The 57,671-nt window shown below is 46.9% G+C and carries 55 protein-coding genes (2 of these 55 cut by a window edge); 46 read left to right on the forward strand and 9 right to left on the reverse strand.

The window, feature by feature from the left end; translation table 11 throughout:
* The 5 genes from H6A32_RS05985 to H6A32_RS06005 all read left to right on the forward strand — a co-directional run.
* On the forward strand, positions 1-1,185 hold the 3' portion of the coding sequence (locus tag H6A32_RS05985; protein WP_087254024.1) for a peptide ABC transporter substrate-binding protein. The gene continues 453 nt to the left of window position 1, outside the view; 1,185 of the gene's 1,638 nt are visible here — the last part of the coding sequence; its start codon lies beyond the left edge, outside the window; its stop codon occupies positions 1,183-1,185.
* A gap of 149 nt (positions 1,186-1,334) precedes the next feature.
* The gene (locus H6A32_RS05990; protein WP_087254027.1) at positions 1,335-2,255 is read left to right on the forward strand and encodes an ABC transporter permease; all 921 of its coding nucleotides are present in this window, start codon (positions 1,335-1,337) and stop codon (positions 2,253-2,255) included.
* Between the two features lie 14 nt (positions 2,256-2,269).
* Complete coding sequence (locus H6A32_RS05995; protein ID WP_087254030.1) at positions 2,270-3,193, forward strand: ABC transporter permease; 924 nt, start codon at positions 2,270-2,272, stop codon at positions 3,191-3,193.
* Between the two features lie 13 nt (positions 3,194-3,206).
* Positions 3,207-4,262 carry an ABC transporter ATP-binding protein gene (locus tag H6A32_RS06000; RefSeq protein WP_204863932.1) on the forward strand — a complete coding sequence of 352 codons (1,056 nt, stop codon included), beginning with the start codon at positions 3,207-3,209 and terminating at the stop codon, positions 4,260-4,262.
* Positions 4,252-5,223, forward strand: coding sequence for an ABC transporter ATP-binding protein (locus H6A32_RS06005; RefSeq protein WP_191427056.1), 972 nt, complete (start codon positions 4,252-4,254; stop codon positions 5,221-5,223). Before H6A32_RS06000 ends, H6A32_RS06005 begins: the two co-directional genes overlap by 11 nt.
* 126 nt (positions 5,224-5,349) lie before the next feature.
* On the opposite strand, the gene H6A32_RS06010 is transcribed toward H6A32_RS06005, so the two are convergent.
* On the reverse strand, positions 5,350-6,018 hold the full coding sequence (locus H6A32_RS06010; protein ID WP_204863933.1) for a helix-turn-helix domain-containing protein: 669 nt from the start codon (positions 6,016-6,018) through the stop codon (positions 5,350-5,352).
* A gap of 305 nt (positions 6,019-6,323) precedes the next feature.
* Between H6A32_RS06010 and H6A32_RS06015 the strand changes: the two genes are divergently transcribed.
* From H6A32_RS06015 to H6A32_RS06050, 8 genes are all read left to right on the forward strand, one after another.
* Positions 6,324-7,331, forward strand: coding sequence for a proline racemase family protein (locus H6A32_RS06015; protein ID WP_087169475.1), 1,008 nt, complete (start codon positions 6,324-6,326; stop codon positions 7,329-7,331).
* Positions 7,332-7,352: 21 nt separating this feature from the next.
* Positions 7,353-7,685 (forward strand): (2Fe-2S)-binding protein, encoded by a 333-nt coding sequence (locus H6A32_RS06020; protein ID WP_242959052.1) that lies wholly within the window; start codon positions 7,353-7,355, stop codon positions 7,683-7,685.
* Complete coding sequence (locus H6A32_RS06025; protein WP_087169474.1) at positions 7,682-8,761, forward strand: NAD(P)/FAD-dependent oxidoreductase; 1,080 nt, start codon at positions 7,682-7,684, stop codon at positions 8,759-8,761. Before H6A32_RS06020 ends, H6A32_RS06025 begins: the two co-directional genes overlap by 4 nt.
* Positions 8,762-8,766: 5 nt before the next feature.
* Complete coding sequence (locus tag H6A32_RS16840) at positions 8,767-9,600, forward strand: (2Fe-2S)-binding protein (RefSeq protein WP_204229606.1); 834 nt, start codon at positions 8,767-8,769, stop codon at positions 9,598-9,600.
* A gap of 4 nt (positions 9,601-9,604) precedes the next feature.
* Positions 9,605-10,780, forward strand: a complete 1,176-nt coding sequence (locus tag H6A32_RS06035) for an NAD(P)/FAD-dependent oxidoreductase (protein ID WP_158099278.1) — start codon at positions 9,605-9,607, stop codon at positions 10,778-10,780.
* Positions 10,781-10,808: 28 nt separating this feature from the next.
* Positions 10,809-11,699 (forward strand): dihydrodipicolinate synthase family protein, encoded by an 891-nt coding sequence (locus H6A32_RS06040; RefSeq protein WP_087169471.1) that lies wholly within the window; start codon positions 10,809-10,811, stop codon positions 11,697-11,699.
* Positions 11,700-11,744: 45 nt separating this feature from the next.
* Positions 11,745-13,151, forward strand: a complete 1,407-nt coding sequence (locus H6A32_RS06045) for an aldehyde dehydrogenase family protein (RefSeq protein ID WP_087254044.1) — start codon at positions 11,745-11,747, stop codon at positions 13,149-13,151.
* Between the two features lie 214 nt (positions 13,152-13,365).
* Positions 13,366-13,842: an Rpn family recombination-promoting nuclease/putative transposase gene (locus tag H6A32_RS06050; RefSeq protein ID WP_191437403.1), complete on the forward strand. Its 477-nt coding sequence runs from the start codon at positions 13,366-13,368 to the stop codon at positions 13,840-13,842.
* A 206-nt stretch (positions 13,843-14,048) separates the two neighbouring features.
* Here the strand turns inward: H6A32_RS06050 and H6A32_RS06055 are convergent, their stop codons facing one another.
* Both H6A32_RS06055 and H6A32_RS06060 read right to left on the reverse strand, forming a co-directional pair.
* The gene (locus tag H6A32_RS06055) at positions 14,049-15,206 is read right to left on the reverse strand and encodes an IS91 family transposase (protein WP_178278847.1); all 1,158 of its coding nucleotides are present in this window, start codon (positions 15,204-15,206) and stop codon (positions 14,049-14,051) included.
* A complete protein-coding gene (locus tag H6A32_RS06060; RefSeq protein WP_087167008.1) occupies positions 15,199-16,062 on the reverse strand; it encodes a tyrosine-type recombinase/integrase in 864 nt (287 codons plus the stop codon). The genes H6A32_RS06055 and H6A32_RS06060 overlap by 8 nt, the downstream gene beginning before the upstream one ends.
* 200 nt (positions 16,063-16,262) lie before the next feature.
* On the opposite strand from H6A32_RS06060, the gene H6A32_RS06065 reads away from it, so the two are divergent.
* On the forward strand, positions 16,263-16,829 hold the full coding sequence (locus H6A32_RS06065; protein ID WP_204863934.1) for a hypothetical protein: 567 nt from the start codon (positions 16,263-16,265) through the stop codon (positions 16,827-16,829).
* Between the two features lie 66 nt (positions 16,830-16,895).
* On the opposite strand, the gene H6A32_RS06070 is transcribed toward H6A32_RS06065, so the two are convergent.
* Entirely contained in the window at positions 16,896-17,738 is an 843-nt protein-coding gene (locus H6A32_RS06070; protein WP_204863935.1) for a glycerophosphodiester phosphodiesterase, read from the reverse strand.
* Positions 17,739-17,904: 166 nt separating this feature from the next.
* On the opposite strand from H6A32_RS06070, the gene H6A32_RS06075 reads away from it, so the two are divergent.
* The 17 genes from H6A32_RS06075 to ppdK all read left to right on the forward strand — a co-directional run bounded on the left by H6A32_RS06075 (position 17,905) and on the right by ppdK (position 38,149).
* Positions 17,905-18,591: a GTP pyrophosphokinase gene (locus H6A32_RS06075; RefSeq protein ID WP_087169467.1), complete on the forward strand. Its 687-nt coding sequence runs from the start codon at positions 17,905-17,907 to the stop codon at positions 18,589-18,591.
* Positions 18,592-18,674: 83 nt separating this feature from the next.
* Positions 18,675-21,599 carry an insulinase family protein gene (locus H6A32_RS06080; protein ID WP_118636568.1) on the forward strand — a complete coding sequence of 975 codons (2,925 nt, stop codon included), beginning with the start codon at positions 18,675-18,677 and terminating at the stop codon, positions 21,597-21,599.
* A gap of 48 nt (positions 21,600-21,647) precedes the next feature.
* A complete protein-coding gene (gene era, locus H6A32_RS06085; protein WP_430749576.1) occupies positions 21,648-22,565 on the forward strand; it encodes a GTPase Era in 918 nt (305 codons plus the stop codon).
* Between the two features lie 54 nt (positions 22,566-22,619).
* Entirely contained in the window at positions 22,620-22,814 is a 195-nt protein-coding gene (locus H6A32_RS06090) for a hypothetical protein (RefSeq protein ID WP_138372364.1), read from the forward strand.
* Positions 22,741-23,490: a DNA repair protein RecO gene (gene recO / locus H6A32_RS06095; protein ID WP_087169465.1), complete on the forward strand. Its 750-nt coding sequence runs from the start codon at positions 22,741-22,743 to the stop codon at positions 23,488-23,490. The genes H6A32_RS06090 and recO overlap by 74 nt, the downstream gene beginning before the upstream one ends.
* A 131-nt stretch (positions 23,491-23,621) precedes the next feature.
* Positions 23,622-25,013, forward strand: a complete 1,392-nt coding sequence (locus tag H6A32_RS06100) for a glycine--tRNA ligase (RefSeq protein ID WP_087169464.1) — start codon at positions 23,622-23,624, stop codon at positions 25,011-25,013.
* 69 nt (positions 25,014-25,082) lie between these two features.
* Positions 25,083-26,045: a leucine-rich repeat protein gene (locus tag H6A32_RS06105; protein ID WP_087169463.1), complete on the forward strand. Its 963-nt coding sequence runs from the start codon at positions 25,083-25,085 to the stop codon at positions 26,043-26,045.
* A 12-nt stretch (positions 26,046-26,057) separates the two neighbouring features.
* Complete coding sequence (locus H6A32_RS06110; RefSeq protein ID WP_243424865.1) at positions 26,058-27,410, forward strand: vWA domain-containing protein; 1,353 nt, start codon at positions 26,058-26,060, stop codon at positions 27,408-27,410.
* Between the two features lie 3 nt (positions 27,411-27,413).
* Entirely contained in the window at positions 27,414-28,946 is a 1,533-nt protein-coding gene (locus tag H6A32_RS06115; protein ID WP_204863936.1) for an AAA family ATPase, read from the forward strand.
* Between the two features lie 30 nt (positions 28,947-28,976).
* The gene (locus H6A32_RS16655; protein ID WP_275532837.1) at positions 28,977-29,108 is read left to right on the forward strand and encodes a hypothetical protein; all 132 of its coding nucleotides are present in this window, start codon (positions 28,977-28,979) and stop codon (positions 29,106-29,108) included.
* A 239-nt stretch (positions 29,109-29,347) separates the two neighbouring features.
* Positions 29,348-30,385: an anthranilate phosphoribosyltransferase gene (trpD, locus tag H6A32_RS06120; protein ID WP_087169461.1), complete on the forward strand. Its 1,038-nt coding sequence runs from the start codon at positions 29,348-29,350 to the stop codon at positions 30,383-30,385.
* On the forward strand, positions 30,382-31,176 hold the full coding sequence (gene trpC / locus H6A32_RS06125; RefSeq protein WP_204863937.1) for an indole-3-glycerol phosphate synthase TrpC: 795 nt from the start codon (positions 30,382-30,384) through the stop codon (positions 31,174-31,176). The genes trpD and trpC overlap by 4 nt, the downstream gene beginning before the upstream one ends.
* Positions 31,173-31,784, forward strand: a complete 612-nt coding sequence (locus tag H6A32_RS06130) for a phosphoribosylanthranilate isomerase (RefSeq protein ID WP_204863938.1) — start codon at positions 31,173-31,175, stop codon at positions 31,782-31,784. Before trpC ends, H6A32_RS06130 begins: the two co-directional genes overlap by 4 nt.
* A 34-nt stretch (positions 31,785-31,818) precedes the next feature.
* Positions 31,819-33,003, forward strand: coding sequence for a tryptophan synthase subunit beta (gene trpB / locus H6A32_RS06135; protein WP_087254065.1), 1,185 nt, complete (start codon positions 31,819-31,821; stop codon positions 33,001-33,003).
* Positions 32,996-33,763, forward strand: coding sequence for a tryptophan synthase subunit alpha (gene trpA / locus H6A32_RS06140; protein ID WP_204863939.1), 768 nt, complete (start codon positions 32,996-32,998; stop codon positions 33,761-33,763). The genes trpB and trpA overlap by 8 nt, the downstream gene beginning before the upstream one ends.
* Before the next feature lie 84 nt (positions 33,764-33,847).
* Positions 33,848-35,254: an aminopeptidase gene (locus H6A32_RS06145; protein WP_087169456.1), complete on the forward strand. Its 1,407-nt coding sequence runs from the start codon at positions 33,848-33,850 to the stop codon at positions 35,252-35,254.
* A gap of 267 nt (positions 35,255-35,521) precedes the next feature.
* A complete protein-coding gene (gene ppdK, locus H6A32_RS06150) occupies positions 35,522-38,149 on the forward strand; it encodes a pyruvate, phosphate dikinase (RefSeq protein WP_087169455.1) in 2,628 nt (875 codons plus the stop codon).
* A 444-nt stretch (positions 38,150-38,593) separates the two neighbouring features.
* Here the strand turns inward: ppdK and H6A32_RS06155 are convergent, their stop codons facing one another.
* Positions 38,594-39,334 carry a DUF3592 domain-containing protein gene (locus H6A32_RS06155; RefSeq protein ID WP_087169454.1) on the reverse strand — a complete coding sequence of 247 codons (741 nt, stop codon included), beginning with the start codon at positions 39,332-39,334 and terminating at the stop codon, positions 38,594-38,596.
* A 251-nt stretch (positions 39,335-39,585) separates the two neighbouring features.
* Here H6A32_RS06155 and H6A32_RS06160 point away from each other — a divergent pair, with 251 nt between their 5' ends.
* Both H6A32_RS06160 and H6A32_RS06165 read left to right on the forward strand, forming a co-directional pair.
* Positions 39,586-40,959: a PhoH family protein gene (locus tag H6A32_RS06160; protein ID WP_087169453.1), complete on the forward strand. Its 1,374-nt coding sequence runs from the start codon at positions 39,586-39,588 to the stop codon at positions 40,957-40,959.
* Positions 40,960-40,982: 23 nt separating this feature from the next.
* Positions 40,983-41,663, forward strand: coding sequence for an HD domain-containing protein (locus H6A32_RS06165; RefSeq protein WP_138372366.1), 681 nt, complete (start codon positions 40,983-40,985; stop codon positions 41,661-41,663).
* Positions 41,664-41,711: 48 nt separating this feature from the next.
* On the opposite strand, the gene H6A32_RS06170 is transcribed toward H6A32_RS06165, so the two are convergent.
* The 3 genes from H6A32_RS06170 to H6A32_RS06180 all read right to left on the reverse strand — a co-directional run bounded on the left by H6A32_RS06170 (position 41,712) and on the right by H6A32_RS06180 (position 44,683).
* Positions 41,712-43,094, reverse strand: a complete 1,383-nt coding sequence (locus tag H6A32_RS06170) for a vWA domain-containing protein (RefSeq protein ID WP_204863940.1) — start codon at positions 43,092-43,094, stop codon at positions 41,712-41,714.
* Between the two features lie 138 nt (positions 43,095-43,232).
* On the reverse strand, positions 43,233-43,994 hold the full coding sequence (locus tag H6A32_RS06175) for an ABC transporter permease (protein WP_204863941.1): 762 nt from the start codon (positions 43,992-43,994) through the stop codon (positions 43,233-43,235).
* Positions 43,991-44,683, reverse strand: coding sequence for an ATP-binding cassette domain-containing protein (locus tag H6A32_RS06180; protein ID WP_204863942.1), 693 nt, complete (start codon positions 44,681-44,683; stop codon positions 43,991-43,993). The genes H6A32_RS06175 and H6A32_RS06180 overlap by 4 nt, the downstream gene beginning before the upstream one ends.
* A 298-nt stretch (positions 44,684-44,981) precedes the next feature.
* On the opposite strand from H6A32_RS06180, the gene H6A32_RS06185 reads away from it, so the two are divergent.
* From H6A32_RS06185 to H6A32_RS06230, 10 genes are all read left to right on the forward strand, one after another.
* Positions 44,982-46,247 (forward strand): ABC transporter substrate-binding protein, encoded by a 1,266-nt coding sequence (locus H6A32_RS06185; protein ID WP_204863943.1) that lies wholly within the window; start codon positions 44,982-44,984, stop codon positions 46,245-46,247.
* Positions 46,248-46,279: 32 nt separating this feature from the next.
* Entirely contained in the window at positions 46,280-47,566 is a 1,287-nt protein-coding gene (locus H6A32_RS06190) for an extracellular solute-binding protein (RefSeq protein ID WP_204863944.1), read from the forward strand.
* Positions 47,567-47,864: 298 nt separating this feature from the next.
* Positions 47,865-48,857 (forward strand): hypothetical protein, encoded by a 993-nt coding sequence (locus H6A32_RS06195; protein WP_204863945.1) that lies wholly within the window; start codon positions 47,865-47,867, stop codon positions 48,855-48,857.
* Positions 48,858-48,888: 31 nt separating this feature from the next.
* Positions 48,889-50,172, forward strand: coding sequence for an ABC transporter substrate-binding protein (locus H6A32_RS06200; RefSeq protein ID WP_204863946.1), 1,284 nt, complete (start codon positions 48,889-48,891; stop codon positions 50,170-50,172).
* Positions 50,173-50,209: 37 nt separating this feature from the next.
* Positions 50,210-51,067, forward strand: a complete 858-nt coding sequence (locus H6A32_RS06205) for a carbohydrate ABC transporter permease (protein ID WP_204863947.1) — start codon at positions 50,210-50,212, stop codon at positions 51,065-51,067.
* A complete protein-coding gene (locus H6A32_RS06210; RefSeq protein ID WP_087169443.1) occupies positions 51,060-51,836 on the forward strand; it encodes a carbohydrate ABC transporter permease in 777 nt (258 codons plus the stop codon). Before H6A32_RS06205 ends, H6A32_RS06210 begins: the two co-directional genes overlap by 8 nt.
* Positions 51,837-51,841: 5 nt before the next feature.
* Positions 51,842-52,255 (forward strand): hypothetical protein, encoded by a 414-nt coding sequence (locus tag H6A32_RS06215; protein ID WP_144289696.1) that lies wholly within the window; start codon positions 51,842-51,844, stop codon positions 52,253-52,255.
* Positions 52,255-53,064: a hypothetical protein gene (locus tag H6A32_RS06220; protein ID WP_204863948.1), complete on the forward strand. Its 810-nt coding sequence runs from the start codon at positions 52,255-52,257 to the stop codon at positions 53,062-53,064. Before H6A32_RS06215 ends, H6A32_RS06220 begins: the two co-directional genes overlap by 1 nt.
* Positions 53,065-53,084: 20 nt before the next feature.
* Entirely contained in the window at positions 53,085-53,963 is an 879-nt protein-coding gene (locus H6A32_RS06225) for a DMT family transporter (protein WP_204863949.1), read from the forward strand.
* 64 nt (positions 53,964-54,027) lie between these two features.
* A complete protein-coding gene (locus H6A32_RS06230; RefSeq protein WP_204863950.1) occupies positions 54,028-55,254 on the forward strand; it encodes an MFS transporter in 1,227 nt (408 codons plus the stop codon).
* Positions 55,255-55,751: 497 nt separating this feature from the next.
* Here H6A32_RS06230 and H6A32_RS06235 read toward each other — a convergent pair whose 3' ends face one another.
* Positions 55,752-56,189 (reverse strand): gamma-glutamylcyclotransferase family protein, encoded by a 438-nt coding sequence (locus H6A32_RS06235; protein WP_204863951.1) that lies wholly within the window; start codon positions 56,187-56,189, stop codon positions 55,752-55,754.
* 244 nt (positions 56,190-56,433) lie between these two features.
* Here H6A32_RS06235 and H6A32_RS06240 point away from each other — a divergent pair, with 244 nt between their 5' ends.
* The 3 genes in view from H6A32_RS06240 to H6A32_RS06250 are tightly spaced (at most 59 nt apart) and all read left to right on the forward strand, a layout consistent with a single transcriptional unit that may run on beyond the window.
* The gene (locus H6A32_RS06240) at positions 56,434-56,823 is read left to right on the forward strand and encodes a diacylglycerol kinase family protein (protein WP_346342250.1); all 390 of its coding nucleotides are present in this window, start codon (positions 56,434-56,436) and stop codon (positions 56,821-56,823) included.
* An 18-nt stretch (positions 56,824-56,841) separates the two neighbouring features.
* Entirely contained in the window at positions 56,842-57,234 is a 393-nt protein-coding gene (locus H6A32_RS06245; RefSeq protein ID WP_204863952.1) for a phasin family protein, read from the forward strand.
* Positions 57,235-57,293: 59 nt separating this feature from the next.
* Positions 57,294-57,671, forward strand: partial view of an ABC1 kinase family protein gene (locus tag H6A32_RS06250; protein WP_346342251.1) — the start only. Its footprint extends 1,152 nt past the window's final position; only the first 378 of its 1,530 coding nucleotides appear in the window; its start codon is at positions 57,294-57,296; its stop codon lies off the right edge, out of view.

Below are 57,671 nucleotides of genomic sequence, written 5' to 3' on the forward strand. Positions count from 1 at the left end.
CAGATGGATCCATCTCAGCTTGGCGTAGTGGCACAGGACGATACGACACTTGTTGTTACTCTGGAGCGCCCGACGGCTTACTTTTTAAGTCTGATTGGTTCTTCTGCACAGTATGCACCGCTCCGTCAGGATATCGTAGAACAGTACGGCAGTGATTTCGCAGCTGACTACGAGAAGAATGTATACTCCGGACCATTTGTTCTGACAAAATCTTCTGACAACCAGTGGTTCTTCGAGCCAAACGAAGAGTACTGGAACAGAGATGCAATTAAACTGGATCGCGTAGAATTAAACTATGTACAGAATCCAGATACCGCTCTTGCAATGTATGAAGATGGTGAACTGGATTATGTTTCCATCCCGACAGCGGCAATTTCTACATATGAAGGAAAAGACAATACTTTCCTTAATGGTAACGTAGACTACTTCTACTTCAACATGGACGGAAGCTGTCCGGAACTTGCTAATAAAAATATGCGTCTCGCATTAAACTATGCACTGAATAGAAATGAATACAATGAGCTTGTAAACTATGGATACTATAAACCAAGCAACGGTCTTGTATTCAGCGGACTTACCGGAGTGGAATCCACATATGGTGAAGAGTCCAATCTGAACTCTTATCCGCTTGACGGCGATGATGCAAAGGCAAAAGAATATCTGAATGCAGCATTATCTGAACTTGGATATTCTGATCCTTCTGAAGTGACGCTGACACTGACCACATCTGACAATGAAAGCTCCAAGAAACAGGCTGAGGTTTGTCAGGAAATGTGGAACAGTACACTTGGCATCAACGTTGAAATTGAACAGGTTACATACAATGAAGTACTGACACGTCAGGCAGATGGCGAATATGAAATTATCTGGGCAGGCTGGGGATCTGACTATGATGACCCGTACAGCTATCTGGAGCTCTTTATGTCCAGCAGTGCTTATAACTACAGTGGATTTAAAAATGACCAGTATGATCAGCTGATGACAGCTACTCAGACAGAAGTTGATACAGCAAAACGTATGGACATGATGCATCAGGCAGAGCAGATCCTGATTGATGAAGGAGCATTCCTTCCGCAGGCAGAACGTGAAATTCATTATCTGATCGATGATGATGTGAAAGATGTAACATTCTTCTATTGTGCAATTAATATCGACTGGGTATATGCAGATATTGCAGCCGAATAATTCTGATCAATATCAATAATTAAGACAAATTCCGCTGCCCGGAAAAACCGGGCAGCGGATTCTTGAAAAGACAGGGATGACCCAGGAAAGCCCAAAGGTGGGGATCTGATCTTTCCTGGGCCATCTCGCTAACAACAGGAGGAAGAAGGATGGCAAAATATATTTTAAAACGAGTGGTGGCAGCCATTCTGACGATCTGGGTACTGATCACCATCGTATTTTTCCTTGTACGTCTGATGCCGGGTGAACCGTTTACGAGCGCGAAACTGACACCGGAAGTAAAGGCAAACATGGAAGCATACTACGGATTTGACAAGCCGATGATCGTACAGTATGGAACCTATATGGCAAATCTGCTTCAAGGAGATTTTGGATACTCTATGAAGTACACAAACAGAACAGTAAACGACCTGATCGGTGAGACGTTCCCGTACTCTGCAGATCTTGGTATCCGCGGTCTTGTGATGGCGGTTTCGATCGGTTTGATTCTGGGAATTATTTCGGCAAGAAACAGAGGAAAGAAAATCGACTTCTTCTGTGTTATTGTCGCCGTGCTGGGAACCAGTATCCCCGATTTTATCATGGGAGCTGTACTCCAGTATTTCTTCGGAATCAAATGGGGACTGTTCCCGGTGGCGAGATATGAAGGAATCGAGTATACGATTCTCCCGGCGTTCGCGCTTTCGTTCTACACGCTGGCATCTGTCTCACGTATCATGCGTGCAAGTATGCTGGAGGTAACATCACAGGATTATATTAAGACAGCACGTTCCAAAGGAGTATCGGAGCTTCGGATTACATGCAAACATCAGATCCGGAATGCAATCATGCCGGTTATGACTGTTATGGGTCCGACAGTTGCATCTGTGCTGACCGGTACATTCGTAATCGAATCTATTTTCGCAATTCCTGGAATGGGACGTCACTATGTACAGAGTGTATCCAACAACGACTATTCCATGGTGCTTGGAATGACTGTGTTCTATGGTATCTTCCTTGTATTGTGTAACCTGATTGTCGATGTATTATACGGCGTTGCTGACCCACGTGTACGTATCGGAAAGAAATAAGGTAGGTGAGAGACATGGCAGAATTAAAAAAAGATCAATTTATAATTAAAGGAAAAGATACGGTCCGTATGGAAAGTATCAGCCGCCCGTCTCTTTCCTTCTGGCAGGATGCGTGGAGACGGCTTCGGAAAAATAAAAGTGCGGTTGTCGGGCTTTGTATCGTAGTGTTGTATGCACTGCTTGCGATTTTTGCTCCGATTTTCAGCCCGTATACACAGTCTGAGATGGACGTGAGTTCGCAGAATGCATTTATTTCGGCAGCACACTGGCTGGGATGTGATTCCACCGGACGTGACCTCTGGACACGTATCTGGATGGGAGCCCGTGTATCCCTTTCCATCGGTCTGATTTCCGCAGTACTGAATATGTGTGTGGGAGCAGTCATCGGAGGGCTCTGCGGTTTCTACGGCGGCAAGCTTGATATGATCGTCATGCGTATTGTCGATCTTCTCTATGGTATTCCGAGTCTTATCATTACCATCCTTGTCATGATGGTACTTGGTAAAGGAATCACTCCATTGATCGTGGCAATGTGTGTTGTTGGATGGATCGGCACATGCCGTTTCGTTCGTGGTGAAGTTTACCGGATCAAAGAGCAGGATTTCGTTATGGCAGCGAAAGTGCTTGGAGTACCGGATTTTACAATTATTATCAGACATATTATTCCGAATATCCTTGGTATGCTGATTACCAACCTTTGTATGGCAATCCCGGGAGCAATTTTCCAGGAAGCGTTCCTTTCCTATATCGGACTTGGTATTACGCCTCCGGACTGCAGCTGGGGTGTTATCTGTAAAGAGGGAATTCAGTTCCTGCGCTATTATCCGCATCAGATCCTGATTCCGGCATTCTTTGTCTGCACGACAATGCTGGCGCTGAACCTTCTTGGCAACGGACTTAGAGACGCGGTTGACCCGAAACTGCGTGGAACGGAATAGGAGGAACAGATAAATGGCAGAAAAAGAGAAACTTCTTGAATTAAAAAATGTCGTGTACTCTTTCCATACCTATGGTGGGGAAGTAAAGGCTGTCCGTGACGTCAGCTTTGAAGTACGCAAAGGGGAGATCCTCGGAATCGTAGGAGAGTCCGGATGCGGAAAATCCGTTACGGCGCAGTGTATCATGCGTCTGAATCCGGAACCGCCTGGATTCTTTGAAGGCGGGGAAATCCTGTTTAATGGAAAAGACGTCCTTAAAATGGACAAAAAAGAGCTGAGACAGCTCCGTGGAGGAGATATCGGATTTGTATTTCAGGATCCGATGACATCCCTGAACCCGACCATGAGAGTCGGGGCACAGATTGAAGAGGTCTTTATCGGACGCGCGGGTGTTTCCAAAAAGGAAGTTAAAGAAAAAGCGCTGGAGATCATGAAACTGGTAGGAATTTCTGACGTAGAAAAGCGTTATCGCCAGTATCCGCATGAGCTTTCCGGTGGTATGAAACAGCGTGTTATGATCGCCATCGCTCTTGTAAGCAGACCGAGCCTTGTTATCTGTGATGAACCGACGACGTCCCTGGACGTTACAATCGAGGCACAGATCCTGGATCTTCTCCTTGAACTGAGAGAAAAGCTTGGAACGTCCATTATCATGATTACCCATGACCTTGGTGTTATTGCCCGTATGTGCGACCGTGTCGTTGTTATGTATGGAGGAAAAGTGGTAGAGCAGGGAACTGCACAGGAAATTTTCTACAATACAGCGCACCCGTACACAAAGGGACTGATGGACTCTATCGCAAAACTGGATACGAAGAAAGGACAGAGACTCAAACCGATTGAGGGTACTCCTCCGGATCTGTTCTTCCCGCCAAAGGGATGTCCGTTTGCGGCAAGATGTGAATACGCGATGGATGTATGTAAAGAAAATCCGCCGTATACATATCGGTTATCAGATGAACATATTACAAACTGCTGGCTGCAGCATGAATTTGCTCCGGATACGGAATTCAAGAAAGAAGGAGCCGCAGCAGTAGAGAAAGGAGAGGTGGCAGAAGATGGAAAATAAGGAAAAACAGCCTCTCGTTCAGGTAAAACATTTATGTAAATATTTCAAAGTAGGAAGACATGCGGATCTTAAAGCAGTAGATGACGTTTCTTTTGATATTTACAAAGGAGAAACGGTCGGACTGGTAGGAGAATCCGGATGTGGAAAATCTACAACAGGACGCTGCATGATCCGTCTTTATGAACCGACGAAAGGTGAAGTTATCTACGACGGAAAGGATATTACCAAGCTTTCCAAAGCAGAGCAGAAAGAGTTCTGTCGGAAAGTGCAGATGATTTTCCAGAATCCGTATGCATCTTTGAATTCCCGTATGACAGTCAAGGAGATTGTCGGAGAAGGGTTAAAGCAGCATGGCGTTCCGAAAAATGAGATTGATAAAAGAGTGCAGGCTCTTCTGGAAACAGTTGGTTTAAACAAAGACCATATGTCCCGTTTCCCGCACGAGTTTTCCGGTGGACAGAGACAGCGTATCGGTATCGCAAGAGCTCTTTCGGTAGATCCGGAGTTCATCATCTGTGATGAACCGATCTCCGCGCTGGATGTATCGATTCAGGCTCAGGTTATCAATATGCTGAAAGACCTTCAGGAAGAGCGGGGACTGACGTATCTGTTTGTTGCCCATGACTTAAGTGTCGTAAAATATATTTCCGACCGTGTGGTAGTTATGTACCTTGGAATGGTTGTGGAACAGGCGGAGACAGAAGAACTTTACAGCAATCCGCAGCACCCGTACACAAAAGCACTGCTTTCCGCGATTCCGGAGGCAGATCCGGATAAGGCAAAGGCAAACCGCCGTATCCCGATCAAAGGAGAGATCCCAAGTCCGATCAATCCGAAACAGTGCTGCCGTTTCGCAGAACGTTGTGAATATGCAACTGACCGCTGCTTTAATGAAGTACCGGAATTAAGAGAAGTATGTCCGGGACACAAGGTAGCGTGCCATCTGATGGATGAAAAATAAAATCAGAATAATGAAGAATTAAAAGCCGGGAGAAATCCGCAGTATATGTGGATTTCTCCCGGTTTTTTGATGCAAAGGCGTCTGCACCCGTGTAAGAGTTTGGTTATTGGAATGCTGTGTTCCGGTCTAATATTCCGGATAATCGGCTGCTGTCTGGTACTGCCGCAGAAAATCCGGGGTCTGCCCATGTGGATCATCCGGCATAATATGTCCGCTTTCGGCATGACGAAATGGATTGGGTACGTTGACAGTAAGAAGCCGAACGACCTTGTTTGTGTGATTCATCCAGTTATGACTTTCGTTGGAATGAATCTGGATACTGTCACCCGGATACAGCGTATATTGGGAAGAACCCACCTGAATGGTGGCAATGCCTTCCAGAATATAGATGAATTCCTCGCCGTTATGCGTATACATTTCCAGATTTTCTTCTGCTGTGTTGGCAAGTGGAAGCAGGGTAAAAATTCTTGGAAGAAAATCGAAGGAAGAAACATCGTGGCTTAAAATATGCTGGATGATCTGAGGCCCGACCTGTACTGCCGGAAGGCCAAAACTGTGTACAACAGGATCTGAAATATCCTTTACCGGTTCCTCGTCGAAAAAGCTGGTAAGACTTACGCCGAGAACTCCGGCTATATTTTCCAGTGTGTCGATTGCTATAGATGACATGCCCCGTTCCATCTGGGAGAGAAATCCAGTGGACAGGTTCGTCTTTTCGCTGAGCTGCTTCAGCGTCATATTCTGTGAGGTACGTAATGCTTTGATTTTTTCTCCGATACTTGCGTTCTGGTTCATAATATAACCCCCATTCTTTGGTAATAACAGTATATTGACTTTTTTTTGTCAAGTCAACCTTTTTCACGCCGCCCGTCTATTCATAAAAATGAAACATTAAATGTAAAATATTTCACAAAGTTCACAAATGATAAAAATGTGACAATAATTTCTGATAAAAGCTTCACAATCGAATAAAAATATTCATAAATATGAACAAAAGGATTGACGAAAATGAAAACTATGCTATAATAAAAGCATAAACTAGAACGCGGTCTAACAAGCAAACAGAAAAAGTGCACAAGAACAAGAAGGAGGATACTGGGGTGAAAATCAGAAAAACATTTCATACGATAGACACACATACCTGTGGTGAGCCAACGAGAAATGTGATTGGTGGAATCCCGAACATACCGGGTAAGACGATGCAGGAAAAGCTGGAGTATATGTCCACAGAAGGAGACTGGCTCAGAAAGCTTCTGACATTTGAACCAAGAGGAAATGAAGTAATGTCAGGAACACTGATCATGGAGCCGTGCAATCCGGAGGCGGATTTCGGAGTGCTGTATTTTGAGGTCGGCGGATGGATGCCGATGTGCGGACACGATACGATTGGAGTCGGAACCGCACTTGTGGAAGCCGGCATGGTTGATGTGCAGGAGCCTTACACCTATGTAACTCTTGATACCGCGGCAGGTCTTGTAAAGCTTCAGATTGAAGTGCGCGACTGCTCGGCTGTAAACGTTACTTTCGTGAATGCACCGGCATTTGTTATGGTTCGGGATGCGGAAATCACAACAAGCAAGTACGGAACAGTAAAAGCGGATATCGCATACGGCGGAAATATTTACGCGATTCTTCCGGCTGCATCCGTAGGACTTCACATCAATCCGCAAAGTTCTTCACTTTTGATTCAGGCGGGCAATTACCTAAAGCAGCGGATCAATGAACAGATTGCTGTGCAGCATCCTACGATTCCGTTTGAGCATCATGTGACACATGTTGAGTTTTATGAGCCGACAGATCAGGAAGACGGAGCAATCAAAAATGCAGTTATTATCCCGCCGGGAGCGATTGACCGTTCACCGTGCGGAACCGGAACATCGGCCAAGCTTTCTGTCCTGGCGGCAAAGGGAGAAATCAAAAAGGGCGAGAGCTTCATTCACCAGAGCATCATCGGCAGCCAGTTCAAATGTAAATACCTGGATGATGCAGAGGTGGCCGGCATACCGGCGGTGATTCCGCAGGTGACAGGAAGAGCCTGGGTGACAGGAATCCATACATTCCTTCTGGATCCGGAAGACATTTTCCAGGAGGGTTATCAGCTGGCATAAGGGCGGAAAGGAGACAAAAAGATGGAAACAGATACAATGAGAGTATTACATCATCCGATCCTGGGAGAACTCGGTCAGGATGACTATGTGGAGATTATCGTGGATGGAAAAAAGCTTCAGGCAAAGAGCGGCGAAACGATCGCGGCGGCGCTGATGGCAAACGGAATCCACATTCACAGATATACAACGAAAAAGCATGAGCCGAGAGGTGTGTTCTGCGGCATCGGACAGTGTACGGACTGCGTCATGACAGTGAACGGGAAACCGAATGTCCGTACCTGCATCACTCCGGTGGAAGACGGTATGGTAATTGAGACACAACAGGGATTCGGAAAGAGAGGCACGAAAGAATGAAAAGAGAAGTAGTAATCATCGGCGGCGGCCCGGCAGGGCTTGCGGCGGCAATCGAAGCAAAAAAAGACGGCTGTGACGTGCTTCTCGTAGATGAGAACAGACGTGCCGGCGGCCAGCTTTTCAAACAGCTTCATAAATTCTTTGGTTCCAGGGCACACCGTGCCGGCGTCAGAGGAATCGATATCGGAAAACAGCTCCTTCAGGAGACGGAAGAACTCGGAATTGACTTCTGGCTGAACAGCGCCTGCATCGGAATTTTCCCGGACAAGAGAGCAGCAGTATTGAGAGATGGAAAAACAGAAATCATAGAGGCGGAGAAACTTCTTCTTTGCACAGGCGGCGCGGAGAATCCGCTCCGGTTCCCGGGATGGACTCTTCCGGGTGTCATGGGAGCAGGTGCGGCACAGACGATGGCAAACGTACAGAGAGTGCTTCCGGGCAAGAGGATTCTGATGATCGGATCCGGAAATGTAGGTGTGATCGTTGCCTACCAGCTCCTTCAGGCAGGGGCGGACGTAGTCGGAATCGTGGAAGGAATGCCGAAGATCGGTGCTTACGGTGTGCACGCGGCGAAAATCCGCCGTGCGGGAATTCCGTTCTATCTTGGCAGCACCATTGCAGAGGCTAAGGGAACAGACCATGTAGAAAAAGCAGTGATCGCAAAATTTGAAAACGGACAGATTGTAAAGGGCACGGAGATGGAAACCGATGTGGACGTCATCTGTGTGGCAGTCGGACTCCGTCCGCTTTCCGAACTGGCACAGATGGCAGGAGTACAGCATGATTTCATTCCGGAAATGGGCGGATGGATGCCGCTTCACAACGCGGATATGGAGACGAGCGTGCCGGGAATCTACGTTGCCGGAGATACGGCGGGAGTGGAAGAGGCCAGCACAGCGATGGATGAAGGAAGACTTGCGGCGGCAGCAGCTGCGGAAGCACTTGGACATCTGACGAAAGAACAGGCAGAAGAGAAAAAGGCCGAAATCAGAGAGAGGCTGGATTCCCTGAGGCAGGGACCGTTCGGAGACCGGAGAATGGCGGCAAAAGAACGGATCATCAAGAAGGGGGTTTAATAGAGATGGCAACAGGAATCATTTATGATGGATACCCGTCTATGGACGAAATCAAAGAGGCAAATGGATGGCCGGACGAAGAACGCTTCGCGAAAGGCCCGGTGGCAGTGGTTGAGTGTGTACAGCAGATTCCGTGTAATCCTTGCGAATCCGCATGCCCGCTTCATGCAATTCATATCGGGGAACCGATTACCAATACACCTCAGGTAGACAGAGAAAAATGTATCGGATGCGGCATGTGCGTTGCAGCCTGTCCGGGACTTGCGATTTTCCTTGTAGATAAGAGCTATTCCGAGACAGAAGCCACAGTCAGCTTCCCGTTTGAATACGATCCGCTTCCGGAAAAAGGAGCAGAAATAGACGCCCTTTCCCGTGCGGGAGAGTATGTTTGCAAAGGACGTGTGATCAAGGTAATGAATCCGAAAAAGAACGACCACACACCGGTTGTAACCATTGCGATCCCGAAAGAACATGCGGACACTGTCCGGACAATGAGAAGACTGAAGCTTCCGGAAGCACACGAAGGATTCCGCCCGGTAGAACCGGAAGGACCGCTGGATGACGATGTGATCGTATGCCGCTGTGAGGAAATTACAGCAGGAGAAATCAGAAAAGCGATCCGGGAATACCATGCAACAACTGTGACGGAAGTCAAGAGAAGAGTCCGTGCCGGAATGGGACTCTGCCAGGGCAGAACATGCGGCAAACTGGTGAGCCGGATTATCGCAGAAGAAACAGGCAAAAAGATGAATGAAATTCAGGGAAGCACGGACCGGCCTCCGGTACGCCCTGTAACATTTGGAGAACTTGCAGAAGATGGAGAAGATCAGGAGGGATAAAAACATGGGCAAAGCATATGATGTAGCGGTCATCGGGGCCGGTGCCATCGGATCATCCGTGGCATACTTTAACGCAAAAAAGGGAGCCTCTGTCGTCCTGATTGACGCCGGGGACATTGCACAGTCCACAAGCAGCAGAAGTGATGGAAATGTTCTTGTCTGTGACAAACAGCCGGGATTTGACGCTCTGTTTGCAAAGGCCAGCCAGGATATGTTCGAAGGCTTAAGCAAAGAGCTGGATTATGATTTTGAGTGGAGACAAAGGGGAAGTCTCTTTCTCACAGAGACAGAAGAAGAATTTCAGATGGCGTCCGAGTTCTGTGAATCTATGAAGAAATGCGGAATTCCGATGCGGATGATGGACAGACAGGAAGTTCAGGATGATGAACCGTATCTTGCAAAAGATGTCTATGGGGGACTGGAAACCATGTCGGACGGCTCGGTTTATCCGATTGGACTGACTTATGGTATGGCATTGGGAGCAGAGAAAAAAGGCGCGGTGCTTTCTTTACATAACCGTGTCAAAGGAATCCGCCGGGACGGAAACGCATTTGTCATTGAAACAGAAAACGGGGAAATCGCAGCGAAGAATATTGTGGACGCCTGCGGAGTATGGGCCCCGGTGATCGGAAAGATGGTAGGACTTGACATTCCGATTCAGGCCCGCCAGGGACAGATCCTGGTTTCCGAGCAGACCTTCCAGGTGGCAAGAAGAAAAGTACATGAATTCGGATATATGTCCACAAAGTTCCAGAGCGACGGATACAAGCGTCCGGTATCGGAACGGGTGGAAAAATACGGAGTTGCTTTCGTATTTGAGCCGACAGCATCCAACAACTTCCTCATCGGTTCTTCCAGAACCTTTGCAGGAGAAGATACAAGAAGCAGCATTGAAGTCATGAAGGCAATGGCAGAGCGTGCGATCCGTTTCTTCCCTGTAATCGCAGATATCAAAGTGATCCGTTCCTACAGTGGACTTAGACCTTACACGCCGGACCACATGCCGATCGTATCCGGCACTCCGGTAGAAGGCTTCTACATTGCGGCCGGACACGAAGGAGACGGAATCGGACTTTCCCCGATCACAGGAAAAGTCATGGCAGATATGATTGCGGGAGAAGAACCGTTTATGGATTTAAGCCCGCTGAAATTTGACCGGTTTGCAGCCGGACAGGCATAGAGAGACGACAAAGTCAAGGAGGTAAAACATGAACACACAGTTTCAGGGCATTTATGCCGTAGTAGTCACACCATTCCACGAGGACGGAACATTTGATTTCGAGTCAGCAAAGAAAAATCTGGACTGGCTGATCGAACAGGGCGTGCAGGGAGTCTGCATCCTTGGAGCAACAGGTGAATATCAGAGTATTTCCGATGAAGAACATATGGCATATGTAAAAGAGATCGTTCCATATGTAAAGGACCGTGTCAGCGTTATTGTAGGGGCTTCCAGAGAACGCCCGGAAGACGTGGTCAAACTTGTCAACAACATCAAGGAATGCGGCGCTCATGCGGCAATGGTGCTTCCATCCTTCTACTGCCATCCGGCACAGGACGAGATCGTTGAGCACTACCGTTATATTGAAGAGCAGACTCAGTTCCCGATCGTGGCATATAACAATCCGGGATCTGCCGGAATCGAAATTGGTCAGGAAGCATTCCGGGAGATCATGGCACTTCCATACACAGCGATCGTAAAAGAGTCCAGCGGAAGCATGCAGAAGCTGACAGAAGTCCTGATGGATGCTCCGGAAAAGGTATCTGTATTCTGCGGATGCGACAATCTTGCATATGAAAGCTTTGCCGACGGTGCCTGCGGATGGATCTGCATGCTTGCAAATGTAGCTCCGAAACAGTGCGTGGAACTTTACGAGGCGGTTTATGTAGAAGGAGATCTGAAAAAAGGAAAAGAAATCTACAAAGAGATTCTGCCGGCGCTGAATGTGCTGGAGTCTTTCCCGAAGCCGGTGCAGGCGTTAAAATACGGCCTTGGCAAAAAGGGATTAAACGGTGGATATGTTAGAAGACCGCGTATGGAATTAAATGATGAAGAAAAAGCATATCTTTCCGAAGCAATGAAATTTGAAACACTTCGATAGGTTATAGAACAGGCATAAAATTTCAGAAAGAGAGGTAAGAGCAGTATGGAAATCCGTAAACTGTACATCAATGGAGAATGGGTAGATTCATCACAGGACGAGTGGATTGAGATCGAGAATCCGGCTACGCACGAAATCATCGCCAAAGTACCAAGAGGAAACAAAGACGATGTAGACAGGGCAGTAAAGGCTGCAAGAGCAGCATTTGAAACATGGCAGTACACTCCTCTGGAAGAAAGAGTGGAGCTGATGAAAAAAGTTGTGGCCGGTCTGGAAGAAAGACGCCAGGAACTGATCGAGACCATCACCAAAGAACTTGGTTCTCCGTACAAGGTTTCCGCGGAAGTGCATACGGATCCGTTTATTCTGGAAGCAAAACATTATATCAAGACCGCTTCTGAATTCCCGTATGAGCAGAGAAGACTGACTTCTGTCGTAAGAAGAGAACCGGTGGGCGTTGTCGGAGGACTGACTCCGTGGAATTTCCCTCTGGAGCAGATTGAAAAGAAAGTTGTGCCGGCGCTTCTGGCAGGAAACTGTGTTGTATTAAAACCAAGCCAGTACACTCCGTTGACCGCATACATTCTCGCAGAAGAAATTGACAAGGCAGGATATCCGGCAGGTGTCTTCAACCTGGTAACAGGACGGGGCGGAGAAGTCGGAAATGCCCTTTCCACACATGAAGACGTGGACATGATTTCCTTTACAGGATCTACAGGAGCAGGCCGGGAAGTGGCCAGAATGGCTCTTGGCAATATCAAAAAGATTGCTCTGGAACTGGGCGGAAAATCCGCTGCCATTCTTCTGGACGGTGGAGACTGGGAAAATGGAATTCATTCTGTACTGGAGACTGTCGTACCGAACGCAGGACAGACATGCAACGCGCTGACAAGACTTCTGGTGCCGAAGGACGGACTTGCACGCGCAGAGGAAATCATCAAAAAACAGCTGGAAGAATACAAATACGGACCGGCCGATGATCCGACGGTAACACAGGGACCGCTTTCATCCAAAAAGCAGTTTGACCGTGTCAAAGGCTACATTGAACTTGGATTACAGGAAGGTGCCAGAATGGTAGCCGGAGAAGTGCCGGAAGATAACGGAAGCTATTATGTAAAACCGGTGATCTTCAGTGATGTAAAACCGGATATGAGAATCGCACAGGAAGAGATCTTCGGACCGGTACTGGTAGTGATCCCTTACGAAACACAGGAAGAAGCGGTTCAGATTGCAAACGACAGCATCTACGGACTGGCAGGCGCTGTATTTGGCCCGGAAGAAGAGGCAAACAAAGTTGCACGTCAGATGAAGACAGGAACTGTTTACGTAAACGAAGGACAGTGGGACCCGACATCCCCGTTCGGCGGATACAAACAGTCCGGACTTGGAAGAGAAGGCGGTGTAGAGGGATACGAAGAATTCCTCGAAATCAAGACAATCTACGACAAGTAGGATAAAACATGCCATAATAACCTCACGAAGCACGGGGCAGCGGCTCGTAAAGAGCTGCTGCCTCTTGTGCTTTTTAGAATATTCTGCTATGATGAAGAAGACTTCTCTTTTTCTGTGTTTATTCTGAAAATGCAGTCTGATTTCATATCCGTGTTCTAATCTTTTGTCAAATTTATCATCAAATCTATCATCAAATCAAAGGAGGCTTCTGCCTATGAGTAAAAAACAAAGAAAACCAATATCCAAAAAGAAAAACACATCTTCGAATCATCATGTCAATTCTAAATATAAAGATACACTTTTCCGAATGATATTCCGTGACAAGAAAAATCTGCTCTCTCTTTATAATGCTTTAAACAAAACATCTTATACAAATCCCGATGATATGAAAATTACAACACTGGAAGATGTGATTTATGTGGGAATGAAAAACGATGTGTCCTTTTTATTCTCAAGTATCATGAATCTCTTCGAGCATCAAAGCACATTCAATCCGAATATGCCAGTTCGCGGACTGCTTTATCTGGCGCGGATTTATCAGAATTACATCCGGGAGAATGGGCTGAATATATACAGTTCTACCCAGATTTCTTTACCAGTACCGGTATATGTGGTATTCTATAATTCATCAGGAAAGTATCAGATTCAGAGCGGAAAAAGAGCAGTCCTGAGTAAAGCGGAACTGCTCTGAATGTGATTCTTTCCAATTGTACCAATTCGCGGACGGTCAGCCAGATCACTTATGGGGATTGGATCTTTCCGGAGAGCCGAAAAAGTTCGTATTCCATATGAAAAACGGGAAAATCCGATGAATTCCTGGCGGCAATCGGATTTCCGGGCATGTTTCGCAGACCTTCCAGTGGGAGGCCTAAAAAGCGATATGAAAAGAACGTTCGTTTATGGGGAAGGAGCATAACTCCTCCCCAGCTGCTGCATGGAAGCGCAGCCGCATTCCGGACAGATTGACAGGTCGATGTTCCAGACTGCTTTCAGCAGTTCCGCCATGGACATCCCGGCATAGCGCTGGCGAAACCTCTGCCTCCCCTGAATCCGAAAGATCAGTTTGAGGTTTCTGGATTTCATCCGGTTGTTCAGAAATCCATAATAACGGATCTTTTGAAAACCGGAAGGGAGCACATGCATGAGGAAACGGCGGATAAACTCTTTGTGGCTGAGAGTGATCTGCCGTTTGGGCTCTCCCGGTTTTTTTCCCCGTGCTGAGAAAGTCACTTCGGTTTCCGAAACAGAAAGGATGCGGTTGTTCGAAATGGCAATCCGGTGCGTGTAACGCCCAAGATATTCGATGGCATTGCCAAACCCGTTAAACGTCTCTTTGATATAAGGGCACCAGTCTTTGTTATACAAGCTGTTTTTGAAACGCTTCCATTCCCGGGGATCCTGCAGGGAATGACAGGAAGAAGAGAAAACAAGCTTTTCCTGCTGGTAGAGGGAATCCAGGAGGGCGAGATATTTTCCTTTGAATTTATCCCGAAGGACATAGACCGGAATAAAAAAGGCAGAGGAAGCCTTCCGGATTTTCCGGTCAGGGGTCAGTCCGCCGCCGGAGATAATACAATGCATGTGGACATGGTAGTCTAGTTCTTGATTCCAGGTGTGGAGCACCTGGATGATTCCAGGCTTAGCCCCGAGATAGTGCCGGTCAGCAGAGAGTTCCAGAAGGGTTTGGGCACAGCACTGATGGAGCAGACCGTAAAGGAGTCTCTGGTTGCAGTAGATCAGGGGATTGAGCTCATGAGGAAGCGTAAACACCACATGGAAGTAAGGGGAATCGATGACTTCCGCCCTGCGCTGATCGACCCAGAGTTCTTTGAATACACCCTGACAGTTTGGACAGCTGCGGCTGCGGCAGGAATTATTATGGAACTCCATATGACCGCACTCAGAACACCTGCTGACATTGACACCAAGCCCGCCGGACTTGCAGGCAAGGATTGCACGGGAGGCTTTCCGCTGTTCCGGAGACTGAACCTGTTGGGAGAGACAGTAATCGTCATAGGAATCCAGCCAGACTTTTTGAATCGGAAGGTTACTCAACGGAATCACCTCCCGTCCAGTCAAAAGGAGAGGAGACATGCCTGTCCTGGAAGGAAGCAAGATGGATATAGATCAGGGTCGACTTCAAGGACTTGTGTCCCATGAGATTTTTGATGGTAAGCAGGTCGGCCCCGTTTTCATAAAGGTGAGTTCCAAAGGCATGCCGGAAAGAATGGCAGGTGAACCGGTGTTCCCAGCCGAGAAATTCTTCATGGGCACGCAGATGTCTTGTAACGTAAAAGGTATCGATGGGACGGGAAGGGTCCGTCTGTTTCGGGAAAAGCCAGCCGCAGGGACGGCCGCATGCAAACCAGTAGCGGGTGAGAAGATCAAGAGCTTTTTGGGAAAGGATTGCATAGCGGTCGGAGCGGCTTTTGGAGCGCGCAACATGGATCCGCATCGTTTTGCGCTCAATATCACAGTAACGGAGATTACAGACTTCGCTGACCCTGAGGCCGGCAGAATACATGAGTGCAACCATCGCTTTGGGTTTTGGATCCGACAGGGTGGAGATAAAAGTATGGACTTCCTTTTTGGTCGGGACAAAGGGAAGATAGGAATCGAATTTCCTGATAGGAAGCTGTGTTGGATCCCATGGTTTATGAAGCACGTAGATGGTGAAGAACCGGAGCTGGGAGATACAGGCATTGATGGTACGGTCGGAAAGGGACCGATTCTTCTGAAGCCAGCGGATAAAATCCCGGAGTTCATCCCAGGAGACCTCCTCAGGCAGCTTGTGAAGAACAGAGTGAAGGTAATCCAGATAAGAACGGATATAAGTAGAATAAGAAGTTAAAGTATGGTCAGTAAGACCCCGGAGGGAGATCATCTCCCGGTAAATATTGAAATAGTCCATGACGGAACCTCCTTGAAAAAAATAATAAAAGACCGGCAGTGAAAGGACCTGTCAAGGAGGAGGTCTTGGGAAAAAAAGAGATATGTAGTTGTAGAGGATAAAAAAACATGTTAAACTAATCATAGCAGTTGGCGGTTTATGAAGATTGGTGTGTGTGGTAACTCAACAATACAACATAAATACAAAAACTGCTACTTTTTTTGGAAAAAAGTGATGGAAATGCGTACCTTGCACTAGCCGTCGCGCTAGCGACTTGGTACAATGGACGAAAAGAAGAAGCTGAATACCAGGAATTAAAACTTTCGGATGCTTTTAAAAAGTCAGAATTTTCCGGACAGGCGGCTCTGGAATGTCGCGTCATCATGCTGAATATCAATCTTGGACACAACAAAGAACTGTTCGAGAATTGTAGAATCCTCTGGGAATATGCATATTTTATCAATGAAGTCAGAGAGAATCAGAAAAAAGGCAGTTCCATAGAAGTAGCAGTCCGGCAGGCACAGAAGAGCTGTATCGAACAGGACATTCTGAAAGAATTTCTGGAGAAGAACAGTGCGGAGGTGAGCGATGTGATTCTGGAAGAATTTAATGAGGAACAATACGCCGAAGGGCTTAGGGAAGAGGGACGCCAAAAAGGACAGGAAGAAGGAAAAGCGAAAACATTAATCAGCCTTTATCAGAAAAATCTGTTGACACTTGAGCAGGCAGCGGAAGAGTATGGAACGACAGTAGAGGAATTCCAGAAGCTTTTAGCTAGGAAAGTCTGAAAAGAAGATGGAAAATAAAGTACGGGGCAGCAGTTCTTTACGAGCCGATGCCCCGTTTTGTACAGATCAGGAGCAATTCCGGATATCCGATTCTTCCGGAAGAAAGCCCTCGAAAATAAAGTAGTCAAAAACATGCTCGCAGGCATAATATTCCCGCGGGGATTTTACTGTCCAGGCGAAACATGGAATGCCAAAAACCACCCGGCAGATCGTCAGGGAAAGGGCGCTTCTTGCATGGTGGTCGTAGGCGATGAAGTCTGGCTTTGTCAGAAAGTTGGTCAGCAGATGCCGCGGGAAATAATAGACAGGGTGCACCCGTCCGTCATCCTTGTGAAAATTCATTCCCAGCTGGCCTCTGACGGTATACGGCCGGTATTTCCGAAACCACATCAAAGCCACCGGATGGAAAGATTCGATGCAGTAAGAACCACTGTAATGATCCAGAAGCTCTGCGGCCTTCCGGCAGATGGAACTTCCCACATGTTTATATTTAATCTCCACAAGGAGCGGCACTTTGCCATCTACCAGATCCAGCACATCCTGAAACAGCGGAATGTGCTCAGCCGTACCAAGAACAGGAAGAGCTTTCAGCTCTTCATAAGTCAGCTCATCCACATTTTTTTCAACTCCGCAGATGCGCTTCAGATCAAAATCGTGTGCGGCAACAACCTGACCGTCTTTTGTCAGCTGGACATCCAGTTCGATTCCGTATCCGTGCTCTACAGCGCGCCGGAAAGCGGCCATGGTATTTTCCGGAATTCCGAGACTTAAGTCATGAAGCCCACGGTGGGCATAAAATTTCCCGGGCATCCGCTTCGGACGTCCGATCAATCTTGGCGCGATGGAAAGCAGGTAAAAAAGCCCTGCGGTCAGTCCTCTTTTTATCCATGAATGTCTATTATCTGTCATGATACACTCCTCCTCGACAAAACCATTGCTTTCTTTTATGATAGCACAAATCCGGCAAAGGGGCAGAAAAATGTTTATAGTTTTTTCATTGGAGTTTCCATGTGCGCTTTGTTATACTATAGTGAGGAATCAATGTTCCATATTGATACAAGAAGAGGTGCGACTAATGAAAGAAAACTTGAAAGAGGTCTATACACAGCGTACGGACAGCTGTGATATGGCAAACAGCGTGGAATTCACAGCACTGATGAATAAATATAAATGTGCGATCATGGAAGTTGAGACAAAACTGAACGTACTGGATGCCGAGTTCTCGCTGAATTATGATCGAAATCCGTTTGAATCCATAGAGACGAGGCTGAAGTCTCCGGCCAGTATCATGGAGAAGCTGAAAAGAAAAGGGTTTGAGCCGACTTTGGAAAATATCGAGAAGAATCTTTTTGACGTGGCGGGCGTCCGTGTTGTCTGTGCGTTTCAGGAGGATATTTACAAGCTGGCGGAGCTTCTCACAGGGCAGGATGACATCCGGCTTCTGCGGACAAAAGATTACATACAGCATCCAAAGGAGAATGGATACCGGAGCCTGCATCTGATTCTGGAGGTCCCGATCTTTCTGGCAGACGGAAAGGAATATATGAAAGTGGAGGTGCAGTTCCGTACGATCGCCATGGATTTCTGGGCAAGCGTGGATCACCGTCTCCGTTACAAAAAGGAGATCGATGATGAGGGAGAGATCCAGAAGAAGCTGAAACGGTGCGCTACAGTGATCTCCGAGCTGGATCAGGAAATGCAGGATATCCGGAACATGATCGAAAAGAGCAACGGACAGAAACAAAAGCCAAGATATACCTGATTTGCGGTCGGAATGTTTTACGAACCCGGAAAACATGGTATACTATAGAACAGGAAAATTTGAATCGAAATGAGGAGATTGGAATGGACAGTAAGAAATTACAGGCATATGAGCTGATACAGGAGAGAGACCTGAGCGGGATCAAGGCAAAAGGGACGCTTCTCCGTCATAAAAAAAGCGGGGCAAGGATTGCCCTGATCGAAAACGATGATGATAACAAAGTGTTTTCCATCGCATTCCGTACGCCTCCTGAGGACAGTACGGGACTGCCGCATATTCTGGAGCATTCGGTACTCTGCGGATCAAAGGAGTTTCCGGCAAAGGACCCGTTCGTGGAGCTGGTGAAAGGATCGTTAAATACATTCTTAAATGCGATGACTTATCCGGACAAGACCGTATATCCGATCGCAAGCTGCAATGACCAGGATTTCCAGAACCTGATGCATGTTTACATGGATGCGGTATTCTATCCGAATATTTATGAGAGTGACAAGACATTCCGTCAGGAGGGATGGAGCTACGAGCTGGAAGATCCGGACGGAGAGCTGAAATACAACGGCGTTGTCTACAATGAGATGAAGGGAGCGTTTTCCTCCCCGGACGGCGTACTGGACCGGATGATTTTAAATTCGCTTTTCCCGGACACTTCCTATTCCAATGAGTCAGGTGGAGATCCGGATGCGATCCCGTCACTGACATACGAAGACTTCCTGAATTTCCACCGGAAATATTACCATCCGTCCAACAGTTATATTTATCTGTACGGCGATATGGATATGGAAGAAAAGCTCCAGTGGCTGGATGAGAAATATCTGAGCAGATTTGAAAAAGCCGAAATCGATTCGGAGATCCGCCTGCAGAAGCCGTTTGATGAGCCGGTAGAGTGGAAGCGGTATTATTCCATCGCAGCAAACGAGTCTGAGGAGATGAATACCTATCTGTCCTACAACAAGGTAATCGGCACCAGTCTGGACGAGAAGCTTTACCTTGCATTTTCCATTCTGGACTATGCATTGTTGTCCGCACCGGGTGCGCCGTTAAAGAAAGCGCTGACAGATGCAGGAATCGGACATGATATTCTGGGATCCTATGATAACGGAATTTACCAGCCGACATTCTCCGTGATTGCAAAGAATGCCGAAGAGTCACAGAAAGAAGAATTTGTCCGTGTGATTGAATCCACTCTGGAAAAGATTGTCAAAGAGGGAATAGATCCGGACGCTTTGACAGCAGGCATCAATTATCATGAGTTCCGCTACCGGGAGGCGGATTTTGGCAGCTACCCGAAGGGGCTGATGTACGGACTTCAGATGTTCGACAGCTGGCTGTATGATGAAGAAAGTCCGTTCCTTCACATCGAGGCACTGGACACGTTTGCATTTTTGAAAGAGCAGATCAGTACTTCCTACTATGAAGATCTGATTCAGAAGTACCTTCTTGATAACACCCATGCTTCCATTGTCATGATCTGTCCGAAGAAAGGACTGACAGCGGAAGCAGACCAGAAGCTCCATCAGAAGCTTCAGGACTATAAGGCGGGTCTCTCCAGAGAAGAAGTGGAGAAGCTTGTGCAGGATACGAAAGATCTGAGAGCGTACCAGGAGGAGCCGACTCCGCCGGAAATTCTGGAGAAGATTCCGGTGCTGAAAGTCAGTGATATTTCCGAAGACATTGCTCCGATTTATAACGAAGAGCAAAAAGCCGGGGATGTTCCATGTATCTGTCATCCGATCGATACAAACGGAATCGGCTATCTGACACTGATCTTTGATCTTCGGACATTAAGCGAGAAAGAGATCCCGTATGCAGGACTTCTGCAGGCAGTGCTCGGCATTATCGATACCGAACATTACGAGTACGGCAAACTGTTCAATGAGATCAACCGGCGCACGGGAGGCATTGAGACATCCCTTGAAATGTACACCGACGTCACAAAAGTGAAGGAGAAAGAATTCCGCCCGACGTTTGAGATCAAGACGAAAGCGATGTACGGCCAGCTTCCGTTTGCCCTCTCTATGATGGAGGAAATTCTGATGCGGTCGGTGCTTACAGATGAGAAGAGGATCAAAGAGATTCTGGACATGCTGAAATCCAGACTTCAGATGAAGTTCCTCTCTGCGGGACACAGTTCCGCCGTGCTGCGTGCCATGTCGTACAGTTCGCCGCTTGCGCGCTTTAAAGACATGACAAACGGAATTGAGTACTACGAGACCGTCAGCCGGATCGCAGACCATTTTGAGGAAGAAAAGGATCGTCTCATGGAGATGCTGCAGACGATCAGCCGCAAGGTATTCCGGAAAGATCGGATGATCGTAAGCTATACGGGAGAACCGGAAAGCAAAGAACCGGTACTTCAGGAGATCGAGAAGTTCTCAGGATGTCTGCACACGGAAGAAGTGGAAGAGTCCGGTTTCCAGCTCACATGCGCGAAGAAAAACGAAGGATTCCAGACTTCCTCCAAGGTACAGTATGTGGCAATGGCAGGAAACTTTATCGATGCCGGAGCAGAGTACCACGGGGCGCTTCAGATTCTGAAAGTTATCATGGGATACGAATACCTCTGGCAGAATATTCGTGTCAAAGGCGGCGCCTATGGATGCATGAGCAGCTTTAACAAGCTGGGAGAAGGCTATTTTGTCTCCTACCGGGATCCGCACCTGAAAAATACGCTGGAAATTTACCAGGGTGTGACCGAATATCTGAGAAACTTTGATGTCAGTGACCGGGATATGACAAAATTCATCATCGGTACCATCAGCAATATGGATCAGCCGATGACTCCGGCTACCAAGGGCGACCGTTCCATGAATCTTTACATGAATCATGTGACGGAAGAGATGATCAGAAAAGAAAGGCTGGAAGTTCTCCGTGCAACGCAGCAGGATATCCGGAATCTGGCGGATATCGTGGAGAAAGTATTACAGGCAGACCAGATCTGTGTCATCGGAAATGAAGACAAGATTGAGCAGGAAAAAGAAATCTTTACCGAGGTGAAGGCGCTGTTTTAGGTGCCGGGTCCTCCGGTTCGGAGAGTTTACAAAGGAAAGAGGAACGGGATTTTGACAGAGAATAAGCAGTATAAATCAGGATTTGTGACACTGATCGGGCGGCCGAATGTGGGAAAATCCACGCTGATGAATCAGCTGATCGGGCAGAAGATCGCCATCACATCCAATAAACCACAGACAACGAGAAACCGGATTCAGACCGTACTCACAACGGACGAGGGACAGATCGTCTTTGTGGACACGCCGGGAATCCACAAGGCAAAAAACAAGCTTGGCACCTATATGGTGAATGTGGCGGAGCGGACACTCAATGAGGTGGATGTCGTACTCTGGCTTGTGGAGCCGTCCACTTTTATCGGTGCGGGAGAGCAGCACATTGCAGAGCAGCTGAAGAAAGTACACACACCGGTGATTCTTGTTATCAACAAGGTGGATAAAGTAAAGCGGGAAGAGCTTCTTCCGTGCATCGCAAAGTATAAAGATATCTACGATTTTGCGGAGATTGTTCCGGTCTGCGCAAGAAACGGAGAGAATACAGACGAACTGGTAAAGGTGATTCTGCAGTATCTGCCGTACGGACCACAGTTTTACGATGAGGATACGGTGACGGACCAGCCGGAGCGCCAGATTGTGGCGGAACTGATCCGGGAGAAGGCACTGCACAGCTTAAACGAGGAGATTCCGCATGGAATCGCGGTAGTGATCGACCAGATGAAATTCCGCAGGGGACAAAAAGGAACCATTGCGGATATTGATGCGACGATCATCTGTGAGCGGGATTCCCACAAAGGAATTATCATCGGAAAACAGGGCAGCATGCTTAAAAAGATCGGCAGTACCGCCAGATTCGAGATTGAGCGGATGCTGGACTGCAAGGTCAATTTAAAGCTGTGGGTGAAGGTGAAAAAAGACTGGAGAGACAGCGAATTTCTGATGAGAAATTTTGGATACCGGGAAGAAGAATAACAAAAGAAAAATCGGAGAACCTAATTTTATTCCAAAAGATGAAGAGGTGATCCGATGAATGAAGACTACTGGGCACGGTTTGAGATGACCGGAAAAGTAGAAGACTATCTGACCTACAAAGGGATAACGGCTCATAAGGCCGAAAAAGACCGGGATCAGAACGAAAGCCGGAAGGATGAAGAAAGTGAGCCAGACGATTACCGTGACAGGAATGATTCTGTCAGCGCTTCCGATTGGAGAATACGATAAAAGAGTGGTGATCCTCTCCCGTGAGCGGGGGAAGATCTCCGCTTTTGCCAGAGGTGCAAGGCGGCCGAACAGTATGCTTGTCGGGACGACGGGCCCGTTTCTGTTCGGCACCTTTACGCTTTACGAAGGAAGATCTTCGTATACGCTGCAGCAGGCGGAGATTCAGAATTATTTCGGAGAGCTTAGAACTGATATCGAAGCCGTGACATACGGGTTTTATTTCCTGGAATTTGCCGAATACTGTACAAGAGAGAATAATGACGAGACGGAAATTTTAAAGCTTCTCTATCAGACGATGCGGATTGTCGTAAAGAGAAGCATTTCTCTTCCCCTGATCCGGTGCATCTTTGAACTGAAGATGATCTGCCTCGAAGGGGAGGCGCCGCAGGCCTTTGCCTGCGCCGGATGCGGCAGGACGGAGGAGCTTTCCCGGTTCAGCGCGTCGAGGGGCGGCATGCTCTGCCCGGACTGTGCCGGACAGGCGGCGGATGTACTTCCGTTTGGACAGTCTGCGCTTTACGCCCTGCAATTTATTGAGGGGACGCCGGTGGAGAAACTTTACACTTTTACGGTGAGTGATGATGTGCTGGCGCAGCTGAAAAAGGCAGCAAAGCGGTGCGTAGATGTGTACATAGGACATACGTTCCGGTCGCTGGAGATGCTGGAAATGATTTAAGCAGGGCTCCGGTCCGGAAGAACGGCCGAATTGTCAGGAAAACAGGACGCAAAAACGGGGGATGTGCTTGCAAAAGCGGGCAAATTACCGTATAATGGAAACAATTTTAGAAGAATGTGAGGTAAAAGACGATGGTAGAAAAAACAATGGACAAAATCGTAGCTCTTGCCAAAACCAGGGGGTTTGTATATCCGGGATCCGAAATCTATGGTGGACTTGCTAATACATGGGATTACGGAAATCTCGGCGTAGAACTGAAAAACAATGTGAAGAAAGCATGGTGGAAGAAATTTATTCAGGAAAATCCTTACAATGTAGGCGTAGACTGTGCGATTCTGATGAATCCGCAGACATGGGTTGCTTCCGGACATCTCGGAAACTTCAGTGACCCGCTGATGGACTGTAAAGAGTGTAAGGAGCGTTTCCGTGCAGATAAACTGATTGAAGATTATGCGGCAGAACACGGGATTGAGCTGAAAGAAAGCGTAGACGCATGGTCTCATGAGAAGATGATGGATTTCATCAATGAGCATCAGGTTCCGTGTCCGAGCTGCGGCAAGCACAATTTCACGGACATCCGGGAATTCAATCTGATGTTCAAGACATTCCAGGGAGTTACAGAGGATGCAAAAAACGTCGTTTACCTCCGTCCGGAGACTGCTCAGGGTATTTTCGTCAACTTTAAGAATGTACAGCGTACTTCCAGAAAGAAGATCCCGTTTGGAATCGGACAGATCGGAAAATCTTTCCGTAACGAAATTACACCGGGTAACTTTACCTTCCGTACAAGAGAGTTCGAGCAGATGGAGCTGGAATTCTTCTGTGAGCCGGGAACAGACCTGGAGTGGTTTAAATACTGGAAAGATTTCTGCTACAACTGGCTGAGAGATCTTGGTATGACAGAAGACGAGTTGCGCGCACGTGACCATGAGCCGGAAGAGCTTTCCCACTACAGCCGTGCGACAACAGACCTCGAGTTCTTATTCCCGTTCGGATGGGGCGAGCTTTGGGGTATTGCAGACCGTACCGATTACGACCTGACACAGCATCAGGAAGTATCCAAGCAGGATATGACATACTTTGACGATGAGAAGAAGGAAAAATACCTGCCATATGTCATCGAGCCGTCACTTGGAGCAGACCGTGTCGTACTTGCGTTCCTCTGCGCAGCATACGATGAGGAAGAACTGGAAGGAGGAGATACAAGAACAGTCCTTCACTTCCATCCGGCTTTAGCTCCGGTGAAGATCGGTATCCTTCCGCTCTCCAAAAAGTTAAACGAGGGTGCGGAGAAGATTTATGCCGAGCTCAGCAAATATTACAACTGTGAGTACGACGACCGTGGAAACATCGGAAAACGGTACCGCCGTCAGGATGAGATCGGTACACCATTCTGTGTGACCTATGATTTTGAATCCGAGGAAGATGGCGCAGTAACTGTACGTGACCGTGACACGATGGAGCAGGAGCGTGTAAAGATCGAAGATCTGAAAGCTTATTTTGAAAAGAAGTTTGAATATTAAAAAACGAGGCCGGGAGCAGTTGTCTTCCGGCCGCTGTTATGCAGTGATTTATTCTGGCAGGAGGGAGTCATGTATCCGGAAATACATTATAAAACAGAATCAAAAGAATTTAAGACCGTCACCATCTTCGGATGCTACGGAGAGAGTCCGGAGGTCTTCCTTCCGGATACCATTGATGGCCTTCCGGTAACAAGAATTGCAGACTATGGATTTGCGCAGACAGAGGAAGAGGAAGGCATGGCAGTCTTTTTGCCGGACGGGGAGCGAAAATCAGAAGCGCGGAAGCGGCTCTGCGGCGGACAGGTGGAGGAGATCCATCTGCCAGAGGAGCTTGGTGAAGTAGGGCGCTACGCCTTTTACCGCTGCTTTCGTTTAAAACGACTGTCCTTTACGGACAGCCTGACCAGTATCGGCGGAGGTGCCTTTACCGGATGCCAGTTAAGCCATGTGGAAATCCGCTGCAGAAAGTCGCGCCAGACCTGTCTGAGACAGATTCTGGAGGAACAACGGTTTGAACTTGCGGTCCATATCTCCTATGAGGATCAGGAACAGATCGAGACAGCCAGTCTGATCTTTCCGGAGCACTACGAAGAGGCGGTGGAGAATACGCCGGCCCGGATCGTGGAGACGCACTACCACGGATCCGGCGGAGACTACCGGCAGTGTGTCTATCATAAGGAGATCGATTATGAGGAGTACGATTCCCTTTTTGTAAAGGCAAGAGCAAGGGAAGATGTCCGCACTTTGATCCGGATTGCGCTGGCCAGACTTCGGGAGCCGTACCGGCTTACCGGACAGGCAGAAGAAGAGTACGCAGATTTCCTGAGGGGCTGTGCCGGGGAGACCGCCGGATTTCTGCTTGAGGCGGATGACATGAAGACGGTACGATTTCTTCTGGATCAGAAGATCTGGGAAGGTGAGGCACTGGAGACGGCGCTTACTGTTGCGGAGAAAAAAGGACATGCTGAAATGTCAGCCCTTCTCCTGCAGGCCGGAAGGAAACGGAGCGGAAAGAAAACGTTTGATCTGTAATCAGAAAAATGTATGAAGATGGATAAGGAGGAAGAGATGGCAGAGACGATCAGCGAAGAGCAGGCCGCGCGCATGAATGCCCTGGGAAAGGAAATTCTGCGGACAGCGAGAAATGAGTTATATTTGAAAATGCGGTACCTGGACGTGGCGCTTTCCAGCCTGCGGTTTCAGATGGACGGGGAGATCGGCTCCATCGGAACAGACGGGCAGGGGCTTTACTTTCATCCGGGATGGCTCGGCGGAGCTTACCGGGAAGACCGGAAGAATGTTAACCGGGCCTATCTCCATATCGTCCTGCACTGCCTGTTCGGGCATCTTTACCTGAGAGGAAAACGGGATCCCCTCTTCTGGGATCTGGCCTGCAACATCGCAGTGGAGTCCATTATCGACAGCCTTTCTTATCCTTGTGTCAGACGGGCACCATCCTGGCTGAGAAAGGATGTATACCGCAGACTGAAAAGCAGCACAAAGGTGCTGACAGCCCAGAAGATATACAAAAGCCTGACAGCATGGGGAATGAGTGAGAAGAAGCGGATGGAACTGGAAGCCGAGTTCGGGGCGGACAGCCATCTTTACTGGCCGGACCCGGAGAAAAATAAAAAACGGCCGCCAAATGAGACGGAGAATAACTGGAAACAGATCAGCGAGCAGATGGAGCTCAATCTGGATACTTTCGCACAGGAAGAGGCAAGTGCCTCCGGCGATCTTCTGGAAGAGCTTCGGGTCGCCAATAAGAAGCGCTACGACTATCGGGAATTTCTGAGAAAGTTTTCCGTGTGGCGGGAAGAGATCGGTGTGGATGACGACAGCTTTGACTACGCCTTTTATCATTACGGACTGTCCATGTACGGCAATATGCCGTTGATCGAGCCGCAGGAGACAAAGGAAGTCAAAAAGATTGAAGAATTTGTCATTGTGGTGGATACGTCCATGTCCTGTTCCGGAGACCTGGTGCGGAAATTTCTGGAAGAAACGTATGATGTCCTGAGCGAAAATGAGAGCTTCTTCCGAAAAGTTCATATCCGGATTCTTCAGTGCGATGAACAGGTGCAGGAGGATGTGAGGATCGAGAGACAGGAAGACTGGGAACGCTATATGCAGGAGCTGAAACTCTATGGCGGCGGCGGAACCGATTTCCGTCCGGCTTTTGCCTATATTGACAGCCTGATTGAACAGGGAGCGTTCCAGAATCTGCGGGGCGTGATTTATTTTACAGACGGATACGGCACCTATCCGTCCCGGATGCCATCCTACGAGACGGCATTCGTCTTTATCGACGACGGATCGAGGGACATCCGGACACCGGCATGGGCAATCCGGCTTGTGCTGGATGAAGCGATATTTATGGAAAGCGAGGAAGAATAGAGGATGCATATCAAACGAGCAAAGCAGGAAATCAGGGATTCCATCGAGGCTTATCTGCAAAAAGACGCGGACGGACATTACCTGATCCCGTCGATCCGGCAGCGGCCGATCCTTCTCATGGGGCCTCCGGGAATCGGGAAGACCCAGATCATGGAACAGGTCGCAAGAGAATGTGGAATCGGCCTGGTTTCCTATACGATTACACACCATACCCGGCAGAGTGCGGTAGGACTTCCGTTTATCCGGGAGCGCAGCTATGGCGGGGAAGTCTGTTCCGTCACGGAGTATACGATGAGCGAGATTATTGCGTCAGTTTACGAGAAGATGGAGGAGACCGGGGTAAAAGAAGGCATCCTCTTTCTGGACGAGATCAACTGCGTCTCGGAGACACTGGCGCCGACCATGCTGCAGTTCCTTCAGTGCAAGATGTTCGGAAACCACAAAGTACCGGAAGGATGGATCATTGTGGCGGCAGGCAACCCGCCGGAATACAATAAGTCCGTGCGGGAATTCGACATTGTGACACTGGACCGGCTGAAACGGATTGACATCGAGGAAAATTATGACGTATGGCGGGAGTACGCCTACGAGGCACAGATCGATCCGGCGATTCTTGCTTATCTGGAAATCCGGAAGGATCATTTCTACAGGGTAGAAAATACGGTGGATGGAAAGCAGTTTGTGACGGCCAGAGGATGGGAGGATCTCTCAGAACTTCTCCGCGTATACCGGATGCTTGGTAAGAAAGTGGACCGGGAAGTAGCGCACCAGTATTTACAGAACTGGGAAATAGCAAAGGAATTTGCCAATTATCTGGAACTGTACGAGAAATACAAGAAAGACTACGGTCTGGAAAAGATTGTACAGGGCATTTACGGGGAGGATGTTCTCGAAAAGCTGAAATTCGCCGCCTTTGATGAACGGTTCAGCATTGTAGGCATGTTAAACGGAAAGCTTGCCGAGTATTTCCGGGCGTACCAAGAGGAAGATGCCAGAACAGAACGGCTGTTTGCGGAATTAAAAGTATACAAAGAGGAGCACAGCCTGTCAGCAGTGATTGAACGACTTCGGGCAGAACTGGCGTCGAAAAAGAAGGCAGGGCTTCTGACCGGAGCCATGGAAAAACTGGAAACTTCGGTGATTACAGAGCTGGAATCCTATGAGCAGCGGTGGAAGCTGACCGAAGCGGCGGCAAAAGGCGCCGGATGGGACGAGGAGTTTGCTTTTGTCAAGGAAGCATTTTCCGGACAGGTGGAGAAGCGGCAGACAGTTACGGATCAGGCGATGGAAGCACTGGAAAACACATTCCGGTTTCTGGAGGACGCCTTTGGCGAAAGTCAGGAGATGGCGGCCTTTCTGGCAGAACTCAACACCAACGGGGACAGTATCCGGTTCCTGAGGGATAATGACTGCCCGTATTTCTACAAGTACAATAAAGGACTTTTGTTTGATGAGAGACAGAAGGAGATTCTGACAGAGATGGAAAATCTTGAAAAAAGTATTGACACATCTGCGCTTTCATCCTATAATGAGTAAAAATTGAATTTAGCCAGATAAACCGTTGAAGTGGAGATCAAAGTTGCCGTGCACCCACAGAGAGTCCGGGAAGGTGAGAGCCGGATGGAACGCAGTCAGCCAAATGGACCACGGAGGGCGCAGTCAAAAGCAGGAATTCCTGCCCAGTACTCTGCGACGTAGGGCATACGTCAGTTGCCGGAGATATGTTGGTATCTCGCTAAGCGCATGGAAGATTTTTTCCGTGAATCAAGGTGGCACCGCGGTATGTAGATATCGTCCTTGATACAGATGTTAGGGATTGTCTGTATCAGGGGCGTTTTTTTGTTGTCGGAATGCTGATCCGGCTGATAGTACACAATGCTCTTTGATCAGACCGGAAGGGAAAAAGATGATTCAGAATTTTGTGGAGGTTTACAGACATGATTAAAGAAGCAATATTAAAACTGGCACAAAGAAACGATCTGACAGCAGAAGAAGCACTGGAAGTCATGAATGAGATCATGGACGGCAAGGCAAGCCCGGTTCAGATGAGCTCTTATCTGACCGCTCTTTCCCTGAAAGGGGAGAACATCGAAGAGATTACCGGTTCAGCCAAAGGAATGCGGGATCACTGTATCCGTCTCCTTCATGAGATGGACGTACTGGAGATTGTCGGAACAGGAGGAGACGGAGCAAATTCGTTTAATATTTCCACCACATCTTCTCTGGTCATCGCGGCGGGCGGCGTTCCGATTGCAAAACACGGGAACCGGGCGGCATCCAGCAAAAGCGGGGCGGCCGATGTTCTGGAAGCGCTGGGAGTCCGGATTACGGCCTCGCCGGAAGAAAGTGCGGCCATGTTAAAGAAGATCGGCATCTGCTTTCTGTTTGCACAGAACTATCACATTGCCATGAAGTATGTGGCGCCGATCCGGAAGGAACTGGGGATCCGTACTGTATTCAATATTTTAGGGCCGCTCTCCAATCCTGCAGGAGCAAACATGGAGCTGATGGGGGTCTATGAAGAGTCACTGGTAGAACCGCTTGCCAGAGTTATGAGCAATCTTGGAGTCAAGCGCGGGATGGTGGTTTATGGGATGGACCGGCTGGATGAGATTTCCATGAGTGCGCCGACAAAGGTCTGTGAGATCAAAGGCGGAACCTATCATACTTACGAGATTACTCCGGAAGATTTCGGATTTATCCGGTGCGAAAAAGAGGAACTGACAGGAGGAACACCGGAGGAAAATGCACAGATCACACTGGAGATTTTAAATGGAAAGAAAGGACCAAAACGGGATGCTGTGGCACTGAATTCCGGAGCTGCCCTTTATCTGGCCGGAAAGGCACCGAATCTGGAGGCCGGCGTACGGATGGCGGAAGGAATCATCGACAGCGGGGCAGCCAGAAAGAAACTGGAAGAATTCATTCGGGAATCGAACGGCTGGAAACCGGAAGTACAGGAGGAACGGGTATGAAAACCATACTGGATGAAATCGCTGAAAAGACAAGGAAGCGGATTGCAAAGAAAAAGAGGGAGATTCCGACAGGCCGGCTTCTGGAGAGAATCGAAAGCCGGAAGGAGCAAAAAGAACCGTTTCTTTTTCAGAAGAGCCTTTCCAGGGAAGGACTTTCGTTCATCTGCGAGGTGAAGAAAGCTTCCCCGTCCAAAGGGGTGATTGCGGAAACATTTCCATATCTGGACATTGCAAAAGACTATGAAAAGGCTGGAGCGGCAGCCATCTCCTGTCTGACCGAACCATTCTATTTTCAGGGGAGCGATGCTTATCTGGAAGCAATTGCCAGGGAAGTGCAGATCCCTGTTTTGAGGAAAGATTTTACTGTGGATCCGTACATGATCTACGAGGCAAAAGCCATGGGAGCCGATGCAGTGCTTCTTATCTGTGCGATTTTGACGGAAGAGGAATTACGGTCTGATCTGGAACTTGCAGAGCGTCTTGGACTTTCCGCTTTGGTGGAAACACATTCTGAGGAAGAGATAGAGATGGCAAAGCGGTGCCGGGCAAAGATCATCGGTGTCAACAACCGGGATCTTCATACGTTTCAGGTAGATCTTCAGACAAGCGCCAGTCTGCGCAGACTGGTGCCGCCGGAAATCATCTTTGTATCAGAGAGCGGCATCCGCACTCCGGAGGACATACGGCTTTTAAAAGAAAACGGAACGGACGCGGTGCTGATCGGCGAAACACTGATGCGGGAACCGGACAAAAGGAAAGCGCTTACCTGTCTTGGGGGAATGGACCAATGAAAACGAAAATCAAAATCTGCGGATTGAGGCGAAAAGAAGACATTGTATATGTGAACGCGGCAAGGCCGGACTACTGTGGATTTATTCTAAACGTGCCGCAAAGCCGGAGAAATATGGATCCGGAAGGACTGAAAGGGCTTTTGGAAGAGCTGGATCCGGGGATTGTGCCTGTAGGAGTCTTTGTCAATGAGGATACAAATACGATTCTACGCATTGTGAGGGAAAGCGGGCTTAAAATGATTCAGCTCCACGGACAGGAAGGAGAAGAGATGGTCCGGACGATTCGGGAGACAGCCGGCGTGCCGGTGATCAAAGCTGTTTCCGTAAAGAGCAGAGAAGATGTAGAAAGAGCAGCGGGATTTCCGGCAAACTATCTGCTGTTTGACTGTGGAACCGGCGGAACAGGAAGAAGTTTCGACTGGTCATGCCTGGAGGAAGCAAAACAGCCGTACTTTCTTGCCGGAGGAATCGGCATTCATAATATGAAAGAAGCCGTGGAAAGGTTTCATCCGTTTGCTGTCGACTTGAGCAGCAGCGTTGAGACAGACGGAGTGAAAGACGAAAAAAAGATCGCGGACGCAGTACACATGCTGCGGTCGCTGACTTGAGATATCAGATAAGAGAAAGAAAGGAAGGAATCAGATGTCAAAGGGAAGATTCGGCGCCCATGGAGGGCAGTATATACCGGAAACGTTGATGAATGCGGTTATTGAACTGGAAGAGGCCTACAATCATTATAAGAACGATCCGGAATTTCAGAAGGAACTTACAACACTATTAAATGATTATGCAGGGAGACCATCCAGACTCTACTATGCGGAGCATATGACGAAGGATCTGGGCGGGGCTAAAATTTATCTGAAAAGAGAAGACTTAAATCACACCGGCGCTCATAAAATCAACAATGTTCTTGGTCAGGTTCTGCTTGCAAAAAAGATGGGAAAGACCCGTGTGATTGCGGAGACCGGAGCAGGGCAGCACGGAGTTGCAACCGCAACTGCAGCCGCTCTGATGGGGATGGAGTGTGAAGTGTTCATGGGAGAGGAGGACACAAAACGTCAGGCACTGAACGTGTATAAGATGCGCCTTCTCGGAGCCAGGGTACATCCGGTCACTACCGGAACGGCAACTTTAAAAGACGCGGTGTCCGAAACCATGAGGGAGTGGACGAACCGGATCGATGATACCCACTACGTCCTTGGATCTGTCATGGGGCCCCACCCGTTCCCAACCATCGTACGGGATTTCCAGGCAGTGATTTCCAAAGAAATCAAAGAGCAGATCCTGGAGGCGGAAGGAAAACTTCCGGACGCGGTGCTGGCCTGTGTCGGCGGCGGCTCCAATGCGATCGGAGCGTTTTACCATTTTATCGAAGAGAAAGACGTCCGGCTTATCGGATGTGAAGCGGCAGGCCGCGGCATCCATACGAAAGAGACGGCAGCAACCATTGCTACAGGAAAGCCCGGTATCTTCCACGGAATGAAATCCTATTTCTGCCAGGATGAGTACGGACAGATTGCTCCGGTATACTCCATCTCAGCTGGACTGGACTATCCGGGAATCGGTCCGGAACACGCGGATCTTTATGATAAGAAACGGGCCGAATATGTGGCGGTGACAGATGACGAGGCAGTGGACGCCTTTGAATATCTGTCCAGGACGGAAGGAATTATTCCGGCCATCGAAAGCGCCCATGCCGTAGCCTATGCCATGAAACTTGCAAAAGAGATGAGACCGGACCAGTGTATCGTCGTCAATCTGTCAGGAAGAGGCGACAAGGACTGCGCGGCCATCGCCAGGTACAGAGGGGAGGATATTTATGAGTAGGATCAGAGAAGCATTTGCACATGGAAAAGCTTTTATTCCATTTATCACCTGCGGTGATCCGTCCATCGAGGTGACAGAGAAGATCGTCTATGCCATGGAGGAGGCGGGAGCAGACCTGATTGAGCTTGGAATTCCGTTTTCCGATCCAACGGCGGAAGGACCGGTGATTCAGGATGCGAATTTACGTGCTCTCTCCGGAGGAATTACGACGGATGCGGTCTTTGAGATGGTCCGGCGGATCCGAAGAAACACCAGTATTCCTATGGCCTTTATGACTTATGCCAATGTGGTATTCTCCTACGGGACGGAACGTTTTATACGGACTGCATCGGAAATCGGCATGGACGGGCTGATTCTTCCGGATGTTCCGTTTGAAGAGAAGGAAGAGTTTGACAGCGTGTGCAGGAAGTATGGGCTGGACTTTATTTCGCTGATCGCACCGACATCCAGAGACCGGATCCAGATGATTGCAAAAGAGGCAGCCGGTTTTGTCTACTGCGTCTCTTCGCTCGGGGTAACGGGTGTACGTTCAGAGATCACAACGGATGTGGGAAAAATGGTGCAGCTGGTGAAAGAAGAACAAGATATCCCGTGTGCGGTCGGATTCGGAATATCGACAGAAGAACAGGCAGGGAAGATGGCGGAAGTTTCGGACGGCGTGATCGTAGGTTCGGCCATTGTGAAGCTCTGCGGGCGGTACAAAGAGCAGTGTGTGCCGTATATAAAAGAATATGTAAAGAAAATGAAAGAAGCACTGTGACTTTTGGCAAAAGTGATGTATAATAAGAGTACTTGAGGGCATTTGAGCCTGAAAATATCTCATGTCAGAAGGAGGAACAAAACAGTGGACAGAAGAAATGTATGGAAGACCTACACACAGGCAGAATTAAAAGAGATGGAAGACATCAGCGCACGCTATAAACGCTGCCTGGATGAAGGAAAGACAGAAAGAGAATGCGTAGAGGTCGCAGAGCGCCTGGCAAAAGAAGCAGGATACCGCTGCCTGTGCTCTTACAAAGAGGCAGGAGAACCATTAAAGGAAGGCGACAAGGTTTACGCCTCTTTCATGGGCAAGATGATTCTTCTTTTCCAGATCGGTAAAGAGCCGCTGGAAAACGGAATGAATATCCTTGGAGCTCACATTGATTCTCCACGAATCGATATCAAACAGAATCCGCTCTATGAGACGGATGAGATGGCATATCTCGATACTCATTACTATGGAGGCATCAAGAAATATCAGTGGCTTGCTTCCCCGCTCTCTCTTCACGGAGTGATCGTAAAGAAAGACGGAACCAAAGTCCGTGTTAATATCGGAGAAAATGAAAATGATCCGGTATTTGTAATCACAGACCTGCTTGTACATCTGGCTGGAAAACAGATGTCACAGAAAGCATCTGAAGTGATTGAAGGCGACAATCTGGATCTTCTGATCGGAAGCCGTCCGCTCACAGAAGCAGAGGGACTCAAAGAAGACGAAAAAGAAGCAGTAAAAGCAGGTGTTCTTCGTCTTATGGAAGAAACATACGGAATCGGAGAAGAAGATTTCGTATCTGCAGAGCTTGAAATCGTTCCGGCAGGAAAAGCAAGAGACTGCGGTATTGACAGAAGCATGATCTTATCCTACGGACAGGACGACAGAGTCTGCGCATTCACATCTCTGTTTGCAATGCTGGACAACCCGCAGATCAGCCGTACCGCATGCTGCATCCTGGTAGATAAAGAAGAAATCGGAAGCGTCGGAGCAACCGGCATGCACTCCAGATTCTTTGAAAATACGATAGCAGAGCTCATTGCACTGACAGGTGAAGAGTCCGAATTAAAAGTAAGACGCGCCCTTCAGAACTCCAAGATGCTTTCCTCAGATGTAAGCGCTGCTTATGATCCGATGTTTGCTGCTGCATTTGAAAAGAGAAGTTCTGCATTCTTCGGAAAAGGACTTGTATTCAACAAGTTCACAGGAAGCCGTGGAAAGAACGGCTCCAACGATGCGAACGCAGAGTATCTCGCAGAAATCCGCAGCGTCATGGATGAGGCAGGAGTCGGATATCAGTATGCAGAACTTGGTAAAGTAGATGTCGGCGGCGGCGGAACGATCGCATACATCATGGCACAGTACGGCATGGAAGTGATCGACAGCGGTGTTGCAGTTCTCTGTATGCATGCAATGTATGAGATCTCCAGTAAGGCAGATGTATACGAAGCTGTGAAAGGCTATAAAGCATTTATTGAAAAAATCGGACAGAAATAAAACGAGAGTGACAATCCGGCCATAAGACATGACCGGATTGTCGCATAAACTGTGACATAATTGCCATACGAGGCATGACAGAATTGTTGCAGAAAATACGATAAATTTCTTGACGAACTATGTTAAAACATTTACAATATTACCAGCGGGAAACTGCAAAAGAACGTAATATTCCGGGCACAGAAGTACGACTTTACATAAGAGAAACGCAAAGTCGTGTTTTTCGTGTCAAATATTACAAATATATTATTAGGAGGACATTGAAACATGGCTACGAAATGGGTGTATATGTTTACAGAAGGTAACGCTACAATGAGAAACCTTCTGGGTGGTAAAGGTGCGAACCTTGCTGAAATGACAGGCCTTGGACTCCCGGTACCTCAGGGATTCACTGTAACAACAGAGGCTTGTACCCAGTATTATGAGGACGGCAGACAGATCAATGACGAAATCATGAGTCAGATCATGGAAGCTATGACAAAACTGGAAGAGATCACAGGAAAGAAATTCGGAGATAAAGAGAATCCGCTTCTCGTTTCCGTTCGTTCCGGTGCAAGAGCTTCCATGCCGGGTATGATGGATACTATCCTGAACCTTGGTCTGAATGAAGAAGTTGTTGAAACTCTGGCAGAAGCTTCCGGAAACCCGCGTTGGGCATGGGACTGCTACAGAAGATTTATCCAGATGTATTCCGACGTTGTTATGGAAGTCGGCAAAAAATATTTTGAAGAACTCATCGACAAGATGAAAGAAGAAAAAGGCGTGAAGCTGGACGTTGAACTGACAGCAGAAGACCTCAAGGCTCTTGCAGGACAGTTCAAAGCTGAATACAAAGAGAAGATCGGATCCGACTTCCCGGCTGACGCAAAAGAACAGCTCATCGGCGCTGTAAAGGCTGTATTCCGTTCATGGGACAACCCGCGTGCCAATGTATACCGTCGTGACAACGATATCCCGTATTCATGGGGAACAGCTGTCAACGTACAGATGATGGCATTCGGTAACATGGGAGATGACTGTGGTACAGGTGTTGCATTTACACGTGACCCGGCTACAGGAGAAAACGGTCTGTTCGGAGAATTCCTTACAAACGCACAGGGCGAAGACGTTGTTGCCGGTGTTCGTACTCCAATGCACATTTCCGAAATGGAAGACAAATTCCCGGAAGCATTCAAACAGTTCAAAGAAGTATGCAGCACTCTGGAAAACCACTACAGAGATATGCAGGACATGGAGTTTACTGTAGAACATGGTAAACTGTACATGCTTCAGACACGTAACGGAAAGAGAACAGCACAGGCTGCTCTGAAGATCGCATGCGACCTTGTTGACGAAGGCATGAGAACAGAAGAAGAAGCAGTTGCTATGATCGATCCTCGTAACCTTGATACATTACTTCACCCACAGTTCGACGCTGCTGCACTGAAAGCAGCTACACCGATGGGCAAAGGTCTTGGAGCATCTCCGGGAGCTGCCTGCGGTAAAGTTGTATTCACAGCTGATGACGCTGTAGAGTGGGCTGAAAGAGGAGAAAAAGTCGTTCTGGTTCGTCTTGAAACATCACCGGAAGATATCACAGGTATGAAGAGCGCTCAGGGTATCCTGACAGTTCGCGGTGGTATGACATCTCACGCAGCAGTTGTTGCTCGTGGTATGGGTGAATGCTGTGTATCCGGATGCGGCGACATCGTAATGGATGAAGCAAACAAGAAATTCACACTTGGCGGAAAAGAATTCCACGAAGGAGACTTCATCTCCATCGATGGTACAACAGGTAACATCTACGACGGAGTAATCCCGACAGTAGACGCTACAATCGCTGGTGAGTTCGAACGTATCATGAACTGGGCTGACAAATACAGAACATTAAAAGTTCGTACAAACGCAGATACACCGGAAGACGCTAAGAAAGCTGTAGAACTTGGCGCAGAAGGTATCGGACTTTGCCGTACAGAGCATATGTTCTTCGGTGAAGGAAGAATCGACGCGTTCCGTGAAATGATCTGTTCTGAAACAGAAGAAGAAAGAGAAACAGCTCTTGAAAAAGTTCTTCCATATCAGCAGGGAGACTTCGAAGCTCTCTACGAAGCTCTGGAAGGTAACCCGGTAACAATCCGTTTCCTGGATCCGCCGCTTCATGAGTTCGTTCCAACAGAGGAAGAAGATATCAAGAAACTTGCAGAAGCTCAGGGCAAGACTGTAGAGCAGATCAAAGCAATCATCGACAGCCTGCACGAGTTCAACCCGATGATGGGTCATCGTGGATGCCGTCTTGCAGTTACTTATCCGGAAATTGCAAAGATGCAGACAAAAGCTGTTATCCGTGCAGCTATCAACGTAAAGAAAGCTCATCCGGACTGGAACATCAAACCGGAAATCATGATTCCGCTTGTTGGAGAAGTAAAAGAGCTTAAATACGTGAAGAACTTCGTTGTTGAAACAGCTGACGCTGAAATCGCAGCAGCTGGTATCGACCTTGAATACGAAGTTGGTACAATGATCGAGATCCCGAGAGCTGCTCTTACAGCTGACGAGATCGCAAAAGAAGCTGACTTCTTCTGCTTCGGTACAAACGACCTGACACAGATGACATTCGGATTCTCCCGTGACGACGCTGGTAAGTTCCTCAACGCTTACTATGACGCTAAGATCTACGAGAACGATCCATTTGCAAAACTTGACCAGGTTGGTGTCGGCAAACTGATGAAGATGGCTATCGATTTAGGAAAACCGGCTAACCCGAACCTGCATGTAGGAATCTGTGGAGAGCACGGTGGAGATCCAAGCTCCGTAGAATTCTGCCATAAACTTGGCCTGAACTACGTATCCTGCTCACCATTCCGTGTACCGATCGCCAGACTTGCAGCAGCACAGGCAGCAATCAACAACAAATAATAAATAAAGATTTTAATCTATATTTATGATAAAAAGGGAAGCGTATGCTTCCCTTTTTTCCTTAACCTTATGTTTGTTTTACCAGCCCATCATGAAGGCCCCTCTTAAAGAACCCTCACGAAGAAAGGTCCTCTTTAAATTTAGATACCCGAATTCTTCTCCATTTATGGTTTTAAAACTTTCATGGATTGTTCTATTCTTTTCAATTAATCACAGCCAAAATCTTGGAGTCTGCTTTGCGATATAGATCCAAATAAGAGCTTGTAAAAATGAAGTTTTTTGCATTCCCATTTTCGTCCGTAAGTGAATTCTTAAGATCTTCAATTATTTTGTAATAAGATTCCACCTTTTCTTGGTCCTTTAAAATGATTATGAAGTAGATCTAATGCAAAATGTGGATTTAACTAATCCGGATATTGAAAACGTCCTCTGGAATGTCTATCCCTACCTTCGGATTCGATGAATAAGAACATACAATCCAAACAGGGCGAATACTGCCATTGCCAGTTTCAGACCGGCCAAGACAATCCAGACCCCTGCAATCAAAAGCCCGATTAGAAGCACGCAGATCCGTCCCATAATCCGGTTCCTGGTGTCCTGATTATGGACCAACAGTTTCAGGGCGAAGAAAATAAGAACAAGAATAGATACCGTGAAACCAAACAGAAAAAATCCGAATCCCATTTTGAAACCGACGGATAAACCGTTGCCTTCTATAGAGACGATATCGGTCTGATCCGGGTTGTAGCGGATGGTAATCTGTTCTCCGATTTCAAAGGAGCGTCTGGAGCTCCAGACATTTCCTGTACCCATGCAGATCCCGTTTCCTTCTGCCTGATAGCGGACTACAGGGGCGTAGAGATAGCCGGAAGTTTCGCCTGTAGTATCCCATTTCCGGGTATATTCTACTACAGTTCCATTCGCTTCGCCGGAATATCTCAGATCTTCCTGACAGGAAGAATATAGGAAATAAACGCCGACTGACATAAATCCAACTGTGAAAACAAGAAGAAACAGTGCTGTCCCAAGTCTGGTAAAAATGGATATGTGCGCCGGAACAGTTGTATTTTCTGTATTGATATCTTCTGGAACATTTCGATTCTGTCTCCACCGGAAAAAGAAAAATACAGTTATGCCTGCGCTAAGTATGCCTAGAATAAGAATCATGATCGTATAGAAAAGCATAAGACAGCCCTCCAATCTTTACTGTCATTATAAAAGAAAGAACCGGTATGAACTACTGGCTTTCTGTCAAGTCTAAGTAAAATCCTGATAAAAAGGAAATGGCAATGTTTATCTGCATGCCTGCTTTAACCCAAATTTAACCAAAATCTGAGCAAAGTTAAAATACAGGAAAGCTATAATTTCCATAAAGGGGAAGAACAGCTTTCCTTTTGTGTTTTATGAAAAGTCTATATGGTAAAGGAGACCTGCATATGGTAAAAATCTATGTCATCGACACCAACATTCTCATTCAGAATCCACAGGCACTGCTCAGTTTTGAGGATAATCAGGTGATTCTGCCTGTTGTTGTACTGGAAGAGCTGGATAATCTAAAGAAGGCAGATGGCGAGAAGGGAAGAAATGCAAGGGCGGCAATCCGGATTCTGGAAGAACTCCGGAAAAAAGGAGATCTGCTGGAAGGAATTGAACTGGCATCAGGAGGTATACTCCGGGTGGAGAAAAATTTTGTAAACGTGCAGCTTCCGGAGGATCTGCCGGAAGAGAAGATGGATAACCGGATTTTGAAAGTCTGCAAGGGATTGGCGGAGTCCTGTGAGGAACAGGTGGTTCTTGTGACAAAAGACATTTTGCTCAGAATTAAGGCACAGATCATCGGAATCCGGGCGGAAGATTATACGACAGAGCAGGTTGTAGAGTATGAAGGGCAGTACAGGGGAAGGATAGAAGTGTATGTGCCGGAAGAAAAGTTCAAAGAGTTTAAGAAAAAGGGTGTTCCGGTGGAGGATGTCTACCTTTCGGACGAACAGGGAAACCGGATCGTGCCAAAGCTGGAAGAAAATGAATTTGTGATTTTAAAGGCGGATCAGTCTGCAAAGAAAACCCAGCTCGGTCGGGTGGAAAAGGGAGTGATTAAAAAGCTGGAATACCGGAAAACCCAGCCTTACGGTGTTTCTCCAAGAAATGCAGGACAATATTTCGTACAGGAAGCATTGATGCAGCCGGCCGAAAAGGCACCGCTTGTTATTATCAAAGGCAGGGCAGGGACCAGTAAGACTTTCTATACGCTGGCGGTCGGCCTGGAAAAAATCCTGAATCATCCAACGGGAGAATACCGGAGAATTCTGATTTCCAGGCCAAACGCACAGTTTGACTCGGACATCGGTTTTCTCCCGGGAGACGAACAGGAGAAGATTTCTCCGCTGATGCGTCCTGTCATTGACAATCTGGAACAGCTGATCGATTCCAACGAGGAAGAACGCTATAAGGACGAACGGGAATTACAGGGGAAGATCGATGAAATCTTCGACCGCGGGCTGATTCAGACGGAAGCGTTAAATTATATTCGCGGGCGTTCCATTATGAAGACTTATCTGATTATCGATGAAGCACAGAACATGACGCCGAATCAGGTAAAAGGAATCATTACAAGAGCCGGAAAAGGCACCAAAATCATTCTGCTTGGTGATACGAACCAGATTGACCGCCCGATGCTGGATGAACGGACGAATGGTCTCAGTTATGCTTCCGAATATATGAAAGGAAGCCCGCTCTGCTGGCAGGTGACTTTCGCACCGGAGGAATGTGAGCGTTCCGCCCTTGCCATGGACGCAATTACAAGATTATAAGAAGAGGAGTTACGACAGAATATATGGCAGAAAAGAAACAAGACATCATTACTTACAGAAAGGTAAAGGAAAATGAAGAGATAAATCTTTTGATAGAGAAAGGAAATGAGGTGCTGGATGTTCTTGGATTTACGGAACATTCCCGAAAACATGCCGCCAAGGTGGCAGAAACCGCCGGAAAGATTCTCAAAGACCTTGGATATGGGCCAAAAGAAATCAGGCTCAGCAAAATTGCCGGGTACATGCATGATATCGGCAACAGCATCAACCGGCACGACCACGCCCATACCGGAGCACTGTTGGCTTATGGAATTTTAAAAGAAATGGGGATGCCTCTCCGGGATGTGATGACTGTGACGACCGCGATTGGAAACCATGATGAATCCACGGGCACTGCCGTGGACATCGTCTCTGCGGCGCTGATTCTGGCGGATAAAACCGATGTGCGAAGAAACCGGGTGCAGAATCCGACCATTGCCAATTTTGATATCCACGACCGGGTCAACTATGCGGTGCTGGCCTCCAGCCTGGAAGTCAAAAAAGAGAAGAGAGTGATTCAGATGAATCTGGAGCTGGATGACGAGATGTGTACGGTGATGGATTATTTTGAAATCTTTCTGGAACGGATGATCATGTGCCGGAGAGCTGCAGAGGTTCTGGGATGCAAGTTCAAGCTTGTGGCAAACGGCAACAAGATTTGTTAAATATTGAAAGAAAAGAGGGGAGAGACGAAATGCTCTCCCCGTTATACGTTAGAAGGTTACTGTAGAATCGCAGCAGCGGAAGTCGGTATCGATATAATGCGCGATAATCCGCACTTTCAGATGCCGTTCACAGCACAGCGACTGGCACGGACAGCCGGATACATTCAGGTCTTCCGGAAGAACAAACTTGATGCATTTTACTTCTACATCCTGACAGTTCTTCTGATTATGGGCCGGTACGGTGATGGCCTTCATGCCACGCTGATATTCGCTTCCGTAGTTATCGGTTTCGGTCAGAATAATTCCGAGAGCAACCCGTTTGTGAGGGCAGACATTTTTCAGTTTGACATTGAGCTGTACGATCCGGCCGGAAGATTCCAGATACGCATCTCCCAGATCAACGACCAGAGAGTCCTGGCATTTTCCGATTGTAAAATCGACCGGAACCGGACAAGGCTCTGGGTCTACCGAAACGCCGCATTCAACCTGAACGGAAGGTTCAGGGAAGGATACGGTATTACCTTCCGTATCCGAGTAGAAAATGGACTGGTTGATAGGAAGATTTCCGGAAGTCTGGCCGGTGTGCTGCACATAGAATTCCAAAGACGCGCCCTCGTTTCCAGAGACTCCGAGTGATGGAATTTTCCATTGCAGAGACTGAGAGTCAATGGCAGCGGCAGTACCGGAAGATGGCATGTCAATGCTTACAATAGTGAAATCCGGATTGAGAGTTTCATTAATGACAATATTTGTCGCTCCCGGTTTGGAAATGTTGGCCGCCAGATCCGCAAACAAGTCCTCCAGTTCAGAATCATCCGGGGTGACAGCAACATGAGATGCATCCGGATCTGTTGCCCAGTCATTGAGTACATCCACATCAATTCCTGTGTCTCCAATCAGACCGATACAGTAAATAATGATCCCCGAATCACGGATCGTCTCCGCGACCGGTGCAGGAGGAATTCCGGAAGTCGTTTTCCCGTCTGTAAACATGACAATGACCTTTTCGTTGGAAGAAGAAGGGTCAAAGAGGGATGCTGCAGTGGAAAATGCGTCTGCATGGTTGGTGGATCCACCTGCAGAAAGCGCAGCTACCGCCGCCTTTAAGTCAGCAACCGAAGTAATCAGCTGTGTGTCTGCTGATGCGTTGCTGGAAAAGCTGACGATACCGATATGGCTTCCCGAGCCGATCTGTCCATCCTGAGTACTGTCGGTAGTTTCATCGATAATGTCAATAAAGGTGTCCGCCCCAAGCTTCAGATTTTCGAGCGGGCTTCCGGCCATACTGCCGGAGCGGTCGAGAACAAGAACAATATCCACCGGATTTTCCGAAATATCCGGAGCTGCCGAAAGACCAAGTGTTACCTGGAAGGTTCCGCCGCAGGTGATCTGTGAGACATTGACCTCTTTGTTAGAGTTTGTAATACCCATGAAAGTGCCTCCTGTTTTTTATTTTGGAGGAAATAAATCCTTCACTATCAGGGTATGAAAAGGGAGAGAAATGGTTCCTTTTGTCGAATAGGAAACCAGTTCTCTCCCGGAGAAAGAAGGGTCTGCAAAAACAGTACATCAGTATAAAAGAAGATTGCCTTTTTTCTTGGCCTGTTTCATAAAACAGTCAAAGACTATATATCCAGCCGCAAACCAGAGAAGGCTGACGACGCACAGCAAAAGGAACGTCATTCCCAGATCTTTGTGAACAAAGCTGTTCCGGATCACGGTATTACACATCGTAAGCGGAAGCACGCTGGAAACTTCTGTGATGACGGGCGACGTCGGAATGGTATCCGTAACAAAAAGAAGAAATAACTGCACCAGAAGCACAACAGCGCCGATCCGTTTGTAATACAGAGAAAGCCCTGCGATCATCAGTCCGATTCCGTACATGCCGAGGATGGAAATCAAAAAGGCGGCCACGATCGGAAGTGTTACTATATACCGTACCCCGAAAAAGAAATATGTTACAACAGAATAAATGATCACAACAATAGTCTGGACGAGCACCGAGGAAAGCAGGTCTCCCAGATAGAGAATCTGAAGCGGAAGACGGGAGTGAAGCTTGAAAAAGAGGGTGCCGCGCTGAAGCTCTGCCAGAAGCTGGGAAGCAATAGTGGAAATTGCTGTGACAGAAAAGGTCCATGCCACGTAGCCCAGAAGAAGCAGTGCCTGATAATTTTCTACGCCATACAGTTCTTGAAAGGACTGCCCTGTATTAGACCAAAAGAAAAAACAGAGAAGTAATGTATAAATCACCAGGTCAGAAACCAGTCCCATCTTATAGCGGAACGTCCTTAACACATCCATTTTACATTCATACCAGATTATTCTCATAACGATTCCCCCTGTAAATATAATGCTTCATAAATTTCCAGAAATTCCTTTGTATCAAGATGTTCTTTTTCGACTGCGATCTGCCCGTCTTTCAGAAACAGAAATCGTTCGGCGGCCGACGTAATAAAGTCCGAATCATGGGACGTGATCAAAATGGTCTTCGTATTTCGGATGGAAGTAACAGCGTGAAGCAGTGCCCGTTTGTGATCCAGATCCAGTCCTTCGGTCGGTTCGTCTAAAATCAGATACCGGGAATTCGTCACCAGAGCCGCAAGCAGAATCATCAGCTGTTTCTGACCGGTAGAGAGCTCCTCAAACAGTTTGTTTTTCACAGAGTCATACAGCGGGAAAGAAGGAAGGTACCGGTCCAGGTTCTGCCGGATATCCGAGTTGGAAAGGCCCCGCAGCACCGCAAGGAATTCGATGTTTTCTTTCACTGTATTTTTTGCATACAGCTGATGGGAACCCGACAGAACGGTAAAAATTTCTCTTTGAAAATCAGGAGTTTCGGAGGTGACTTCGCCAGAATCCGGTACCAGAGATCCGCACAGAATATTCAAAAGCGTTGTTTTTCCGATTCCATTTGGTCCGATCAGCGCCGTGGCTGTCTGATCCGGGATTTCAAAGCTGATGTGATCCAGAACACAATTACCATGAAAAGATTTACTAACTTGTTTTACAGATATCATACCTTTGCCCTCACATAAATTGTATTTCCCTTATTATATCAACAAATAAAATATGTGTCAATTTAATGGGGGGGGGTAAAATTTTGGAATATTTTATATAAAAGAAAATAATCAGAATAAATATTAAGGGAAGATTAAAGAATATTCTAGATGAAAATATTGACAAATAATGTTGATGATTAAATATTATCACAAAAAAATGAATTTAAATCTATAATGATAGACAAGTATTTTTGACAATGATATAATTTAGACAATAATAGCCGGATAATTGAACAGGAGAGGAGGGGGAAAAAGTATGAGAAAGCAAAGCATGATTCAGAAGGGAATGTCAGTGTTATGTGTATGCGCTCTGGCAGCAGGACTTTGCAGCTGCGGGACTGAAGAGAAAAGTGAAGAAGAGAAAATCCTGCGGGTCGTGACGGATGGAAGCTTGCACGATCAGGCAGAGGCTGCGGCAACTTTTACAGAAGGAACGAATAGCGAGGTAGAGGTGGAAATTCAGCAACTTCCAGAAAAGAAAGAGGAGCGGGAGAATGAGATTCAGAAACTGAGGACAGAGATTATGGCGGGAAAGGGACCGGATGTGTATTTGCTGGATGGAAACCAGGAAAATGGAGAAGAGTTTCTTCCACTGTTGGAAAATCCATATCAGACGATGCAGAGCGGGGCCTTGGCATCTTTGGATGAGTTCATGGAGAAGGATTCTTATTGGGAGGACAATACCTATCATGAAGCAATTTTGAAAGAGGGACAGTATGATGGGCGGCAGTACATCATTCCGATGTCTGTGATGTATTATGTACTGCCAAGAACAGAGGATATGGAAGAAATGACCGGAGATACCTTGGGAGAATGGGTAGAGCAGGTAGCAAATTCGGAGGATGTAAGGTTAAAAAAATATTTTATCACATTAATGAGTCAGGGAGCACGGTGGATACAGCCTGCAGCAGATTATGAATCCGGAGAAGTCCTTTTCGATCAGAAAAAATGGTGCGAATTTGCTGACAAGTTCATTCGGTTTGGGAAAGCAGCCCAAGAAGAGCTTGCTTTGGTGGAAGAACACTATTTTTTTGAAAATGGGAGAGCTGCTGATAAGAATGAGAAAGTAGACTTGCAGATTGTTCCGGATATTGATGGCAGGAAGATGGCATCGATTATGTCTTACGCAGCAGTAGGAATGTCCAGTGATCTGAAGCAGGAAGCGTACGATTATCTGATGCTGTTTTTGAATGATCAAACAAAACAATATAATAAAGAACATCCGGATATAAGGCTTCCAGAGTTTTATGGATATCTAAGCCATATAGGAAATGTTCCGGTACAGGAAAGTGCTTTTGAAGTCTGGATGGGATATCCTGATGATGAAGTGCTTCAGGAAACCATAAATACTTTCCGTGAACTAGACGGTACATATTTCCTGACCAGTGCAGAAAGAACCCTTTTTACAGAAGCAAGCGACATTTGCTCTGAAGCCATCTATTCGGACTACGACTGGACTCAGGCTCTTCCAAAGGCTGCTGACAGCGCATGGAATACTTATAAGATGATGGTGTCGGAATAAAGTTGAAAGCGCAGAGAGGAGGGGAAAGGATTATGAGAAAACAAAATATGATTCGGAAAGGAATGTCAGTGTTATGTGTATGCGCTCTGGCAGCAGGACTTTGCAGCTGCGGGACTGAAGAGAAAAGTGAAGAAGAGAAAATCCTGCGGGTCGTGACGGATGGAACACTGTATACAGATGTAGAATTCGCTGCTAGATTTTTGGAAGGTGTGGATGGCGAAATAGAGGTGAGAATCCAAAGGCTCCCGGATGACAAGGAGAAACGGGAGATAGAAATTCAGAAACTGAGGACAAAGATTATGGCAGGGAAAGGACCGGATGTCTATTTACTGGAGAGCGTTCGGGAAAATGCAGCAGAAGCTGTTATGCCACTGTTAGAAAACCCATATCAAACAATGCAGAGTGGGGCATTAGCGTCTTTGGATGAATTCATGGAGAAGGATTCTTATTGGGAGGACAATACCTATCATGAAGCAATTTTGAAAGCAGGACAGTATGATGGACGCCAGTATATCATTCCGATGTCTGTGCTGTATTATGTACTGCCAAGACCGGATGATATGGAAAAAATGAAAGGAGACACATTGCAGGAATGGATGCAGCAGGCTGTTTCCTCTGACGATTTTCGCTTGAAACAGGCTTTTTATGGATTGGCATTGCAAACAGCGAGGTGGATACAGCCAGCAGCAGATTATGAAAAAGCAGAAGTAAAATTTGATAAAGAAAGATGGAAAGAACTGGCTCGGGACTGCATTCAGTTTGATATTGACGTGCAGGATGAAGTCATAAACTCAGACATAGACAGCCGATTCGTATTTAAAGATTCAATGGAAGTGTTGTACTATAACGAGCAATCCCCATTAGGTCTACAAGTGGTTCCTGATATCGAAGGAAGGAAAATGGCATCGATCATGTCTTATGGAACTGTCGGAATGTCCAGTGATCTGAAACAGGAGGCTTACGATTTCCTGATGCTGTTTTTAAATGACAGGACTCAAAAGTATCAAAAAGAACATTCGGAAGATTCCATGAAATTACCAGCTTTTTATGGGTATCTTGATAAGAGTTTTACCCCGGTACAGGAGAACGCATTTGAAGTATGGATGAATTATCCATCTGAGGAAGTTCTACAAGAAATGCAGCAATCTTTCCGTGAACTTGACGGAGCCTATTTTCTGACCGGAGCAGAAAGGGAACTGTTTGAAGGATTGGATCAGATAGCCTGGAATTGTTCACGCCCGGGTTATGACTGGAGTGCAGAAATTGACAAGCTTGCCGACAGCGTATGGAACACTTATAAGATGATGGTGTCAGAATAAAGCCGGAAGCGCAGAGAGGCGGGGAAGGATTATGAAAAAACAAGATGTGATCCGGAAAGGAATAGCAGTTTTATGTATATGTACCCTGACGGCAGGACTTTGGGGCTGCGGAACGGAAGAAAAAAGCGAAGAAGAGAAAATCCTGCGGGTCGTGGCAGATGGAAGATTGTATAAGAAAGCAGAGGCTGCAGCAGGTTTTACAGAAGGAACGAATAGCGAGATAGAGGTGAGAATCCAAAGACTTCCGGATGAAAAAGAAACACGGGAAAACGAGATTCAAAAACTACGGACGGAGATTATGGCAGGAAAGGGACCGGATGTCTACCTACTCGAAAAAAAAGAAGAAAATGTGATAGAGGAAGCGATTCCACTATTGGAAAACCCATACAAAACCATGCAGAGCGGTGCATTAGCACCATTGGATGAGTTCATGGAGAAGGATTCTTATTGGGAGGATAGTACTTATAATGAAGTGATTTTAAAAGCCGGACAGTATGATGAAACCCAGTATATCCTTCCGATGTCTGTGAGGTATGATGTACTGCCAAGGACAACTGATATGGAAGAAATGACTGGAGATACTCTGGGGGAATGGCTGGAACAGGCAAAAAATTCTGGGGATATCAGGATAAAGCAGGCAATGAATATGGCGCTTCGATGTGCACGGTGGATTCAACCGGCAGTAGATTATGAATCCGGAGAAATCTTTTTTGACCAAAAGAAGTGGAGCGAGTTTGCCGATGAAATCTTTCAATTTAAGACAGATGAACAGGAGAGCCTTTTGCAAGGACAGCATTATCAAGTAGATATGCCGGGACCAAATCTTTGGCAGGAGGGAATAGACTGGCAGGTTGTTCCGGATCTAGATGGAAACAAGATGGCTTCCATTATGACATATGGAGCAGTAGGTATGTCTAGTGATTGCAAGAAAGAAGCCTATGAATTCTTGATGTTGTTTTTAAATGATCGGACAAAGGATTATGAGAACGAAAACCCGGACGCCCCTTTACCACGCTTGTATGGCTATATAGATCGAGGAGATATTCCGGTACAGGAAAAGGTTTTTGAAGAATGGATGGGAAACCTACCTGATGAAGCAGTGCAGGAAATGGAAGAGACTTTCCATGAGTTGGATGGTGCTTATTTTCTGACAAAAGCAGAAAGGGAATTGTATGAAGGAATAGATGAAATATTTATGAAAAATCGCTCTGAAGGCTATGACTGGAGTGCAGATATTCCTAAGGTTGCTGAGCGCGCATGGAATACCTATAAAATGATGGTGTCAGAGTAAAGCCGAAAGCGCAGAGAGGAGGGGAAGGATTATGAGAAAACAAAACAGGGTTCGGAAAGGAGTTGCGGTTTTATCTGTGTGCGCTCTGGCAGCAGGACTTTGCAGCTGCGGAATAGACGAGAAAAGCGAAGAAAAGAAAATCCTGTGGGTTGTGACGGAGAAAAGATTATATGATAATGTAAACCTTGCGGCAGAATTTATCGAAGGTACAAACAGTGAAATACAGGTGGATATTCAAACACTTGCGGAATACAAAGAGGAACGGGAGCCCCAGATTCAGAAACTTAAGACAGAGATTATGGCGGGAAAGGGACCGGATCTTTTTTTACTGGATAGTATTCCGGAGAATGCGGAAAGAGAAGGGGGATTTCTGATAGATAACCCGTACAAAACGATGCAGAGCGGAGCATTAGCGTCTCTGGATACATTCATGGAAAAAGATTCCTACTGGGAGGACGGCAATTATAATAAAACATTTCTGAAAGCAGGACAGTATGACGGACGTCAGTATATTATTCCAATGTCAGTATGTTACTATGTACTGCCAAGATCAGAGGACATAGAAGAGATGACGGGAGATACTTTGGAAGAATGGCTGGAACAGATTCGTGCTTCTGACGACATCCGTTTGAAACAGGCACTGTATATGTTTAGTGCTCATGGTGCGCGGTGGATGCAGCCGGCGGCAGATTATGAGACGAAAGAAGTACTGCTTGATAAAGATAAGTGGGTTGAATTTTCAGAGAAGTATTTCCAATTTAGGAAAGAAGCATATGAAGAAATAAGCGGAAAAGAAAATGAACTATACTTTAGACCGTTGAACAAAACACTGCTCGCATTTTATGAATCTCAAATAGATCTGCAGGTTGTTCCTGATATCGAAGGAAGGAAAATGGCATCGATCATGTCTTATGGGGCAGTATCTATGTCCAGCGATCGAAAGAAAGAAGCTTATGATTTTCTCATGTTGTTCTTAAATGACCGGACGGAACAGTACAGAAAAAAACATGCAGATGATTCCAGCATGGGATTGCCGAGTTTATATGGATATCTGGACGGTAATTATATGCCGGTTCAGAAGACCGCTTTTGAGCAATGGGGAGAATTCCCGTCGGAAGAAATGATTCAGGAAATGCAGGAGAGTTTTCGTGAGATTGACGGTGCTTATTTCCTGACAGAAGGAGAAAGGGCACTGAATTTCGATGTTATGGCGGGGAATTCCAGGGTTACGAATCTAAATTGTGATATAGAAACGGAGTTTTCCAAGATTGCCGACACCGCTATTGATACTTACAAAATGTTGGTGGAGGAGTAAGTGAACAGGAGCTGAAAGAAGAGAGGAGGGAGAAGTGATGAGAAAGAGAAACAGCGGTCTTCTGCTTGCGCTTCCGGCGCTGGCAGGCTTCCTTGTATTTTATTTCGTCCCGTTTCTGATTACGGGATGGTATTCGGTTTCTTTTGGGATTGGGAAACGGGAATTCGTCGGAATGGCCAATTTTCAGGATCTGTTTGAAAACGAGATGTTTCTGCTGGCGGTAAAAAATACACTTCGTTATATGATTGTGACTGTTCCGGTGACACTTTTTGGGGCCATAGTGCTTTCGATACTGCTTCAGAATACGGTAAGAGGAGTGCGGTTTTTCCAGCTTTCCTTCCTTTACCCGATGATTCTGCCGATTGCATCGGTGGTACTTGGGGTACAGTTTCTCTGGGGCGAGTCCGGCATCTGGAATAAGGTGATGGAACTGCTTGGAGGAGAGGCAAAAGACTGGCTGAACTCTTCGGCGGCGTTCTGGGTGCTCTGCATTTTGTACTGCTGGCGATTTACCGGTTACTATGTGCTCATTTATTTCGCAAGGCTTCAGATGATCCCAAAAGAGTACTATGAGTATGCAATGCTGTTTGGAGCCGGGAAGTTTCAGTCCTTCCGGCACATCACCTGGCCGATGCTGATTCCGACCTTTATGTTTACAATCGTTCTTTCCGTGATGAACGCGTTCAAGTGCTACAGGGAAGCATTCCTCCTTGGAGGCAATTATCCGGATGACAGTATTTATTTGCTGCAGCATTTTATGAATAACAATTTTCAGAACCTGAATTATCAGAAGATCTCCGCGGCTGCAGTCAGTATTGTCGCGGCGCTGCTTCTGGCTGCCGGAGTTGTGTATGTGCTGTATCTGATTATGAGGAGGGGGAAGAAGTATGGCTAAAAAGAAACAAAAACGGATTCTTTTTCTGGGAATTCTCTCTCTGGTCTTTCTCTATCCGGTGATCTATATGCTGGTCTGCTCGGTCTGGGAAGGAAGAAATGCGGGGATTTCCCTGATGGGCTATTATGAGGTACTGCTGGAAAGTCCGGGATATCTGATCAAATTCTGGAGAAGTCTTGGCATGTGCCTTTTGATTGCGGGAGGACAGACGGTGCTTGCGTGCATGGCAGGTACGGCGTTTGCAAAATACCGGTTTATCGGGAAGAAGTTCTGGCTGTTTGTCATGGCGCTTTTTATGATTCTTCCAGTACAGGTGACCCTGCTTCCAAATTATATTCTGATGGAGAAACTGGGCTTTTTGAACAGCTGGAAGTCTCTGATTATTCCGGGAATCTTTTCGCCGTTCGGAACAGTGTGGCTGACATTTATCTTTCAATCGATTCCGGATGAATGGCTGGAGGCGGCGAGGCTGGACCGTGCAAATCAGCTTCAGATTGTCCGCTATATTGTAGTGCCGGCCTCAAAGCCTGCTGTGGTGACTTTGTTTGTGCTCACCTTTGTGGAGAGCTGGAACATGGTGGAACAGCCGATCATTTTCCTGGAAGGAGAACTGGATTATCCGCTTTCGGTATTTCTCGCAAGCGTGATGGAAAACAGCATGGCAGTACAGTCGGTATGCGGACTGCTGTGTCTGATCCCGGTTACATTCTTCTTCCTGTATTATCATAAAGAGTTGACAGATGGTTTAAGAGATATTCTATGGAGTTGATGAGTATGAGGAAAAAGAAAGTTTGGATTGCCGGATGTACGGTGTTTCTTCTGCTTCTGATCTGCACAGTACTGTCTCTTAGGGTGGAGAAGATGATGCGGATCGAAGTGGAAACAGTCAGTCCGATCCAATGTACCGAGGAAGAACTGATAGACATGTTTACCCTTCCGGTGTCCTGTTTTAAAGAAGATGAGTTCGGGACAGCTCTTTACTATGTGGAAGAGCGGGAAGGGCTGTTTGGAAAGGAACTGTATGTTGTAAAGGACGAGAATGCTGCTGTAATGTGGGAAGAGGGAAATAAGGCGTATATCCTTTCTCAGTCGGCGAGGAATGATCAGGGAAAACTGAGAAAAATTGTGGATTATTCCGCGTGGCCGCTGGAAGACGGTGACGCAGTGGTGATTGCGGGGGAAGAATGATGGAAAAGGAGAGAAAAAAGAGTAGTAGAGGAATTGTTCTGTTTCTTACAGCATTGATTCTGCTTGCAGGATTGTTGGCTTTTCATATGTTGATTGGACGGGGTATGGAAAAGCAGATCGAAAAGCTCCCGGAAGGAATCCTGCTGAAACTTGCGGAGCCTTTGGAGGCCGGGGAGATTACGAAGGCAGAAACTGCCGGATATGAGATAGAAAACATAGAAGAGGGATCGGGCAGCGTTTCGGTTTATACTGTCAGAAAGACGAATGAGAAGCCGCTCCATGTCAATCAGGTGTCTGACTTTACATGGAATGTTTTTGGCAGACAGATCGAAGGAGAGAGTCTGAATCTGTCCTCACACAGAACAATGGCTTCGCAGGCAGTGTATCTGTCATGGCTGATTGCATTGCTTCCGATGAGCGTGATCCTTCTGATTGTCGGTATCCGAAAACTCGGGGCATTGCAGGAGAAGCAGTGGAGACAGGGAGTCGAAGGCGTACTGATGATTGGAGCATGGCTTGTGGTGATCTATTTTCTGACAGGAAAACTTGAGATACCGAGAGAATTTCTGCCGCCGGAGCAGATCCTGGATATCCGGTTTTATGTGGATGGAATCCGGGGATTCTTTGCGGATGATAGATGGACCGATCTGGAACTGTACCAGACGCTCCGGGCATGTTATAATCAGGAGGTGGAAATTTATGGAGCCTGGGTTATATGCGGATGGATCGGTACACTGATTTTCTGGATAGCCGCAGGTGTGGAAAGCCGTAATCAAAAGAAAAGAGAAAGAAGACGGCAATACGGATAGACAAAGGAGAAACGATCGGCATGCACAACGAAGAGCAGTCAGTTCAGTCAGAAGAATATAGAAAAAGTCTGATATCATTACATATTGCAGTCATGCTGTTTGGGCTGTCTGCTGTCCTTGGACAGTTTGTGACAGCTCCGGCAGTGATTGTAGCAGGAGGGCGGGTCATCTGTTCCTCCCTTTTGCTTTTCCTGCTTTCTATAGCAGGTCGAGCCTCCCTGAAACTCAAATCGAGGAAAGACTATGGCATCGCGGTGTTTGCAGGGATCGTTCTGGCAGCCCACTGGACGACCTTTTTCCAGGCGATTCAAAGTTCCTCTGTGGCGATCGGGACCATTACCTTTTCTACGTTCCCGCTGTTTTTGACATTTCTGGAACCACTTTTGTTCCGGGAAAAATTGAAGGTGACAAGTGTGTTGAGCGCGGCGGTCCTGCTTCTTGGCGTCTTTATTACGATACCGGAATTTTCACTGGAGAATCAGATTACCATCGGGATCCTTTGGGGAATGGTGTCCAGTCTGTCGTATGCGGTTCTGTCTCTGGCAAACCGGTATCTATCCCGCAGTTATGCGGCAAGAACAGTCTGCCTGTACGAACAGGGAACGGCAGCGGTTGTCCTGCTTCCGGCAATATTTTTTGTCAAAACAAACTGGACAACACAGAATATTCTCGGTATTGCCGCAATCGGTTTTATCTGTACCGCATTCGCCCATTCCCTTTATGTGGCCGCACAGCGGAAAGTAAAAGCTCAGACGGCCGGCATTGTCTCCGGTATGGAAACAGTTTACGGAATCGTGTATGCACTTCTCTTTCTCGGTGAGGTGCCGGGAATCCGGGAACTGATCGGAGGAGCGGTGATTCTTGGAGTGGCGCTGGTAATTTCCTTGAGAAAAGAATAGTATCTTTTGTGTCGGTGATATAATCGAAACAATATATTTCTAAAATGGAAATGGGATGAAGGGTATGAGAAAAGGAAGCATGATTGACGCTTCGGAAAGCATAAGAAGGAAGAAAGTCAGAAGAACTTTTCTGTTATTGAATTGTCTGTTTGAGTTTTATGCGGGAATTACAGGGGCGACATTTGTTCTGTTTCTGTACAGCAAGGGACTGAATACGATGGAGGCAAATCTTGTCATCGCCATGTCCCTGATTGTTTCGTTTTTTATGGAGATCCCGACTGGCGCGCTGGCGGATTCAATTGGATATGTCGGGACGACTGTACTCAGCGGAATTCTGATGGCTGTGACCAATGTGTTGTTTTTCTTCTGTGATACAATGCCGGTATTTCTGGCAGCACAGATTTCCCTTGGTATTGCCTGTGCTTTTGAGTCCGGGACGCTGGATGCATGGGTTATCGACAATACGTCGACAGAAGAAAGCAGAACGGTCTTTATTTTGAAAAACAAAGGGATTTCTGTCATGATGATCCTGTCCGGCCTGCTGGGAGGTCTGGTTGCGGATTTTTATCTTGAAGGAATATTCTTGCTTGCGTTTGTGGCAGCGGTGATTTACATAGGAATCAGTCTCGTAGTGATGCCAAAGGTGGAGACGGTCAGAAAGACGAGAACACAAAGGCAGATTTCAGAAGCAGCGTCTGGTGTAAAAAAAGTCATAAAAGAGAGCGTGCAGTATTGTATGAAAGACAAAAATGTCTGGAATGTGATTTTGTTTAACAGTATTCTGACTTTTGCTTTTTCACCGGTATTTGTATTCTGGTCGCCGATGCTGCACAGTTTTGAACGCGTTAATTATACGGTGATCGGACTGGCGTGGGTACTGATGCGGGCCGCGATGCTGGCGGGAAATGCGGTACTGGAACGAAGAAAAGAACGGTCGTTTTCGGCACTTGCAGTGATTAGTGCAGTATGCGGAATCAGTGTGTTTGCACTGGCATATCTGCATACATTCTGGAGCCTGCTGTTTGGAATCCTTCTGTTTGAGTTTTTCCTGGGGATCATATATCCGCTCAAGGAGACCGTATTAAATGCAGGAATCAGCCATGAAAACAGGGCCACAGTCCTGTCCTTTCACTCAATGATTGTGAGTATTTTTAATTATGTTTCCATGCTGGTCATGGGAAAGATTGCGGAGATCTGGTCGATCGAAACGACATGGAAGATGAGCGGCCTGCTTTTGGTGATTGCAGGGATAGTTACCGTTATAAAGAAAAGAGAGAAACTCCTTTCCTGAAATCAGATTTCGGGAAAAGAGAGTTCTCTCTTTTTTGTTTATGTGGCTTTAGCTGGTTAAGTGATTCGTTATATACAACATCATAATATACGGTTAACAACCTGAAAAGTAAGGGCCTTAACCGCAAACTTTAGTCGTTTTGTACGGTTAATATCTTGGCAATGAGAATTTTAACCGTAAAATTTTGGCATATTGCACGGTTAAAAGATCCGAAATAAGAATCTTAACCGTAGAGTTTTGGCGTGTTGTACGGTTAATATCACGGAAATAAGATTCATAACCGTAACTTTTCGGTATTCTGTACGGTTAATATCTTAGTAATGGAAATTCTAACCGCAAAATTCGGGCATGTTGTACGGTTAAGATCACGGTAGGGAGAGTCTCAACCGTAAACCTCCATTTGTTGCAACATTATAATGCTAAAACATAAAGAAATAGGAATAAGATTCTTTTTAATTTATGATGCTGCGTTAGATGGTTTACACCGAGGTCAGATTTTAACAGCAACCATGTTCCAGGGATGCTTCAAAGACAGACAGATCCAGTCCAAAGTCTCCATAGCCTTCCCGGATTGTCTGGATGTAGGTGTCTGACGGGCGGCCCGGTTTTGCTTCTTCGGCCATGATATAGACCATGGCTGTGATTGTCTGTCCGTCCTGAAGCGTAACCGGAACATCCTCTTTGTAGTAAAGGGTCGGGTACACTTCGTACTCGTCAAGGCTTTTTTCATTTTCCGGAGTAATATCCCACAGTGCGACCGGGGTGACAGCACCTTCTTTTTTCTGGATGGTTGCATAGATTTTTTCCGGTTCAAGTCCACGGTAAATCAGTTCCCATCCTTCCAGCGTTCCGACTGCGTAAGGAACTGCGCCCGGGCACCGTTCTTCCATCTGTTTTTTGTGAAGATTACTTCCATAAGCTACATATAATCTCATATTTTCTCTCCTATTGTGTAATTTCTTGTATCTGTTTTCATTTTGTACTATTTTTGCGTTTTTATCAATAGAATCCTGAAAAAAAGAAGAAGTGATATGATTTAAAAACCGAGTGGATTAATATTTGCAAGTGGGAAAATTCTGAAAATAATAAAAAAATAATGAGAAAGACTGGTTAATTTGTTCGAGATTTGATAAAATAATAATAAATTAGCGGGATACAAAGACCGGAGAAAGATGGGGGATGATAAGAATGCCGGGGAAAAAGAAGAATCCGCTGTGGAGGAGTTTTGGATATGCTTTTGCCGGAATCTGGACAGGAATCCGGAAAGAGAGGAATATGAAAATTCACTGCACGGCACTTCTGATGGTTGTGATTGCGGGGATTGCCTTCCGGATTACCGTTTCAGAATGGTGTATCTGCATTGTCCTTTGTGCGCTTGTCATGTCGCTGGAGCTTGTCAATACAGCATTGGAAGCGGTAGTGGATCTGGTGACGGAGGAGAAAAAGCCCCTGGCAAAAATTGCAAAAGATACGGCGGCAGGCGCGGTTCTGATCGCAGCGATTGCTTCTGTCATAATAGGACTTCTGATTTTTGTCCCGCATATAGCCGGATGGTTCATACAGTCGTAAAAAGAGAGGAGAATACATATGGATGGATTAGGTGAAAATTTAAAGAAAGTACTTCTTGCCGGGGTAGGGGCCGTAGCGGTTACGGCAGAAAAGTCAAAAGATCTTCTTGATGAGATGGTAAAAAAAGGCGAGATCACGGTAGAACAGGGAAAGGTACTCAACGAAGAATTGAAACATAATATCAGGAAGACTATGAAGGAAAAGGTCAATGTATCCATCAAACCGTCGTCTCCGGAGGAACTTCAGGAACTGATAGGGAAGATGACGCCGGAACAGCTTGCTGATTTAAAAGCGGCGATCCAGAAGATGGAAGAAGAGCCGAAGGCACAGGAGGAATCCGGGACAGATCCGGAGGGAAAAGCAGAAGAACCGGAAGAGACATCAGAAGAGGATAAAGGAGAGACAGAATAGTTTTAATGAGCGAGCAATCATCGGAAAAATATGGAAAACGTTTAAAAGAAATAACCTCAGTGCTCCATAAACATGCAATTTCACGTGGGGTGACACCGGAAAAACTCCGCCTGATTCTGGAGGAACTTGGTCCTACCTATATCAAACTGGGGCAGATTGCCTCCATGCATTCCGATATTCTTCCGAAAAAATACTGTGACGAGTTGATGCGGCTCCGTTCTGACGTGGCTCCGATGCCTTTTGAACAGGTACAGGAAGTACTGGAAGAAGCCTACGGATGTCCGTATACGGAGGTTTTTGCAGAGGTGGATCCGGTTCCCCTGGGGTCTGCATCCATTGCACAGGTACATAAGGCGGTACTGAAGACCGGGGAAAAAGTAGTGGTAAAAGTACAGCGGAAGGGAATTTATGATATTATGTCCCGCGACATCGGACTT

The sequence above is a fragment of the Drancourtella massiliensis genome, from assembly GCF_016900655.1.
Lineage (GTDB): Bacteria > Bacillota > Clostridia > Lachnospirales > Lachnospiraceae > Sellimonas > Sellimonas catena.

Bases quoted from the DNA above. Each gene is read 5' to 3' on its own strand.
- H6A32_RS06025 (WP_087169474.1), top strand. From the start codon at position 7,682: ATGAAAAGAGAAGTAGTAATCATCGGCGGCGGCCCGGCAGGGCTTGCG.
- H6A32_RS06005 (WP_191427056.1), top strand. From the start codon at position 4,252: ATGGAAAATAAGGAAAAACAGCCTCTCGTTCAGGTAAAACATTTATGT.
- H6A32_RS06215 (WP_144289696.1), top strand. From the start codon at position 51,842: ATGAGGAAAAAGAAAGTTTGGATTGCCGGATGTACGGTGTTTCTTCTG.
- H6A32_RS06060 (WP_087167008.1), bottom strand. From the start codon at position 16,062: ATGGACTATTTCAATATTTACCGGGAGATGATCTCCCTCCGGGGTCTT.
- H6A32_RS06200 (WP_204863946.1), top strand. From the start codon at position 48,889: ATGAGAAAACAAAACAGGGTTCGGAAAGGAGTTGCGGTTTTATCTGTG.
- H6A32_RS06000 (WP_204863932.1), top strand. From the start codon at position 3,207: ATGGCAGAAAAAGAGAAACTTCTTGAATTAAAAAATGTCGTGTACTCT.
- H6A32_RS06245 (WP_204863952.1), top strand. From the start codon at position 56,842: ATGGATGGATTAGGTGAAAATTTAAAGAAAGTACTTCTTGCCGGGGTA.
- H6A32_RS06220 (WP_204863948.1), top strand. From the start codon at position 52,255: ATGGAAAAGGAGAGAAAAAAGAGTAGTAGAGGAATTGTTCTGTTTCTT.
- H6A32_RS06175 (WP_204863941.1), bottom strand. From the start codon at position 43,994: ATGAGAATAATCTGGTATGAATGTAAAATGGATGTGTTAAGGACGTTC.
- H6A32_RS05995 (WP_087254030.1), top strand. From the start codon at position 2,270: ATGGCAGAATTAAAAAAAGATCAATTTATAATTAAAGGAAAAGATACG.
- recO (WP_087169465.1), top strand. From the start codon at position 22,741: ATGAAGAAAGTGAGCCAGACGATTACCGTGACAGGAATGATTCTGTCA.
- H6A32_RS06160 (WP_087169453.1), top strand. From the start codon at position 39,586: ATGGTAAAAATCTATGTCATCGACACCAACATTCTCATTCAGAATCCA.
- H6A32_RS06020 (WP_242959052.1), top strand. From the start codon at position 7,353: ATGGAAACAGATACAATGAGAGTATTACATCATCCGATCCTGGGAGAA.
- H6A32_RS06080 (WP_118636568.1), top strand. From the start codon at position 18,675: ATGGACAGTAAGAAATTACAGGCATATGAGCTGATACAGGAGAGAGAC.
- H6A32_RS06070 (WP_204863935.1), bottom strand. From the start codon at position 17,738: ATGACAGATAATAGACATTCATGGATAAAAAGAGGACTGACCGCAGGG.
- H6A32_RS06240 (WP_346342250.1), top strand. From the start codon at position 56,434: ATGATAAGAATGCCGGGGAAAAAGAAGAATCCGCTGTGGAGGAGTTTT.
- H6A32_RS06040 (WP_087169471.1), top strand. From the start codon at position 10,809: ATGAACACACAGTTTCAGGGCATTTATGCCGTAGTAGTCACACCATTC.
- H6A32_RS06180 (WP_204863942.1), bottom strand. From the start codon at position 44,683: ATGATATCTGTAAAACAAGTTAGTAAATCTTTTCATGGTAATTGTGTT.
- H6A32_RS06075 (WP_087169467.1), top strand. From the start codon at position 17,905: ATGAAAGAAAACTTGAAAGAGGTCTATACACAGCGTACGGACAGCTGT.
- H6A32_RS06105 (WP_087169463.1), top strand. From the start codon at position 25,083: ATGTATCCGGAAATACATTATAAAACAGAATCAAAAGAATTTAAGACC.
- ppdK (WP_087169455.1), top strand. From the start codon at position 35,522: ATGGCTACGAAATGGGTGTATATGTTTACAGAAGGTAACGCTACAATG.
- H6A32_RS06185 (WP_204863943.1), top strand. From the start codon at position 44,982: ATGAGAAAGCAAAGCATGATTCAGAAGGGAATGTCAGTGTTATGTGTA.
- H6A32_RS06090 (WP_138372364.1), top strand. From the start codon at position 22,620: ATGAATGAAGACTACTGGGCACGGTTTGAGATGACCGGAAAAGTAGAA.
- H6A32_RS06205 (WP_204863947.1), top strand. From the start codon at position 50,210: ATGAGAAAGAGAAACAGCGGTCTTCTGCTTGCGCTTCCGGCGCTGGCA.
- H6A32_RS06225 (WP_204863949.1), top strand. From the start codon at position 53,085: ATGCACAACGAAGAGCAGTCAGTTCAGTCAGAAGAATATAGAAAAAGT.
- H6A32_RS06035 (WP_158099278.1), top strand. From the start codon at position 9,605: ATGGGCAAAGCATATGATGTAGCGGTCATCGGGGCCGGTGCCATCGGA.
- trpA (WP_204863939.1), top strand. From the start codon at position 32,996: ATGAGTAGGATCAGAGAAGCATTTGCACATGGAAAAGCTTTTATTCCA.
- H6A32_RS06045 (WP_087254044.1), top strand. From the start codon at position 11,745: ATGGAAATCCGTAAACTGTACATCAATGGAGAATGGGTAGATTCATCA.
- H6A32_RS16840 (WP_204229606.1), top strand. From the start codon at position 8,767: ATGGCAACAGGAATCATTTATGATGGATACCCGTCTATGGACGAAATC.
- H6A32_RS06235 (WP_204863951.1), bottom strand. From the start codon at position 56,189: ATGAGATTATATGTAGCTTATGGAAGTAATCTTCACAAAAAACAGATG.
- H6A32_RS06110 (WP_243424865.1), top strand. From the start codon at position 26,058: ATGAAGATGGATAAGGAGGAAGAGATGGCAGAGACGATCAGCGAAGAG.
- H6A32_RS06050 (WP_191437403.1), top strand. From the start codon at position 13,366: ATGAGTAAAAAACAAAGAAAACCAATATCCAAAAAGAAAAACACATCT.
- H6A32_RS06165 (WP_138372366.1), top strand. From the start codon at position 40,983: ATGGCAGAAAAGAAACAAGACATCATTACTTACAGAAAGGTAAAGGAA.
- H6A32_RS06100 (WP_087169464.1), top strand. From the start codon at position 23,622: ATGGTAGAAAAAACAATGGACAAAATCGTAGCTCTTGCCAAAACCAGG.
- H6A32_RS05990 (WP_087254027.1), top strand. From the start codon at position 1,335: ATGGCAAAATATATTTTAAAACGAGTGGTGGCAGCCATTCTGACGATC.
- trpD (WP_087169461.1), top strand. From the start codon at position 29,348: ATGATTAAAGAAGCAATATTAAAACTGGCACAAAGAAACGATCTGACA.
- H6A32_RS06170 (WP_204863940.1), bottom strand. From the start codon at position 43,094: ATGGGTATTACAAACTCTAACAAAGAGGTCAATGTCTCACAGATCACC.
- H6A32_RS06195 (WP_204863945.1), top strand. From the start codon at position 47,865: ATGGCAGGAAAGGGACCGGATGTCTACCTACTCGAAAAAAAAGAAGAA.
- trpC (WP_204863937.1), top strand. From the start codon at position 30,382: ATGAAAACCATACTGGATGAAATCGCTGAAAAGACAAGGAAGCGGATT.
- trpB (WP_087254065.1), top strand. From the start codon at position 31,819: ATGTCAAAGGGAAGATTCGGCGCCCATGGAGGGCAGTATATACCGGAA.
- H6A32_RS06115 (WP_204863936.1), top strand. From the start codon at position 27,414: ATGCATATCAAACGAGCAAAGCAGGAAATCAGGGATTCCATCGAGGCT.
- H6A32_RS06010 (WP_204863933.1), bottom strand. From the start codon at position 6,018: ATGAACCAGAACGCAAGTATCGGAGAAAAAATCAAAGCATTACGTACC.
- H6A32_RS06190 (WP_204863944.1), top strand. From the start codon at position 46,280: ATGAGAAAACAAAATATGATTCGGAAAGGAATGTCAGTGTTATGTGTA.
- H6A32_RS06210 (WP_087169443.1), top strand. From the start codon at position 51,060: ATGGCTAAAAAGAAACAAAAACGGATTCTTTTTCTGGGAATTCTCTCT.
- H6A32_RS06130 (WP_204863938.1), top strand. From the start codon at position 31,173: ATGAAAACGAAAATCAAAATCTGCGGATTGAGGCGAAAAGAAGACATT.
- H6A32_RS06155 (WP_087169454.1), bottom strand. From the start codon at position 39,334: ATGCTTTTCTATACGATCATGATTCTTATTCTAGGCATACTTAGCGCA.
- H6A32_RS06230 (WP_204863950.1), top strand. From the start codon at position 54,028: ATGAGAAAAGGAAGCATGATTGACGCTTCGGAAAGCATAAGAAGGAAG.